The sequence below is a fragment of the Streptomyces sp. NPDC006487 genome, from assembly GCF_042870555.1.
Classification (GTDB): Bacteria; Actinomycetota; Actinomycetes; order Streptomycetales; family Streptomycetaceae; genus Streptomyces.
The window spans coordinates 1-56,088 of the sequence record NZ_JBIAHN010000020.1; the positions used below are offsets into that span (position 1 = coordinate 1).

Below are 56,088 nucleotides of genomic sequence, written 5' to 3' on the forward strand. Positions count from 1 at the left end.
GTGTCGGCCTGGACTGCATGATTTAGGCGCCCTGGGCTCGACTTCGACAGCCGTGGGGTGTACCTGCGCCACACATCACGCTTTACGTCCAGGCCAACACCCCACCCCGCCCCCGTCCCCGCCCCGGAAGCCTCCGACCCCGGTCGGGTATTTCAGCCGTCCGGCGTTTGAGGACCGGGGTCTGGGGCGGAGCCCCAGGGGGGCCGGGCGCAGCCCGGTACCCCTCCCCAGCCCGTCCGGCGTTTGAGGACCGGGTCAGGGCCGGCCCTGGGAACGGTGGAAGGGCGGGTCGGGGACTTCGCCCCGCGCAGCGGCAAAGGGTCGCAGCGGGGACTTCGCCCCGCGCAGCGGCAAGGGCCGCAGCGGGGACTTCGCCCGCAGGGACGGACCAGTTCACCGCCTGGTCGGGTGGGGCTCAGCCGGTGTTCCCGTCCGCAGTGCCCGGCTCGGCACAATGGAAGGCATGAGCCCCGAGACGCAGCTGACCGTCGGATTCGACCTCGACATGACCCTCATCGACTCCCGGCCCGGCATCAAGGCCGCCTTCGAGGCGCTTTCGGCCGAGACGGGGACGTTCATCGACACCGAGCAGACCATTTCCCGCCTCGGTCCGCCGCTGGACCAGGAGCTCGCGTACTGGTTCCCGGAGGCGGAGATCCCCGCCGTGGCCGACCGCTACCGGGAGATCTATCCCACACACGCCATCGAGCCGACCCCGGCGATGCCCGGCGCCCGCGAGGCGGTCGAAGCGGTCCGGGCCCTCGGCGGCCGCGCGATCGTCGTCACCGCCAAGCACGAGCCCAACGCCCGCCTGCACCTGGACCACCTGGGCATCAAGCCCGACGCGGTCATCGGCTCGCTGTGGGCGGAGGCCAAGGCGGTCGCCCTGCGCGAGTACGCGGCCCAGGTCTACGTCGGCGACCACGTCGGCGACGTCCGCGGCGCCCGCACGGCCGGCGCGGTGTCGGTGACGGTCCCGACGGGCCCGTGCCCGGAGCCGGAACTGCGCGCGGCGGGCGCGGACGTGGTCCTGACCGACCTCACGGAGCTGCCGGCCTGGCTCGCGGAGTACGAGCGCACGCGGACCGCGTAACCGCTGACCCCTACGCCTGCGAGGCGCGGGCCGCCGTGCGCTGCGCGGCGGCCGAGCGCAGTACGCCCGCCGCCGAGATCGCGAAGCCGACGCCCATGAGCATGCACACGGCCCACGCGTACGACGGGAACGGGTCCACGTCGAGGAAGAGCGGGGCCATCGTGGCGAGCGTGGCCACGGCGCCGACGATGAAGACGATGCCGCCGGCCTTGACGAGCGCGTCGCCGGGGCGGCCGGTGTCGTCGGCGGCCTGCTCGGGCTGAGGAGTAACAGTCACTCGACCAGGGTAGTTCCCTGGCCGGAGCGGTCACCCGCGAAGGACCGGGGAACGTCTTGTCACCCGGAGAGGGGCAACTAGCCTGAGAGGTGCGGGCCTGCGGCCCGCTTCCCACCCGACGAACGCAAGGACAGAGGACGGACGTGCCTACCGGCAAGGTCAAATGGTTCAACAGTGAGAAGGGCTTCGGCTTCCTCTCCCGCGACGACGGCGGCGACGTCTTCGTCCACTCGTCGGTGCTCCCCGACGGGCTGGACGCGCTCAAGCCCGGCCAGCGTGTCGAGTTTGGCGTTGTCGCGGGGCAGCGCGGTGACCAGGCACTTTCGGTGATCGTCCTGGATCCGGCACCCTCCGTCGCGGCCGCGCAGCGGCGCAAGCCGGACGAGCTGGCGTCCATCGTGCAGGACCTCACGACCGTGCTGGAGAACGTCACGCAGTCGCTGGAGCGGGGCCGTTACCCCGACAAGGCGCAGGGCGGGAAGATCGCCGGCATGCTGCGGGCGGTGGCCGACCAGCTCGACGTCTGAGCCTCGTGCAGGGCCGTGCCCCGCCGCCCGCCAGGGCCGCGGGGCACGTTCATGCCCGGGGGAAGGCCTACGGGAAGGCCAGGGCGTCGGCCGCGATGGCCGGAACCAGACCCTCCGCGGCGGCCCGGGTCAGCAGCCCGCGGACGGCCGCGTAGCCGGCTTCGCCGAGGTCGGCGGTGAACTCGTTGACGTACAGCCCGATGTGCTGGTCGGCGACGGCCGGGTCCAGCTCCTGCGCGTGCGCCCGTACGTAGGGCCGGGACGCCTCCGGGTCCGACCAGGCCATCCGGACCGACGTACGGGCCGACTCGGCGAGGGCGCGCAGCGCGTCCGTGCCCAGGGACCGCTTGGCGATGATCGCGCCGAGCGGGATCGGGAGTCCGGTCGTGGACTCCCAGTGCTCGCCCATGTCGGCCAGGCAGTGCAGTCCGTAGTCCCGGTAGGTGAACCGGGCCTCGTGGATGACCAGTCCGGCGTCCACGCGGCCGTCGCGCACGGCGGGCATGATCTCGTGGAAGGGGAGGACGACCACCTTGCCGACCCCGTCCGGCAGCACGTCGGCTGCCCACAGGCGGAACAGCAGGTAGGCGGTGGAGCGTTCGCTCGGGACCGCGACCGTCTTGCCGGTCAGGTCCAGGCCCGGCTCCCGGGTCAGGACCAGGGGTCCGCAACCACGGCCCAGCGCGCCGCCGCAGGGCAGGAGCGCGTACTCCTCCAGGACCCAGGGCAGGACGGCGTAGGAGACCTTCAGCACGTCGAGCTCGCCGCGCTCGGCCATGCCGTTGGTGAGGTCGATGTCGGCGAAGGTGACGTCGAGGGCGGGCGCGCCGGGGACCCGGCCGTGGGCCCAGGCGTCGAAGACGAAGGTGTCGTTCGGGCAGGGCGAGTACGCGATCCGTACGGGTGCCGTGGCGTCTGTTCCGGTCATGGAGGTCCTCCCCAGGAAGCGAGTACGGGGCCCAGGGCCCGGAAGCCGTCGGCCAGCGCGGTCAGCGCCTCCCCGATCCGCCAGGCGTCGCGGTCCCGGGGGCCCACGGCGTTGGAGACGGCACGGACTTCCAGTACGGGCAGCCCGTGGGCGGCGGCGGCCTCGGCGACCCCGAAGCCCTCCATGGCCTCGGCCCCGGCGAGCGGGTGCCGGGCGGCGAGGGCGGTCGTACGGGCGGCCGTGCCGGTGACGGTGGAGACGGTCAGGACGGGCGCGAGCAGTGCCCCGGTCGCCTCGGCGGCGCGCGCGGCGAGCTCTGCGGGAGGCAGGTGCACGCTGCGGCCGAAGCCGAGTTCCGAGACGGTGAGGAACCCCTGCGGGGTGTCGGCGCCCAGGTCGGCGGCGACGATCGCGTCGGCGACCACGAGGGAGCCGATCGGGGCGGCGGGCGCGAACCCGCCGCCGATGCCGGCGGAGACGACGAGGCCGTAGCCGTCGGGGGCGGCCGCGACCGCCAGGGCGGTCGCGGTACCGGCGGCCGCGGCGGCCGGGCCGACTCCGGCGACCAGCACGTCGAAGGCTCCCCGGCGGTGGATGAGGTAACCGCCGGGGAGGGTGCGCGGCTCGGGACCCGGGGAGCGGTCCGGACCGGACAGGCCTCGGACGACGGAGTCGGCCTCCGCCGTCACCGCGGTCACGATGAGCGCGCGCATGGTGGGTACGTGACTACTTGAGCTTGACGTTGAAGGCCCAGACGGCGAGGGGCTTGCCGTCCTCGGAGACCTGGACGATGTTCAGCTTCTTGGAGGCCGGGGCATCGCCCTGGCCGCCGGTGGCGAACAGGTCGGCGCCGGGGAAGCTGCGGTAGGTGTTGGAGGAGGGCTCGGTGATCGGCTGCCCGTCGAGGACCGCCTGCCACTTCTTGCCGTCCTCGACGACGTCCGGCTCGACACCCAGGCGCAGCGTGTCGCCACGGCCGTAGTCGATGTTCTTGGCGTGCTTCACGTCGGCGAAGCACTCCTGGACCTTCTCGCCCGTGAGTTCCTTGCTGTCGCTGCAGGCGGCTTCGGTGGACACCGACGAGGTGCCGACCGTCACGGTCGCCAGCGGCGTCGGCTTGTCACAGGCGGAGAGGAGGAGGAGGCCGGCGGAAACGGCTCCGAGGGCCGCGACGCTGCGGCGGGCCCTACCCGAGAAAAGCGGTGCGGTCATGAGCCGAAGGCTATCGGGCGGGTGGCGTGCCTTGCTGCACGGGGTCCTGTGGTGTGCCGCCGTGGCGCAAGCGCCCCCGGCAAGATCCGAACGAGACGGCCTACGCCACCCGCGGCCGCGACGACGTCGGGTGCTGGTGGCGCGGGGACGTGAGGAAGCCGCGCAGGGCCATCGTCGTGCCGAGGGCGACCACCACCGCGGCGACGGACATGCCCAGGACGCCGTTCAGGGGGAGGGCGATGCCGATCGAGCCGCCCAGCACCCAGGCCACCTGGAGCAGGGTCTCCGAACGGGCGAAGGCCGACGTGCGGACGGCCTCCGGCACGTCGCGCTGGATCATCGCGTCCAGCGAGAGCTTCGCGAGGGCCTGGCAGAAGCCGGCCGTCGCGCCCAGGACGGCCATGAACACCCCGCTGAAGAAGACCGCGGCGAGGACGGCCACCGCGAGGGTCAGGGACAGGACGGCGGCGATGATCGCCTCGGGCGCCCGGGCCCGGAGCCAGGCTCCGACGGCGGTCCCGCAGGCGTTGCCGACGCCGGCCGAGACGCCGACGATGCCCAGGGACACCGCGGCGCTCTGCCCGGCGAGCGGGTGCTCGCGCAGCAGGAACGCCAGGAAGAAGATCAGGAACCCGGACAGCCCGCGCATCGACGCGTTCGCCAGCAGCCCGCACAGCACCGGCCGGCTGACCGTCCGCAGTCCGGGGCGCTTCGAGTGCGCCTCGTGGGTGGAGAGCCGGGCCCGGCGTTCGCCCTTGGCCTCGTCGACCTTGTGCGGCAGCGTGAACGCCGCGAAGGTGCCCCAGATGAAGATCGCGCACGCCCCGTACAGCGGCCACGGCGGGCCGATCGTGTGCAGGGCGGCGCCCACGGGCGCGGCGGCCCCGGTGGCCAGCAGGCCGGCCAGGGTGACCCGGGAGTTCGCCTTGACCAGGGAGAACCCCGGTGGGAGGAGCCGGGGGACCACGGCGCTGCGCACCACCCCGTAGGCCTTGGAGGCGACGAGCACCCCGAGGGCGGCCGGATACAGCTCCAGGCCGCCCGTGGCCACCGCGCCCGACATCATCACGGCCAGCAGGGCCCGGGTGAGCATCGCGCCGGCCATCGCGGCCCGCCGTCCGTGCGGCAGCCGGTCCAGCAGGGGGCCGATCACCGGAGCCAGCAGGGTGAAGGGGGCCATCGTGATGGCGAGGTACAGGGCCACTCGGCCGCGTGCCTCGTCCGTGGGGACGGAGAAGAAGACGGTGGAGGCGAGAGCGACTGTGATCATCACATCACCGGCGCCGTTGATCGCGTGTAGCTCGATCAGTTTGCCGAGGCCCGATTCGCCCGCCCCGTGCGCGTGCGTGGCCCGCCGGATCCCGCGCGCCGTACCGGTGAACGGCAGGTGCAGGGCACGCCCGATCGCCCGGCCGGCCCGCCTGGCCGGTCCCGAGCCGTCATCGGACGACCGTACGGGTGCCACGTGGCCATAGTGCCCCACTCGGCCCCCCGGGACCCTTCCCGGCGCGTCGCGGGGACCCGGCCGCGCCCCGCGTCGGCCGTGGGTGTCCGCGAATCGGACCTTGCATGTGGGCCGAAGGCGCCGGAGAGGGTAGCGTGCGTAGCGCGCCACCGGCGGTTGCTCCTGGCCGCGCGCCTCTTCGCGATCCCGCAGAATGGATCGCAGGTAGGTGCGCCCTGGAACCCGATCGGGCGCGGACGTCGACGCGGCCCCCTGGTCCGCTCCGCCCGCGCTACGTAGGGACAGCCGACGGGTCGTTGTGGACGACAAGTACGGACGGCGCACTCGTGAGACGGCGTAGGAGAGAACGAGACCTGTGAGTGCTGCGACGACGCGAAGCCGTACCCCCGACCGCCTGTGCGTCGAGGCGGTAGCCCTCGCCAGGGCGGCGGCCGAAGAGGCCGCCTATCCCGGAGTGGTGGGCGAGCACACCGCTGCCATCTCGGAGGGCGACCGGGTCGTCACGCACTTCTTCGAGTGCAAGGACCCCGGGTACCGCGGCTGGCGCTGGGCCGTGACGGTGACCCGTGCGTCCCGCGCGAAGAACGTCACCCTCGACGAAACGGTGCTGCTGCCGGGCGACGACGCCCTGCTGGCCCCCGAGTGGGTGCCGTGGAGCGAACGGCTGAGGCCGGGCGACATGGGTCCGGGGGACCTGCTCCCCACGGACGCCGAGGACCTGCGGCTGGAGCCCGGCTGGTCGGGCGAGGACGCCCCGCCGCCGAACTCGGTGGTGTCCACCGAAATGGCCGAACTGGTCGAGGCGGAGGACGCCGACGTCACCGACCGCGCGGTGGTGCCCGTACGCGGCTCCATCACCTCGGTGGCCGAGGAACTGGGCATGCGCCGTGCGCGCGTCCTCTCCCGCTACGGGCTGCACAGTGCGGCCGACCGCTGGGACGAGTCGTTCGGCGCGAAGACCCCGATGGCTCAGGCGGCTCCCGCCTCGTGCGTCTCCTGTGGCTTCCTCGTCGCCATCGGCGGCTCGCTGGGCCAGGCCTTCGGCATCTGCGCGAACGAGTTCGGACCGGCGGACGGCCGGCTGGTCTCCCTGTCCTACGGCTGCGGCGGCCACTCGGAGGCCGCCGTCATGCCGAAGCCGCCGCGGCCCGCGCCGCCCGTCCTGGACTCGATGGCCTCGGACGAGTTCCACCTCCGCCCGTCCTCCGACTCCGGCTCGGTCCTCACCACGGACCCCTTGGCCCCGGACCTCGGTCACTCCTGACACCAGGAACGGCGCGCGCCCGGCCCGGCAGGGCCCGGCCCGCGCCGTTCTTGTTGGGCGACGGGGACGGCGACGGCGGCTGCGGCTGCGACTGCAACCGTGACGCGACCGCGTCAGCCGGTGCCGGCCGCCCGGGCCGGCTCCGGTTCGTCCGCGGCGGCAGACCGCGGCCGTGGCGGCACCGCAGGGGTCCCGCGCTGCCGGAGCCGGCGGACGAACCACGGTGTCCAGTCCTTCAGCTTCATGGCGGGCGACTCGATCAGGTGCCAGGACAGCGCCGCCAGCAGCACCGTGCCGGCCATGGCCAGCAGCAGGAAGACGGGCTTGCCGTACTGCGCGCAGCCCAGCAGGGCCAGCGCCTGTTCCACCGTGAAGCCGTAGATGTAGATCCCGTACGAGTAGTCCCGCTTGCGCCCGATCCCCTGGAACGGCCGCGGCAGCCGGATCGCCAGCCACAGCAGCAGGTACGCGAACGCGGGGTAGCCGAAGACGAAGACCCCGCCGTAGACCAGCGTGCCGCCGAGCACCGCGGCGCAGACCAGCGCCAGGCCGTCGTGGACCGGCACCCGGTCGCGGTACAGCTGGAACGTGGCGCCGATCAGGAACACGAAGCACAGGTGGACGAGGAAGTGCACCGACATGGAGCCCAGGAGCGGCACCTGCACGGCGGCCTGCATGTCACCGGGGACGCCGCGCGGCGTCGGGGCGGTGACCCAGTCCCGCAGGATCAGCAGGCCCAGTGCGGCCGCCGACAGCGGGACGAGCCTGCGGGCCCGCCGGAGCGCGCCGGAGGCGGCCAGCACGCCGACCATCACGTAGCAGAAGATCTCGTACTTGAGGGACCACAGGGCGCCGTTGACGCCGGGGTCGAAGTTGGTTCCGCGGGCCTTTCCCTCGCTCAGCACACCGGAAATGTCCCAGTGGGTGCTGATCGAGGTGTTCCACGTGCCCCGGAGGTAACTGACCGGGCCCTCGGGGTGGTTCCAGTACCCGTCCGTCGAGCCGTGCAGGTGGGAGTACAGCAGGGGGAGGACGACCAGCGCGGAGACGAGGAGCGAACCCCACAGGCCGGGCAGGATGCGCAGGGCGCGGTGCCAGGCGTAGCGGCCGCAGGTGCTGCGGGCGCCACTGCCCGTGATCATGAACCCCGACAGGACGAAGAAGCCGATGACGGCCATCTTGCCGACGTCGGTCTGTGCCCCGGTGTACTTCCACATCGGGTCCAGGGGGCCCCAACCGATCGGCCACAGGTGGGAGAGCACGACCGACGAGGCGAGGACCAGGCGCAGTACGCCGAAGCCGTTGGCCCTTGGCGAGTACAGCTCACCGAGGGTTCCGCGCCGGCCGGGCAGGACGGGTGCGCTGCGAGACATGGGGGAGCCAGACTTCCTTGGAGGGGTTCGCCGGGGGTTCGCCGGGAGCCCGGCGGTGCGCCTGCGGGGACCGGCGGTCCCGGTCGGACGCCGACCGGTCAGACGCCGACCGGGCAGACCGCGGCCCACAGCTCGGCGACGGCGTCGCCGAGGCTCCGGCTCGGCTTCCAGTCCAGCGCCCGCTCGGTGGCGGACATGTCGAACCGGTGCCACTCGGTCTCCGGGCCGCTTCCGTCCGGCGCGGGCACCTCGACGATCCGCGTCGGTACGCGGCTCTCCTCGATCAGGAGCTCGACCACCTCGCGGGCGGACGTGGCCCGGCCGAGTCCGAGGTTGAGGACCGGCGGGCAGGAGCGCGCCGGGGCGAGGGCGGCGGTCACGGCCTCCACCGCGTCGAGGAGGTGGAGGAACTCGCGCCGGGCGGTGAGGGGCATCAGCGACAGCTCCGCACCGCCGGCGGTCCGGCCCTCGGCCAGCTTGGCCGCCATGACGCCGAGGAGGCTGTGCGCGGGCTGGCCCGCTCCCACGACGTTGCCCAGGCGCAGCACGAGGGCGTCCAGGCCGCGGTCGCGGACGGCCTCGGTGATCAGCCGGGTGGCCCGGAGCTTGAGTTCTCCGTAGACCGTCGAGGGGTGTGCGGGGGAGTCCTCGGTGATGCTCGTGCCGATCGGGAAGAGCCCGTACTCGTGCACGGATCCGATGTGCACCAGCCGCGGCGGCTTCGCCATGGCCTCGAGGGTCTCCAGCAGGCGCTCGACCATGCCGAGGTTGGCCGGGACCATCTGTTCCTCGGTCAGGCCCCAGTTGCCGCCCGCCGCGTTGACGATGACGTCGATCCGGTGTGCCGCGAGGATCGCGGCGAGCCCGCCCGGCGGGTCGAGGGTGAGGTCGAAGGCGACGAACGCGCCCGGCAGTGGGATGGGCGGCCGCTTGCGGGCGACGGCGAGCAGGCCGTGGCCGCGCTCGTCGAGCGCGGCGCACAGGGCCCGGCCGATGAAGCCGGTGGCTCCGAGGACGGCCACACGGGGCAGGGGCTGGCTGGCGAGGGACATGGGCGTCGGCTCCGGACGGTGGGGAGGGAGTGGGGGCTGCGGGGGTGCGCCGTCAGCGGCGGCTGCCGGGGGGTGTCCCTCAGCGGTGGTCGGCGCCGGCGACGTGCCGCAGCAGGGTGCGGGCGCCCTCGGCCTGCTTGTTCTTCAGCGCGCCGGGGAGCATCGTCAGGGCGTGGATCCGGGAGGACAGGTGCAGCCGGGAGGCCTTGGCGGCCTTCGTCCAGCCCGTGCCGTCCAGCCGGTCGGCGACGTCCATGAAGAAGCGGTTCGCCTCTTCGAAGCGGACGCCGGTGAAGGCCTGCCGGGAGGAGATGCTGACGGCGTGCCGGCGGTACTGGAAGCACAGGGTGTCCGACAGGAGCATCTGCTCGCCGGCCTGCAGCACGTCGATGACCAGGGCGAGGTCCTGGGTGACCTCCAGTCCGTCCCGGAAACCCGCCGTGCGGACGGCCTCGGTGCGCCAGCAGATGGAGGGGAAGAACAGCCAGTTCCCGCGCAGCAGGCTCGTGGCGAGCGCCTCGCCGCCCATCAGCACCTCGCCCTTGAACGCGGGTTTGTACAGGCGGCGCTTGGACTGGTCGACGAGTCCCTCGGTGGGCTTGCCCGCTCCGTCGATGACCTCGACGCCCGGCTGGATCATGCCGATGCCGGGGTGCTTCGCGAGCGCGGCCCGGATGGTGGCCACGTACGAGGGCAGCATGATGTCGTCGGTGCCCATCAGCACGAAGTGCGCCTCGCGGACCAGCCCCAGGCACGTGCGGTAGTTGCCGGTGACGCCGAGGTTCCGCTCGTTGCGCCGGTAGGAGACGCGCGGGTCGTCGAGCTCCGCGAACCAGCCGGGAACGGACGGCTCCGTGCCGTCGTCCACCACCGTGAGCCGCCAGTCGGGGTCGGTCTGCGCCAGCACGCTCCGTACCGCGGCCTGCATCAGGGCCACGTCGCCGTAGTAGGGAAGCATGATGTCGAGAGTGGTCATCGGGGGTGCACCGGGTCCTTCGCAGGGGACGGGACGGGAGGTGTCCGGTGGCCGCCGCTCAGTGACCGACGGTGGGCCGGGCCTTCCTCGTAATCGGGCAGGATGCCCGACCCGGGCGTCCGCGCGAGGGGCTGGAACGGGGCGGGAACGGGACGGCTCCATGAACAGTCCGTGGCGCGGCGGAGCGGGTTCCGGCCCCCGTCAACGCGGGGCCCACAGCGCCCGGATGGCCCAGTACAGTGACCGCACTATGCGCATTCTCGTGACCGGTGGCGCCGGTTTCATAGGCTCGCAGTTCGTACGCTCCCTCCTCTCGGCAGACCCTGCCGCCACGATCACGGTCTTCGACAAGCTGACCTATTCGGGCGTCGAGGAGAACCTCGCGCCCGTGGCGGGCCACCCCGGTTACGCCTTCGTCCGCGGTGACATCTGTGACGCCGGCGCCGTCGACCAGGTCATGGCCGGCCACGACGCGGTGGTGCACTTCGCCGCCGAGTCCCACGTGGACCGTTCCATCGCCGGAGCCGGCCCCTTCGTGATGACCAACGTCGTGGGCACGCAGGTGCTGCTGGACGCCGCCCGCAAGCACGGCGTCGGCCGCTTCGTCCACGTCTCCACCGACGAGGTGTACGGCTCGATCAGCGAGGGCTCCTGGACCGAGGAGTGGCCGCTCGCGCCGAACTCCCCGTACTCCGCGTCCAAGGCGGGATCCGACCTGCTCGCGCTGGCCTACCACCGCACTCACGGCATGGACGTCGTGGTGACGCGCTGCTCCAACAACTACGGGCCGTACCAGTTTCCCGAGAAGGTCGTCCCGCTCTTCACCACGAACCTGATCGACGGCAAGAAGGTCCCGCTCTACGGCACGGGCGGCAACATCCGTGACTGGCTGCACGTCGCGGACCACTGCCGCGGCATCGAGCTGGCGCTGCTCAAGGGCCGCGCCGGGCACGTCTACAACATCGGCGGCGGCGTCGAGCTCACCAACAAGGAGCTCACCGGCCTGCTGCTGGACGCCGCCGGCGCCGACTGGGACATGGTCGAGCCGGTGGAGGACCGCAAGGGCCACGACCTGCGCTACTCCCTCGACATCACCAAGATCAGCGAGGAGCTCGGCTACGCGCCACAGGTCGGCTTCGAAGAGGGCCTGGCCTCGACGATCGACTGGTACCGCGAGAACCGCGCCTGGTGGGAGCCGCTCAAGGCGAAGGCCGCCCGGCAGCCGTGAACGCTCCGGACGCGGCCGTGAACGCTCCGGACGCGGCCGTGGGCGTCCCGGATACGGCCGTGGGCGTCCCGGACGCGGACGCGTCCGGGAAGCGGTCGCCGCTGGGGAGGATCGCGAGCACCCTGCCCCCCGGAACCCTGCCGGTGATCAGCGGCACGGTCGTCCTGGGCGCGGCCTCGTACATCCACCTGATGGCGGCGGGCCACAGCCTCGACACCGACGGCATGGCCGCCCTCTCGGTGCTCTGGACGATCCTCATGTCCGTGGGCATCGGCCTCTTCTTCCCCGTGGAGCAGGAGCTCACCCGGATCGTCGCCGCGCACCGCGTCTCCGGCACTGGCGTCTCGGGCGTCCTGCGCCAGATCGCCGGGCTCACCCTCGGCATGCTCGTCCTGCTGGCGGCCGGGCTGGCCTGGGCGACCCCGATCCTCGCGGACACGTTCTTCAACGGGCACACCGATATGGTCGGCGCGCTCGGCCTGGCCTTCGCCGCCATGGCCGTCGGCAACATCTCCCGGGGGGTCCTGGCCGGCCTCGGCAGGTTCGGCCCGTTCGGCCGGCAGCTGGGCATCGACGGCGTCCTGCGCATCGGCCTCGCCGTGGGCTTCGCCCTCGCCGGGGTCCGCTCCCCGATGGCCTTCGCCCTCATCCTCACCGCCGCCCCGCTCGCCGCCGCCCTGGCCACCTCGGTACCCGTCTTCCGGGGGCTCGGCCGGGGGCCGTCCGACCGGTGGCCGGGGCTGCTCGGCGGCCTCGGCCCGCTCGTCGTCTCCACTCTGCTGTCCCAGGTCGTCGTCAACGCCGCCGTGGTCAGCACCAAGCTCCTCGCGCCCGAGGACGGCGCGCTCGTCGCGGGTCTGCTGAACGCGATCGTGCTCGCCCGGGTACCGCTCTTCGTCTTCGGCTCGCTCCAGGCCTCGCTGCTCTCCGGGCTGTCCACCGCGGCGGCCGCCGGCGACCGCGCCGGCTTCTCCCGGCTCCTCGGGCGGACCTCCCTGGTCGTCACCGCGCTCGGCCTGGCCGGGGGCGTCCCGGCCACCCTGTTCGGCCCGTGGCTCATCGAGGTGCTCTTCGAGGCCGAGGCCGGGCTCGGCCGTGCCGTGTTCTTCTGGATCTCCTCCGGCACCCTCTTCTCCATGCTGGCCATGGTGCTCGGCCAGGCCCTCCTGGTCCTGCACGAGCACCGCCTGCAACTGCTCGGCTGGGTCGTGGCCACCCTGGTCCTGACCGGCGCGACCCTGCTCCCCGGCGAGGTCTCCACCCGCGTGTCCCTCGCCTGCGCGCTGGCCTCGCTCGCCGCGGTCGTCGCCATGGCCGCGGCCCTGTGGGCGACCTTCCCGCGCCGGGCCCCGGCCGCCCCAGGAGGACCTCGCCCGGTTGGGTGACCTGGGGTGTGGCCGGTTGCCCGGCGTGTTCCGCTGGGCGGGATGAAGACCTCCGCGCGCCCCGAGACCCACACCGGCCAGGCGGCCCCCACGCGCACCCGCCTGTCCTGGGTGGACTTCGCCGTGGCCGCCGCCTTCCTCGTGCTCGGGTACGCGATCCTCCAGGTCGGCAAGGGCACCACCGTCAACTTCGACCCCGCCGACGTCCCCGACGTGGACACGGACCCCGCGAAGCTCCCGTACTACGCCGCCCGCAGCGTCCTGCGCATGTTCATCGCGCTCGTCGCCTCCGTGGTCTTCACCTTCGCCTACGCCTACGCCGCCGCCCGCAGCCGCCGCCTGGAACGGGTGCTGATCCCGGCCCTGGACATCCTCCAGTCCGTCCCCGTCCTCGGCTTCCTCTCCGTCCTCGTCACCTTCTTCGTCGCACTCTTCCCCGGCTCGCTCCTCGGCCTCGAATGCGCCGTCGTCTTCGCCATCTTCACCTCGCAGGCCTGGAACATGACCTTCGGGTTCTACGCCACCCTGACGTCCCTGCCCCGTGAACTCGACGAGGTCTCCCGCTCGTTCGGCTTCACCCGCTGGATGCGCTTCTGGCGCGTGGAGGTCCCCGCCGGGGTCATCGATCTGGTGTGGAACGGCATGATGAGCTTCGCCGGCGGCTGGTTCATGCTCGTGGCCTCCGAGGCGGTCTCCGTCTCCGGGCAGGAGTACGCCGTCCCCGGCCTCGGCTCGTACGCGGGCACCGCGATCGGCGAGGGGGACCTCGGGAAGGTCGGCTGGGTCATCCTCGCGATGACCGTCACCATCGTCACCGTCAACTTCGTCTTCTGGCGACCCCTCACCGCCTGGGCGGAGAAGTACAAGAACGAGCAGTCGGAATCCACCGACGTCCAGCGCAGCTACGTACTGGACTTCCTGCGCCGCTCCCACTGGCCCCGCCTGCTCGGCCGCGCCACCGCCCCCGCCCGCGACGCCACCGGCCGGGCCGCCCGCGTACTGGGCCGCGACGACATGGCGCTGTCCGTGGACCCGGCCCGCCGCCGGGCCGGCGACGTGATCTTCGCCGTCGTCGCCGGAGCGGTCATCCTGTGGGGCCTGTACGACCTCGTGCGCTACCTCCAGCGCGAGACCGGCCTCGGGGTCTTCGGGGAACCGCTGCTGCTCGGGCTGATCACCTTCGTCCGGGTGATCGTGCTCGTCGCCGCCGCCACCGTCGTATGGGTGCCCGTGGGCGTGTGGATCGGCTCCTCGCCCCGGCTCACGAAGATCGCCCAGCCCGTCGTGCAGGTCCTGGCGAGCTTCCCCGCGAACCTGCTCTTCCCGGTGGCCGTCTGGTTCTTCCTCGAGACCGGGCTGAACATCAACATCGGCTGCATCCTGCTGATGGCCCTCGGCGCGCAGTGGTACATCCTCTTCAACGCCATCGCCGGAGCCATGGCCATCCCCTCCGACCTCAAGGAGGCCATGGACGACCTCGGCGTCCGCGGGCTCCAGCGCTGGAAGCGCCTGATCGTCCCGGCCGTGTTCCCCTCGTACGTCACCGGAGGCATCACCGCCTCGGGCGGCGCCTGGAACGCCTCCATCGTCGGAGAGGTCGTCACCTTCGCCGGTACGACCCTGTCGGCGACCGGCCTGGGCGCGTACATCTTCCACGCCACCGAGGCCGGGGACTTCCCCAAGCTGATCGCCGGGATCGCCGTCATGAGCCTGTACGTCGTCGGCCTCAACCGGCTGTTCTGGCGGCCTCTGTACCGGCTCGCGGAGCGCCGCTACTCCATCTGATCCATCCAGTCCGTCCGGTCCGTCCGGTCCGTCCGGTCCGTCTGGATTCCGCCCGCCCGCCCGCCCGATCCGAGGAGCCCGTCCCGATGACCGCGACCACGATCCTCCAGGCCGCCGCCCTCACCAAGTCCTACGCCGGCGCCGACGGGGAGCTGCCCGTACTCGGCGGCATCGACCTGGAGATCCACGAGGGCGAGATCGTCGCCCTCCTCGGGAAGTCCGGCAGCGGCAAGTCCACCCTGCTGCGCTGCCTCGCGGGGCTGATCCCCGCCAGCTCCGGCTCGGTCACCTACCGGGGCGAGGAGCTGCGCGGGGCGAACCCGGGCACGGCGATGGTGTTCCAGACCTTCGCGCTGCTGCCCTGGCTGACGGTGCAGCAGAACGTGGAACTCGGCCTGGAGGCAAAGGGCATGGACCGCGAGGCGCGGGCCCGGCAGGCGGTGGAGGCCATCGACCTGATCGGTCTCGACGGCTTCGAGTCGGCGTACCCGAAGGAGCTCAGCGGAGGGATGCGCCAGCGCGTCGGCTTCGCCCGGGCGCTCGTCGTGGAACCGGACGTGCTGATGATGGACGAGCCGTTCTCCGCGCTGGACGTGCTCACCGCCGAGAACCTGCGCGGCGAGCTGATGGAGCTGTGGGCCTCCGACCGCTTCCCCGCCAAGGCGGTGGTGCTGGTCACGCACAACATCGAGGAGGCGGTGCTGATGGCCGACCGGGTGGTGGTGCTGGGCTCGCGGCCCTACGGCACCATCAAGGAGACCTTCGCGGTGGACCTGGCCCGCCCCCGGGACCGGGGCGGCGCGGACTTCGAACGGATCGTGGACGCCGTGTACGCGGTGATGACCGGCCGCACCGCCAAGACCCCGGCCACGGCCCCGCCGGCCAAGCGCACCCCGGCCAACACCCCGCTCCCGGCGGCCAGCGTCGACGGCATGGCGGGCCTCGCCGAGATCGTGCTCCAGCGGGGCACCGGCGACGGCAGCGTGGACCTCGCCGACCTCGCCGAGGAACTGGGCCTCGAGGTGGACGACGTACTGCCCCAGGTGGACGGGCTGGAACTGCTGGGCCTGGCCGAGGTACGGGACCTGCACCTGGTGCTGACCGCGCGCGGCACCGCCTTCGCGGGGGCCGACGTACAGGAGTCGAAGGAACTGTTCGCCGAGGGGGCCATGGAGGTTCCGCTGGTCCACCTGATCCACACCACCCTGCGGCGCTCCCGGGGCGGCACCCAGCGGGCCGGCTTCTTCCGCGACCTCCTCTCGCACCACTACACGAGCGAGCAGCTGGAGCAGCAACTGGAGACGGCGACGGACTGGGGCCGCTACGGGGAGCTGTACGGCTATCACGCGGACGGCGAGGAATACCGGCTCGACGAGGACCCGGCACGGGGATAGCCCCGTACGCTCGGTGCATGGGGGAATCGGACATGGTGGGACTGGACGGCCGGGTCACCGGAACGGTCGGGCCGGGGCTGGTCGGCGAGGTCATCGTGCGGATCCGGGGCGGAGCCGAGCACTTCCTCGCACACCCGGCGCCGGGGACGGGCCGGCTGGCGGTCGGGACGGTGGTCACGGTGGTCGAGTACCTGCCGCCGCGGACGGTCTACGTGATGGCCGCGTACGGCGACTGACCAGGGGCCGCGCCCTCTCGTACCAAGATGGCGACAAGATTCGGCAGCCGTCTTCCCGCTGCCTTGACGCGGGCGCACACTCGCCTTCCCGGTGGCGAACGCCACCGCGTACGAGGGGGAGTTGCCGATGTCTGTCGGCGTACTGGCAGGGATGGTCGTGGGTGCGATCGCGGCCGCGATCGGCCTGTTCAAGCTCATGTGGCGGGTGGCCGAGCCCAATGAGGCGCTGGTCATCTCCGGCTCCGCGCACAAGACCGAGGGCATCGCGGAGGGCATGGGCTTCCGGATCGTCACCGGGCGGGGAACCATGGTGATGCCCGGCGTGCAGGCCGTCCGGAAGCTGTCGCTGGACCTCAACGAGACCCAGCTGAACGTGGACTGCGTGACCCACCAGGGCATTCCGCTGCGGGTCAAGGGCGTGGTCATCTTCAAGATCGGCGACGACTTCGTGTCCATCGCCAACGCGGCCCGCCGCTTCCTGGACCAGCAGAAGATGATGCCGGAGCGGGTGCACATCGTCTTCGCCGGCCATCTGCGGTCCATCGTGGGCGGCCTGACGGTCGAGGACATGATCCGCGACCGGGAGAAGCTGACCGGGCAGACCCGGGCGGCGTGCGGGACGGAGATGGAGAAGCTCGGCCTGATCGTCGACTCCCTCCAGATCCACGAGATCGAGGACCCGACGGGCTACATCAAGAACCTGGCGATGCCGCACGCGGCGGCCGTCCAGCGGGACGCGCGGATCGCCCAGGCGGACGCCAACCTGCGGGCCACCGAGGCCGAACAGGCCGCCTTCGCGCGGATGTCGGAGGCCACCCGGGACAGCGAGATCCTCCAGGCCGGCTACCAGGCCGAGCGGGACAAGGCGGCCGCGACGGCACGGCAGGCGGGCCCGCTGTCGGAGGCGGCGGCGCGGCAGGAGGTGGTGGTCCAGGAGACCCGGGTGGCGGAGCTGGAGGCCCACCGGCGCGAGCAGCAGCTCCAGGCGGACGTGCGCAAGCCGGCGGACGCGGCGGCGTACGAGACCCGGACCCGGGCCGAAGCGGACCGCGACGCCCGCATCTCGGCGGCGCAGGCCAAGGCGAAGGAGACGGAGCTGGCGGCCGCAGCCGAGGCGACCCGGGTGACGACGGCGGCCGCGGCCGACGCGAAGGCCACGGAGGCGCGCGGCCTGGCCGCGGCGACGGCCACCCGCGCGACCGGCGAGGCGGAGGCGGCGGCGACCCAGGCCAAGGGCCTCGCGGAGGCGGCGTCGGCCCAGGCGAACGGGCTGGCGCAGGCGGAGGCTGCCAAGGCGAAGGGCCTCGCGGAGGCGGCGGCCATCCAGGCGCGGGCCGCTGCGCTGGCGGAGAACCAGGAGGCGGTGGTCGCGCAGCAGCTCGCCGAGAACTGGCCGGCGATCGTGGAGGCGGGAGCGGGCGCCTTCGGCAACGTAGAGCACATGATCTTGCTCAACGGGGCGGAGGGCATGTCGGAGATGTTCGCGAAGGCCCTGACGATGGGCGGCACGGGCCTGGGCCTGGCCCGCCAACTCCTGTCGACGATGTCGCAGCCGACCCCTCCGGCGGAAGCCCCGGCCAACGGATCCTCTGCCGGGACCTCCCACCAGATCCCGATCCAGGGGGCCTGAGAGGGACCCCTGCTCCTCAAACGCCGGAGCGCCATGTCAGCCGTCCGGCGTTTGAGGACCGGGGTCCGGGGCGGAGCCCCGGGAGGGGTCCGGGCGCAGCCCCGGGGAACGGGCGAAGGGCGGGTAGGGGACTTCGTCCCGCAGGGCCCACCATCCGCACCCGCCCCCCGGCCCGGAGGGTCAGGGCTTGGGGCGGCGGCGGAGGAGCCGCTTCGCGGCAAGGGTCAGGGTCAGGGCCGCGACCAGGACGAGGGCGCCCTTCGTGAAGCTCCCCCCGTCGGGGGCGGCGGGCGCGCCCGCGGAAGGATCCGGAGCGGCGGATCCCGAGCCGGAGCCCGGGCCGGAGCCGGAGGACGAAGGCGAGGGCTTCGCGGCCGGGGCCACCGGCACGGCGACGACCCGGCTGTTCGCCCCCTCCGCCCCGAACATCAGCGTCGTCCCGTCCGCCGTGTACGTCACGGACTCCGCCTGCCCCTGCCACGGCGCGGCCACCGCCTCCCCGTCGCCGGCGGGCCGCCCGTCCTTCCACGGGTACGTCCTCGCCCACAAGTACCCCCGCAGCGCGAGCCGCCCCCCGTCCGGGGAGAACGCCCCGTCCGTGACCCACGGGACGTCCCCGATCCTCCGGAAGGTGTTCGTGCCGGAGGCGGACAGCGCCTCCGGGCCCTCGTACAGCCCGCCGGCCTTCTCGTCCTTGCTGGCGATGTACACCCGCCCCGTCACCGGATGCACCATCAGCGCCTCCGCGTTCCGCGGCCCGTCGGCGTACTTCACCGTGAACTGCTCGGCCTTGAGCGTGGCGTCCCGAAGCGTCTTCGGCTCGGCGAACCGGTAGATCCACACGTGGTTCCAGGAGCCGCCCCGGTTGTCCCCGATGTCGCCGACGTACAGCCGCCCGTCCGGGCCCAGCGAGATCCCCTCGATGTCCCGCGGTGTGCCGATGCCCGTCAGGGTGATCCGCGCGACCGTCTTCCCGGTCGCGGAGTCCACGGCGTACACGTACGGGCCGTCGTCGCTGTCGTTGTGCGTCCAGTAGACGCCGGGGTGGATCCGGCTGGCCGCGAGCCCGCTCGACTCCTTGATCCGGGGGTCGGTGATCGTGAACCCGGACGCGGCGGACCCGGACCCGGCCGACCCGGCCGCGGCGGCGGCGGCCGAGGGCAGCAGGGCGAGGACGGCAGCGGCGGCGGTCAGGGGCAGCAGGTGCGGGCGCATCCCCCTACCCTGCCAGCCCGCCCCGCGTGTCCGGCATCACAGGGGCCGCGGCCCGGTGATCCGCGAAGATGACCGGATGCATTTCATGTTCGTCGGGGATTCCATGACCGTCGGATGCGCCGGCGACTACACCTGGCGCTATCGGATGTGGCAGCACCTCGAGACCGCCTTCGGCGGCCCGTACGAGATCGTCGGCCCCCGCAGCCGCCTCTACGACGCCCTCGCGGACGCGCCGACCAGCGAGGCCTACGCCGACCCCGGCTTCCCCGACGGCGCCCGCCGGCACCTGGCCGGCTGGGGCGAGGGCTGGCAGCACATGGCCCCGCTCATCGGGCCCGCGGTCCGGTCCTGCGGGGCCGACGTGCTGCTGGTTTCCCTCGGGCTGATCGACCTGGGCTTCTACACCTCGGCCGAGGGCACCGCCGCCAACGTCCGCCGGTTCATCGCGGAGGCCCGCGCCGCCCGGCCCGGGATACGGATGGTCCTGCTCCCCGTCATACCCAACGTCCGGGCCCGTGACGACGCGCCCTTCGCGCAGCAGGTCGAGCTCTTCAACGAGCTGCTCGCCAAGGCGGTCGCCGACCTGTCGACCCCCGCTTCGCCGATCCTGCTGGCCGCCCGCCCGGAGGCGTACGACATCGACCGGGACACCTACGACGGCACGCACCCCAACGCCTCCGGCGAGCACCGCCTGGCGGGGGAGTTCGCAGCGGTCCTGCACCAGGCCTGGGGCCTGGGCGGTCCGTACCGGCCGCGGCAGGACACGTAACACGCGCTTCACGAGCGGGTCTTGCTTCGAGCGCACTCCAGGCAGTTGGCTAGTGGCCCATGGAGTACACGCAGCTCGGACGCACCGGTCTCAAGGTCAGCCGACTTGTCCTCGGCACCATGAACTTCGGCCCCCAGACGGGTGAGCCGGAGAGTCACGCCCTCATGGACACGGCCCTCGACGCCGGTATCAACTACTTCGACACGGCCAACGTGTATGGGTGGGGCGAGAACAAGGGCCGTACCGAGGAGATCATCGGTACCTGGTTCGGCCAGGGCGGCGGACGCCGTGAGAAGACGGTCCTCGCCACCAAGGTCTACGGGAGCATGGCCGCGGAGGGTGACCCGTGGCCCAACTACGACCGGCTGTCGGCGCTCAACATCCGGCGGGCGGTGGACGCCAGCCTCAAGCGCCTGAACACCGACTACATCGACATCTACCAGTTCCACCACGTGGACCGGCTGACGCCCTTCGAGGAGATCTGGCAGGCCGTCGAGGTCCTGATCCAGCAGGGCAAGGTGCTGTACGCCGGCTCCTCGAACTTCCCCGGCTGGAAGATCGCCCAGGCCAACGAGGCCGCGGCGCGTTCGGGGCGGCTCGGCCTGGTCAGCGAGCAGTGCCTCTACAACCTCGCCGAGCGGCGGGCGGAGCTGGAGATCATCCCGGCGGCCGAGGCGTACGGGCTCGGCGTCATCCCGTGGTCCCCGCTGCACGGCGGGCTGCTGGGCGGGGCCATCCGCAAGGCGGCGGAGTCGGGGCGGACGGCGAGCGGCCGCTCGGCGGACGCGCTCGCGAACAGTTCCGTACGGGCGCAGGTGCAGGCGTACGAGGACCTGCTGGACAAGCACGGACTGGAGCCCGGCGAGGTCGCCCTGGCCTGGCTGCTGACACGTCCCGGGGTCACCGGTCCGATCGTCGGTCCGCGTACGCCGGAGCAGCTCGCGTCCGCGCTGCGCGCGGTGGAGCTGGAGCTGTCGCCGGAGGTGCTGGCCGGGCTGGACGAGGTCTTCCCCGGGCCGGGACCGGCTCCGGAGGCGTTCGCCTGGTAGGGGCCGCCCGGCGGGCCTGCCGTCCTTACTGGCCCACGGCGGCGGCCACGGCCACCACGACGAACATCAGTACGAGCACACCGGCCATGACGCGGTTTCTGGTCTTGGGATCCACCCGTCGAGCCTAACGCGACCGGGCCCGCCCTTCGTACGGAGGGGCGGGCTCGCCCAGTTCCCAGGAGCCGACGACCTCGTAGCGGGGCTGCTCGCCCGGGACGCCGGAGTCGGGCAGGTTGCTGCGGACCAGGCTGAGCTCGCCGACCTGCCAGACGGCTCCCTCGAAGGAGGCCAGGGCCGTGGAGTAGGGGCGGACGTCGTGCCGCTCGTCGCGGAGCCGGCCGAGGGTGAGGTGCGGGGTGTAGCGGTGGTGCTGGTCCATGGGCACCCCGGAGCGCCGGGCGGCGGCGTCGGCGCGTTCGGCGAGCATGCGCAGGGCGTCGAGGTCTCCGGCGGCGCCGGCCCACAGGGAGCGGTGGCCGAAGTGGCCGGAGCCGTGGATCCGCAGCGGGAAGGGGGTGCTCCGGGCCGCGGCGCGGGCGAGGCGGGTGTGGAGCTCGGGGAGGACCTCGTCGCGGACCTCGCCCATGAAGGCGAGGGTGAAGTGCCAGCCCGCTTCCGCGGTCCAGCGCAGGTGGTCGTCGTGGAGGCCGCGGACGGCCTCGGCCAGTTCTGCGACCGCCGTCGCGGGCGGGATGACGGCTGCGAACAGTCTCATGGCCCGAGCCTAGCCGCGGGTGCCCGGTGCGGCGCCGTTGCCGGGGGGCCGGCCCCAAACGCCGGCGGGGCTGGATTTTCCAGCCCCGCCGGCGGTTGAGGCGCCTTCAGGCACCGCCAGGCCCTACGCCGCCGTCGCCAGCTGGCGGTGGCGGTCCGAGGGGACGAAGGTCACGCCGTGGCGGTTCACGCTGAGGCGGAGGTTGCCGACGCGGGAGAGGACGAGGCCGATCGTGACGGCCGCGGCCAGGGAGACCGCTCCGCCCGCGGCCATGCCGATCCGCGCGCCGTAGGTGTCCGTGACCCAGCCGACCAGCGGGGCCCCGATCGGGGTGCCGCCGGTGAAGACCATCATGAACAAGGCCATCACCCGGCCCCGCATCTCGGGGTCGGTGGCCATCTGGACGCTGGAGTTCGCGGTGACGTTCACCGTCAGGCCGAAGACCCCGAGGGGGACGAGCAGCGCCGCGAACAGCCAGAAGCTCGGCGCGAAGGCCGTCACGAGGAGGAGGACGGAGAAGAGCACCGCCGCCGCGACCAGCAGCCGCAGGCGGGACAGGCCCCGCCGGGCCGCCAGCAGGGCACCCGCCAGGGAGCCCGCCGCGATCAGGGTGTTGAAGAGCCCGTACGTGCCCGCGTCGCCGTGGAAGACCTTGCTGACGAAGGCGGACAGCCAGATCGGGAAGTTGAAGCCGAAGGTGCCGATGAAGCCGACGAGCACGATCGGCCAGATCAGCTCGGGCCGTCCGGCGACGTACCGCAGGCCTTCGCGGAGCTGTCCCTTCGCGCGGGGCTGGACCTCGACCCGGTGCAGTTCGCGGGTCCGCATCAGCAGCAGCGCCGCGATCGGCGCCGCGAAGGACAGGCCGTTGAGCAGGAAGGCCCAGCCGGAGCCGACGGCGGTGATGAGGACACCGGCGATGGCGGGGCCGACCAGTCGTGCGGACTGGAAGTTGGCCGAGTTCAGGCTGACCGCGTTGGCCACCTGGTCCTTGCCGACCATTTCGGAGACGAAGGTCTGCCGGGCCGGGTTGTCCACGACGGTGACCAGGCCGAGGAGGAAGGCGGCGAGGTAGACGTGCCAGACGTTGACGTGGCCGGCGAGGACGAGGACACCGAGTGCGAGGCCGGTGAGGCCCATGGCCGCCTGGGTGCAGAGCAGCAGCGGCCGCTTGGGGAGCCGGTCGGCGAGTACGCCTCCGTAGAGCCCGAACAGCATCATCGGCAGGAACTGCAGCGCGATGGTGATGCCGACCGCCGAGGCGGATCCGGTCAGCGACAGGACCAGCCAGTCCTGTGCGATGCGCTGCATCCAGGTGCCGGTGTTCGAGACGACCTGGCCGGTGGCGAAGAGCCGGTAGTTCCGGATCTTCAGCGAGCTGAACATCGAGTTCTTGTCCGGCGCGTTCTTGGACGTGCGGTGCGTGCGCGTAGTGGTGGGTGTGTGGCCGGGGGCGGAGTCTGCTCCGGGTCCCGTACTCAAAAGGGGTCGCCTCCTGGCGTCGTTCCTATAGGTGCGCGAGCTTGTCCAGGACGGGCGCGGCTTCGCGCAGCTTCGCCCATTCGGCCTCGGTCAGCTCGGCCGCGAGCCCGGCGAGGAAGGCGTTGCGCTTGCGACGGCTCTCTTCGAGCATCGCTTCGGCCTCCTCCGTCTGGCGGACCACCTTCTGGCGGCGGTCGTCGGGGTGCGGTTCCAGCGTGACCAGTCCCTTGGCTTCCAGCAACGCGACGATGCGCGTCATGGACGGCGGCTGCACGTGCTCGCGCCGGGCCAGCTCACCGGGGGTGGCCTGGCCGCAGCGGGCGAGGGTGCCGAGCACCGACATCTCGGTCGGGCTCAGCGATTCGTCGACGCGCTGGTGCTTGAGGCGCCGGCCCAGCCGCATGACGGCGGAGCGGAGGTCGTTCACGGCGGCTGCGTCGTCACCATGGGAAAGGTCATGCATGTCTTTAGAGTAACTCATTACTCTTCCTAAGGAACACCACTTATCTGGTGTCACTCGTACGGGTGAGTCGGCCGCGGAAAGTGACACGCGTCCATGCCCTGTGCCCCGACTCTTTCGGCATGGGGACACATGTGCTGAGCATGCGCATAGACGGGGAGCTCCTCGACAGGCTCCGGACTCATGCCGCCAAACGAGGAATGAGCGTCCAGGACTATGTGGTCCGGACGCTCATTCGTGACGATTTCGACGAACGCTTCAAGGCGGCCGTCGACGAGACGGAGAAGTTCTACGGCCTTACGTGAGGCCCAGGGCCGGCATCGCGTAGTAGAAGACGAAGACCGCCGACACGATGTACATGGCCACCGGGACCTCGCGGCCCCGGCCGGTCGCCAGTCGCAGTGCGGAGAAGGCCACGAAGCCGATGCCGATGCCGTTGGTGATCGAGTACGTGAACGGCATCATCACCATGGCCAGGAAGGCCGGGACGGCGATCGTGAAGTCGTTCCAGTCGATGTCCCTGACCGAGCCGGCCATGATCAGGAAGCCGACCGCGACGAGAGCGGGCGTGGCCGCCTGCGAGGGGACCATCGTGGCGAGCGGCGTGAGGAACAGCGACACGGTGAAGAGGCCGCCCGTCACGATGTTCGCCAGGCCCGTCCTGGCGCCCTCGCCGACGCCGGCCGTGGACTCCACGAAGCAGGTGGTGGCCGAGGAGGAGGAGGCGCCGCCCGCGGCGACGGCCATGCCGTCCACGAACAGGACCCGGTTGATGCCGGGGAAGGAGCCGTCCGGCTTCGTCAGCTTCGCCTCGTCGCCGACCCCGAGGATGGTGCCCATCGCGTCGAAGAAGCAGGACAGCAGCACGGTGAAGACGAACAGGATGCCCGTCAGCATGCCGACCTTGCCGAAGCCGCCGAACAGGCTGACCTGACCGATGAGGCCGAAGTCGGGCGCCGCCACCGGGTTGCCCGGCCATTCGGGGACCGTCAGGCCCCAGGCGGCGTCCGGGAGCTTGACGATCAGCTGGATCGCCAGGGCGGCGACGGTCATGGCCACGATGGAGATCAGGATCGCGCCGGGGGTCTTGCGGATGATCAGGGTGAGCGTCAGCAGGACGCCGACCACGAAGATCAGGACGGGCCAGCCGTGCAGGTGGCCGTTGCTGCCGAGCTGGATCGGGACCGTGGTGTGGGCGAGGTCCGGGATGCGGGTGACGAAGCCCGAGTCGACCAGGCCGATCAGCAGGATGAACAGGCCGATGCCGATCGCGATGCCCTTGCGCAGGCCGAGCGGGACCGCGTTCATGACGCGCTCGCGCAGGCCGGTGGCGACCAGCAGCATCACCACGAAGCCCGCCAGGACCACCATGCCCATGGCGTCGGGCCAGCTCATGCGCGGGGCGAGCTGGAGGGCGACGACGGTGTTGACGCCGAGGCCGGCCGCGAGGGCGATCGGGACGTTGCCGATGACGCCCATCAGGAGGGTGGTGAAGGCCGCGGTCAGCACGGTGGCGGTGACCAGCTGGCCGCCGTCGAGCTGGTTGCCGTACATGTCCTTCGCGCTGCCCAGGATGATCGGGTTCAGCACGATGATGTAGGCCATCGCGAAGAAGGTGGCGAACCCGCCGCGGACCTCGCGGCCGATGGTCGAGCCGCGCTCGGAGATCTTGAAGTAGCGGTCCACGGGGGCCGACGTGCTCATGGGGGTCCTGGTCCTCAGTGGTGGTTTCATACGACGAAAACGGGCCAAGCCCAAACCGTTTCAGTATGAACACATGAACGAAGGGGCGTCTATCTCCGCGCGTAGACCCTCCGCCGACCGGCCTAGACTTGTCCCCATGGCGAAATGGACTGCGCAGCACGAGGCCCCCGAGCCCCTCGAGGGTCCGATCGTCGGCACCGTCGCGGGCGGCACGATCATCTGGTTCGCCCTCTTCCTCTTCCAGCTCCCCTTCTACGGGTGGTTCGCGGACCGCGGCATGCTGTGGTGGGTCTGGACCTGCGCGGTCGGCGGGGTGCTCGGCCTCATCGGCCTCTGGTACGTCCGCGGCCGCGATGCCGCCCTGAAGCGGCACGCCCTCGAGCTGGCCGCTCGGAACGAGGACGGCCCGTCGGCCCCGTCGGCCCCGTCTCCCCAGGCGGGCTAGCCCGCCTTGCCCTGAGAGCCGGCCTCCCGACCGTGCCCCGGCCCGCGACGCGCACGTGACCGGTGGGCTGGGCCTGAACCGGCCTCGCCGGCGTTCGAGACGCGGGGGTCCGGGGGCGGAGCCCTCCGGAAACGGCGCCGCACCTGTCCGGCGAGCCCGCCTCGGCCCGTCGGAAGGGCTACCAGCGGAGGATTCGGCTCATCCCGAAGTCGGATCTTCATGCTTTTCAGCGGGTGAACCGTTGAATCCCCCTTTACCGTCGAAACCATGACGCAGCGGGCAGGGATTGAACCAGACGGACCGGAGCAGGGCGGCGGCGGCGCCGCCCCCGCCGGGACCGCCATCGACGCGGGGGCCGAGCTCGATCCCGTACACCCGATCCGACCGCCGGCACCCCGGTTCAAGCCGGCGGGGCTGACCACCGCGGAGGTCGCCGAGCGCGTCGCCCGCGGAGCCGTCAACGACGTCCCCGTCCGCAGCAGCCGCTCCACCGCCGACATCGTCCGTGCGAACGTCTTCACCCGCTTCAACGCCATCATCGGCGTCCTGTGGGTGGTCATGTTCTTCGTCGCCCCGATCCAGGACAGTCTCTTCGGCTTCGTGATCATCGCGAACACCGGCATCGGCATCATCCAGGAAATGCGCGCCAAGAAGACCCTGGACAGCCTCGCCGTGATCGGCGAGGCCAAACCCAGCGTCCGCCGCGACGGCCGCACCGCCGAGATCTCCACCTCCGAGATCGTCCTCGACGACGTCATCGAGCTCGGTCCCGGCGACAAGGTCGTCGTCGACGGGCTCGTCGGCGAGGCCGACGGCCTGGAGATCGACGAGTCCCTCCTCACCGGCGAAGCCGACCCCGTCCTGAAGAAGCCCGGCGACCCCGTCATGTCCGGCTCGTTCGTCGTCGCCGGCGGCGGCGCCTTCACCGCCACCAAGGTCGGCCGCGAGGCCTACGCCGCGCAGCTCGCCGAAGAGGCCTCCCGGTTCACGCTCGTCCACTCCGAGCTGCGCTCCGGCATCTCCACCATCCTCAAGTACGTCACCTGGATGATGATCCCGACCTCCATCGGCCTGATCATCAGCCAGCTGGTCGTCAAGGACAACAACCTCAAGGACGCCATCGCCCGCACCGTCGGCGGCATCGTCCCGATGATCCCCGAAGGCCTCGTCCTCCTCACCTCCGTCGCCTTCGCCATCGGCGTCATCCGGCTCGGCCGCAAGCAGTGCCTGGTGCAGGAGCTCCCCGCCATCGAGGGCCTCGCCCGCGTGGACGTGGTCTGCCTCGACAAGACCGGCACCCTCACCGAGGGCGGCATGGACGTCACCGAGTGCCGCCCGCTCGGCGGCGCGGACGCCGCGTACGTCAAGAAGGTCCTCGGCGCGCTCGGCGAGAGCGACCCGCGCCCCAACGCCAGCCTCCAGGCGATCATCGACGCCTACCCCGACAGCGCCGAGTGGCGCTGCACCGAGTCGCTGCCCTTCTCCTCCGCCCGCAAGTACAGCGGCGCCAGCTTCAGCGAGGGCGACGGCGAGAACAACACCTGGCTGCTGGGCGCCCCCGACGTGCTGCTCCCGGCCGGGGACCCGGCCCTGGAGGAGATCAACGAGCTCAACGAACAGGGCCTGCGGGTCCTCCTGCTGGGCCGTGCCGCCCATGAACTCGACGACCCGGCCGTGGCCACCGGGGTCAAACCGACCGCCCTGATCGTCCTGGAGCAGCGGCTGCGCCCCGACGCCGCCGACACCCTGCGCTACTTCGAGGACCAGGACGTCAAAGCCAAGGTCATCTCCGGGGACAACGCCGTCTCGGTCGGCGCGGTCGCCGGGAAGCTGGGCCTGCCCGGCGCCGAGAACACCGTCGACGCGCGAAAGCTCCCCACCGACCAGGGCGCCATGGCCGAGGTCCTCGACCAGAACGCCGTCTTCGGGCGGGTCACCCCCCAGCAGAAGCGCGACATGGTCGCCGCCCTCCAGTCCCGGGGCCACACGGTCGCGATGACCGGCGACGGGGTCAACGACGTGCTCGCGCTCAAGGACGCCGACATCGGCGTCTCGATGGGCTCCGGCTCGGAGGCCACCCGCGCCGTCGCGCAGATCGTCCTCCTCAACAACAGCTTCTCCACCCTGCCCTCGGTGGTCGCCGAAGGGCGCCGGGTCATCGGCAACATCACCCGCGTCGCCACCCTCTTCCTCACGAAGACGGTCTACTCGGTGCTGCTGGCCGTGCTGGTGGTCTGCTCCCAGGTCGAGTACCCGTTCCTGCCGCGCCACCTGACGCTGCTGTCGACGCTGACCATCGGCATTCCCGCCTTCTTCCTGGCGCTGGCGCCCAACAAGGAGCGGGCCAAGCCGCACTTCGTGAAACGCGTGATGCGGTACGCGATCCCGGGCGGGGTCATCGCCGCCGTCGCCTGCTTCGTGACGTACGTGATCGCCCGCCACCACTACACCGGCCCCGACGCCCTCAAGGCCGAGACCAGCGCCGCGACGCTCGCGCTGTTCCTGACCTCGATGTGGGTCCTGGCGATCATCGCCCGCCCCTACACGTGGTGGCGGGTCGGCCTGGTCGGCGCGATGGGCGGGGCGTTCCTGATCGTGCTCGTCGTGCCCTGGCTCCAGGACTTCTTCCAGCTCAAGCTGGAGGGCGCCGCGATGCCGTGGACCGCCGTGGGCATCGCCGCCGGCGCGGCCGTCCTCATCGAATTCACCTTCCGGTGGGTGAACCGCAAGTTCCCTGCTTAGAGGGCCACTTGAGGGTCCCTGTCGCTTCGCTCGAGCCGGGCATTGCGGCAGTGTTACAGGTTCGTGGCCATCGTGAAGAGGGGCTCCCGCGTGCCGGGCCGGACTCCTAAGGTCCGTCTGAATCGCGATCAAGGGAGTGTCCCGCCATGCCCCTCGACCTGTCCGACGAGAGCCAGTACGACCGTGCGCGCCTGCACCAGTGGGCGCGCGGCCGAGCCCGCTCGGCCGGAGTGGACCGCCGTGACCTGCTCAGGCTCTTCGCGGCGGGAGCCGCGGCCGGCGCCCTCGGCCTGGGCGCCGCCGGGACGGCCGGAGCAGCCGAAGCCGGTGAGGCCGCGGCGGCCGTGGGCCCCGCCGGAACCGCCAACCTGCCCGGGGTCGTGAAGCCGCTGCCGCCGGAGCTGTTCACGATCCGGGGAACGAACGCGGAAACGAAGTTCGCCGCCCTGCGCGGCACGGGCCGGCTGACTCCCATCGACCGGTTCTTCGTCCGCAACCACACCGCCACGCCGCGCCTCGACAAGGACGCCTGGCGGCTGAAGGTGTGGGGCGACGCGCTGGCCGGGGGGCCGGTGGAGTTCTCGTACGACCGGCTGCGCGCGCTGCCCGCCGTCGAGCGGACGCTGTTCATCGAGTGCGCGGGCAACGGCCGGAGCTTCTACACCACCCAGCAGGGCCAGACGGTGGCCGGGACGGCGTGGACCCTCGGCGCGATCGGTGTGGCCCACTGGCGCGGGGCCCGGCTCTCGGACGTGCTGCGGCGGGCCGGGGTGACCCGCGAAGCCGTGGACGTACTGCCCCGGGGCCTGGACGACGAGGTGGTCACCAACGGCGTGAACCTGGGGCACGTGCGGCGCCCGCTGCCGGTGTCGAAGGCGCTGGACGACGTGATCCTCGCGTACGAGATGAACGGCGAGCCGCTGCCGGCCGACCACGGCGGGCCGGTCCGGGTGGTCGTTCCGGACTGGATCGGGATCTCCTCGATCAAGTGGGTCGGGGACATCGAGGTGAGCGGGCAGCCGCTCTACACGCCGTGGAACACCGACCTGTACCGGCTGTTCGGGCCCGACCAGCCGCCGCAGGGCAGCGCGCCCCTGACCCGGCAGACCCTCAAGAGCGCCTTCGAGCTGGAGCTGGGCGCGACCGTGCCCGTGCACCGCCCGCAGCTGCTGACCGGACGCTCCTGGTCCGGAGCGGCCCCCGTGCACCAGGTGGAGGTCAGCACCGACGGGGGCGCCCGCTGGCGGCGGGCCCGGCTCCACGACGTCCCGCGCCGCGGCAGCTGGGTGCGCTGGTCGGTGCCGTGGACCCCGCGGACCCCGGGGGCGACCGCCCTGCTGGCCCGGGCCACGGACGCGACCGGGCGGACGCAGCCCGAGACGGCCGCCTACAACACCCAGGGCTACCTCTTCGACGGGGTCGTCCGCCACCCGGTCACGGTGGTCTGAGCCTTCCGCGACACCGGCCCGCTCGCCCCGGCCTGCTCGCCCGGCCCGCTCGCCCCGGTCATGCGGCCAGGGCGAGCTCCGCGCGGGCCGCGATCCGGGTGCGCAGGCCCAGGGTCGCCACCGCGGCGAGCAGTCCGGCGACCAGGGCACCCCACCACAGGGCGCTCGCCCCGACCCCGGTGTAGAGGGCTACGCCCAGGGTGAGGGCGGAGAAGCGGGCCATGCCCCAGGTCCAGCTGAAGGCGCCCTGGTAGCGGCCCCGGGCGTCGGCCGGGGCCAGGTCGGCCACCAGGGAGGCCGCGATGCCGGCCACGGCCACCTCGCCGAGCGACCAGACGACCACCGAGACCACGTACCCGGTGACGGAGTCCGCGAGCCCGGTCAGCGCCACCCCGGCGGCGATCAGGGCACTGCCCGCCGCCTGCACCGGGAGCTGCGGCAGTCCCGACAGCCTGGCCGTCACGAACGGCTGCAGGGCCACCACCAGGACGGCGTTGACCGCCGCCAGGGACCCGTACACGGCCGGCGAGAGCCCGCTGTCGCGGACGGCCAGCGGCAGCGCCACCTCGGTCAGCGAGTACACGAACAGCTGGATCCCGAGCAGCGGGAGCAGCAGGAGCAGCAGCCGGTCGCGCAGGACGACCCCGTAGCCCAGGCCCGTGGCCTTGGCCGGGGCGGTACGGGCCGGCTCGCGCAGCCGGGTCGCGACCACGGTGGCGTAGACGAGCGCCGAACCGGCGTCGACGAGGAAGAGCAGCCAGTACCCGTGCGCGGCGAGGAAGCCGCCGAGGACGCCGGCGACGGCCGTGCCGATGTTGACGCCCCAGTTGAACAGGGCGTACGCCCTCTGCCGCCAGCCGGTGTCCACCGCATCGGCCAACAGGGCGAACGCGGCGGGCGGGACGGTGGCTCCGGCGGTGCTGAGCAGCAGCGCGGAGGCGGCCATCGTCCAGATCCCCGGGGCCAGGAACAGCGCGCCCTGGGCCACGGCGGAGCCGATGAGCCCGATCAGCATGGTCGGACGGCGGCCGATCCGGTCGGCGAGCAGCCCGCCGACGGCCGGGCCGAGCAGGTGGCCGGCGCCGAGCGCGCCGAGCACGAAGGAGATGTCGGATCCGGTGATGCCCCGGTCGGCGAGGAGGAAGACGAGGAACGGGGTGACGAGGTAGCCGATCCGGTTGACGATCGAACCGGCGAACAGGGTCCAGACGAGCGGCGGGAGACCACGGAAGGAGGAGGGCATGGGAAGAGCCTGCGCGGGGACGGCCGCGGGTCCTATTGATTAAGGTGGAGCCGAATCCAATGGGCAGCGACGGGGGTACGCGGGGCCATGCAATACGAACTGAACTTCTCCGCGGCGGACTTGGCACAGACCCGCTTCGCGGTATCCCCGATGTGGGAGGTCGTCACCAGCTTCCGGCTGCTGAACGCGGAGACCGATCCGCCGCTGCACGGTCGCTGGGCCGCCCAGGTGCGGCCCCGGCTGCTGAGGGCGGGCCTGGACCGGGGCTGGCTCGCCGCCCTGATCCCGGGAGGCGGCTACCTCGCCGACTTCCTCAACCCGACCCCGGCCGGCCCCTTCCCGGAGCTGGACGCCGAGCTGGCGGCCATCCGCCGCAGCAGCCCGGAGAACGTGCGCGCCGACCTGGCGACGATCGCGATGAAGGACCGCCCGGCGGGGCGCCTGAGGCTGCTCCACGAGGACCCCGGAGCCGTACTGGAGAAGGTCGCCGACGAGATCCAGGCCTACTGGGAACTCGCGCTCGCACCCTACTGGCCCCGGATCCGCCAGCTCCTCGAAGCCGACGTGTTCCACCGGGCCCGGCAGGTCGCCGAGCACGGCTCCGCGCACGTGCTCAACGAGCTCCACGAAACCGTCAGTTGGGACGCGGGCACCCTGCGCATGGTGCGCCGGGCCTGCGCGCTGACCCGAGCCCAGACCGGCCCCGGACTGCTGCTGGTGCCCTCGGCCTTCGCCTGGCCCCGGGTCCTGACCCGATCGGTGGCCCCCGATCCGCTCCAACTGGCCTATCCGGCCCGGGGGATCGGCACCCTCTGGGAGCCCCGTGCCACCAAGGCCACCGACGCGGTGGCCGCCGTACTGGGCCGCTCCCGGACCCTGCTGCTCGCCGAACTCGACACCCCGGCCTCCACCACCCAACTGGCCCGGCACAGCGGCCTGTCCGCCGCCGCGGTCTCCCAGCACCTCACGGCGCTGCGCGACGCGGGCCTGGTCACCGGCCACCGAGCCGGCCGCTCGGTGCTGTACGCCCGGACGGCCATCGCGGACGCGCTGCTCACGCCGGTGGGGTGAGCGCCGCCACGGGGTGACGACGACCTCGTCGGGGCCGCGCAGTCCGCCCGGTGGCTGTACGGGCGGACCGCGCGAAGGTGTGCCGGGGCAAGGGACGGCCTAGTCGAACCAGCGGTCCCGGGCCAGCTCCGCCGTCCGCGACGGGTCCTCCAGCAGGGCCGCCACCTCGAAGCGGCGCGGCCACTGGCCGGCCGCCCAGGCGAGGGCCGCCGCGACGCCCTCCAGGGTGGAGGCGTGCAGGGTGCCGTCCGGGGTGCGGCGCCAGTCCAGCTCGATGCCGCCGGCCAGGAGTTCCTCGTGCTCCACGTAGCTCTTCGGGGTGGCCGGGCCCAGGAGCTGGTGCACCGATTCGGGGACCTCGTGCTCCTCGCCCTCGGTGGTGACCTCCGCCGGGACCGTCTCGGAGAGGCGCCGGACCTGGAACAGCTCCGCCAGGTCGGCGGCCCGGGAGGGGGCCACGGGCAGCAGCGGGAGCCCGGCCGTCAGCGGGAGCAGGTCGGGGGCGTCCGCGATCAGCGCCTCGGCCGCGTCCACCACGACCACCTCGCCGTCCACGACCGCGCGCAGCTCGTCGGGCAGGGTGACCTGTTCGGGGTCCAGCTCGGCCAGTGCCCCGTACAGGCCGTGCAGTTGACGTCCGCCGACCTCCCGGTCCGGGTCGGCGAGACGGCCCAGCAGCTCGGCGGCGCCGCCCGGCTCCTCCAGCAGGGCGGGCACGGTGGTGCGTACGCCCAGGGCCCGCAGGACCTGCTCGTCCTCGAAGCCGGTGGCGTCCGCCGGGGTGTAGAGGCCCGCCAGCAGCGGGTCGCCGCCCGCCGAGCGCAGGCCGGCCGGGCGGCGGCCGTCCAGGACCGGGTGGTCGCGCAGCCACCAGGCGGTGTACGAGCGCACGGAGCGCGTGGTGCCGTCCGGGAGCAGGACCCGCACCGGCTGGGTCAGGGCGTCGCGCAGCGGGGGCTGGGCCAGCATGGCCAGGGCCTGGGGCCAGCGGTCGTCGTCGACCAGGTCGAGGTCCCGTACGGCGACCAGCTCGGTGGCGACCGGCGGCACCGGGGTGTCGGGGAGCTGGTCCAGGAGGTCCTCGCACCACACGTCGACGGCGTCGAGCAGACCGGCGTCGTCGGGCTCGGCGAAGTCCCCGTCGCGGGGCTCCAGTTCGTCGGGGTCCAGGACCACGTCGGTGGCGCGGACCAGCTGGAAGGTGGCGAGGACGCCCACGGCGGTGAGGGTCCGCTCGTCCCAGCGCTCCGCCAACTCGGCGTCCACGTAGGGGATCTCGTCCTCGCGGACCACGGAGGCCAGCGGGGAGCCGGGCAGCAGCAGCTCACCGGCCGGGGTCGGCTCGCCGTCCTCGTCGGGCAGGGCGAGCGCGCCCAGCCACGGCTCGTCGCCGGGGGACAGCTCGGCGTCCCGGACCAGGCCGAGGACGATGTCGGCCAGTTCCTCGGGGTCGAGGGCGTCCTCGTCCCAGATCTCCCCGGCGTCCAGGGAGGCCGCGACGGCCGCCCGCACCTGCGGGGTGGTCAGGACGGCGCGCGGGCTGGCCGGGAGCGCGCCGAGCTTCTCCAGCAGCGGGTGCACCGCGTCGGGGTGGGCCACCTTGAGGCCGAGCCGGGCCAGGGCCTCGGGGCTGCCCGACCGCGGGGCGTCCGCGCCGGGCAGCAGCAGGTGCCGGGGCCCGATCGCGGTGCGGCCGTCGGCCAGCGGCACGGGGAGGCCGGAGAGCCGGTCCGGGTCGACCCCGGCGAGGCTGTCGTAGAGCCGGTACCACCATTCCGGGGTCCGCTCGATGCCCGCGATCCGCTCGATGGCCTCGCCCAGCGGCAGCCGGCCCACGCCCAGGGTGCGCAGTTCGGGGCGGCGCTCCAGCCCGGCCGGGAGCAGGGTCGGCAGCACCTCCGCGAGGACCCGTACGGTGTCGGCGCCCGCGCCCTCCACGACCTCGGCCTCGAAGGGGCGCAGGGCGGCCCGCTCCCTGCCGTCTTCGGTGTTCTCGGTGTTCTCGGTGTTCTCGGTGTTCTCGGCGGGCACTGCGGGCGCGAGGAAGGCCGTACGGGGCAGGCGCGTGATGATGGCTGCGCGCAGGGCCCCGTCGAGCTCGCCCTTGCCGAGCGGTCCGGGTACGAGGTCCACGAGCGCGGTGCTCACCGGCTCCCAGGAGCCCAGCAGTTCGGCGTAGGCGCCGGCCGCGCGCTCCACGAGGAAGTCGGTCAGCGGCCCCGGCGCGGGGTGCCGGCGGGTGGTGTCCAGCGGCAGGGTCGCGATGAGCAGCGCGGGGATGCCGAGCGGTTCGTCGGTCGGGGTCGGCGCGTGCACCACGGCGGCGGTCACGGGGCGGACCGGGGCGCCTTCGGCGTCGACGGGCACGGACCAGGACACCGCCCAGACGGGCCGCAGCCGTTCCTCGACGGGCCGGTCGGCGAGCAGCGCCTTCTCGATGGGACCGGAGTGGCGGACGGTGCGCCAGTGCTTGGTGTCCGAGGCGGAGTCGGTGATGACGGTGTACGGGCCTTCGGTGCGGCGCGTCAGCGTCCGCACGCCCCCGGTGGGGGTGTCCACGACGACCTCGGCGAGGCCCGGCAGGGTCAGCAGCAGGGCGTCGTCCACGGCGGCGAGCAGCCGCCCGGCCAGCTCCTCGGCGGCGGCGTCGCGCAGCGGGAGGACCACGACGGTGTCGTAGCCCTCGGGCGCGGTCCCCTCGGCGGGCAGCGGGAGGCGCAGCAGCGGGACGTGGCCGTCGCGGCGGCGCAGCTCCTCGCCGAGTCCGGAGCTGCCGACGGACGCGCCCCGGGCCAGCTCGCGGGCCTCGGCCAGGGACCAGCGCACGCCGCCGTGCCGGCCGAGGACGGCGGGCTCGTCGGAGACGGCCAGGACGGCGGCGAAGCCGACGCCGAAGCGGCCGACGCTCCCGGAGGAGTCGTCGCGCTTGGCGGAGGCGCGCAGCGTGGACAGCGATTCCACGCCGGTGGCGTCGAGCGGGGAGCCGGTGTTGGAGACGGCGAGCAGCGCGTGCCCGTCGGGCTGGTCGGTGCCCGCGTGCAGGGTGAGCCGCAGCCGGCCGGGGACCCCGGCGCGGGCGGCCGCGTCGGCGGCGTTCTGCGCGAGTTCGACGACGAGCCGGTCGCGGTAGCCGCCGAGCGCCAGGTCCTCCTCGGCGTTGGCGTCCTCGCGGAAGCGGGCCGGGCCGGCGCCCCAGGCGTCGAGCACCCCGCGCCGCAGCCGGGCCGTGCCGAAGGGGTCCACGCCGTCCTGGGCCGCCGTCACTCGCACGCTCACGCTGCTGCCTCCAAGCTGCACTGCGATGTACCGCGCCGTACCGCGTACCGCGCCGTACGGCATCCGCGGAACACCGGATGCCGAGGCCCTGAAGGTATCGCGTGCGTCGAGCGGCTCCGCAAACGAACCGGCTTCAGGCAGACTTCAGGAGTCGGTATCGCACTGCTATTTGTGAGGATTGCGCATGATCACGCTCACCAAGGAAGACGGCCCCGCGGACCTGGGCGGCGTAACCCACCTGTCCATCGGGGTCTCGTGGGACCCCACCGTGGGCAGCAGCGGCGGCCTGATGGGCAAGTTCAAGCGGAAGATCGGGACCGACCTGGACCTGATCGCGATCGCGATGCAGGGGTCGGACCCGGTCCGCCTCGCGGGTCTCGACTCCCTGGACCCCATGGGCAACGGCTCGCTGCTGCACAGCGGGGACAACCAGACCGGCCACGGCGAGGGCGACGACGAGACGGTGACCGTCGAGTTCGCCCGGATACCGGGCAACGTGACGTCCATCGTCTTCGTCGCCGCCGCGTACAAGAAGGGCAGCTCCTTCCAGAGCGCCCGCAACATCAGCTTCAAGGTGTACGACGGCACCGGTGGCAGCACCCAGCAGGTCGCGGACATCTGGCCGAGCCTGCTCGGTACGGACAACGGCTGCGCCGTGGCGAAGGCGATCCGGGACGGGGCCGGCTGGAAGCTCCAGGTCATCAACGAGACCGGGAAGATCAAGCCGGGCGACGAGCAGGCCCTGATGCGCTTCGCCGTGGCGAAGTAGTCCCGAGGAGCGGACTACTCCTTCCCGACGAGGTGTGCGAACACCACGACGTTGGCGTCCCAGTGGCGGTCCTTGGTGAGGTTGCCGCCGCAGGTGATGACGCGGAGCTCGGCCTTGCCGTGGGTGTCCCCGTAGACCTTGTCGGTCGGGAACCGGTCCTTCTTGAACGTGTCGACCTCGTCCACGGCGAAGACGGCGGTGGAGCCGTCGTCGCGGTGGACCTCGATCTTCTCGTCCTTCTTCAGCTTCTTGAGGTTGTAGAAGACGGCCTCGGGGGTCTGGGGCGTGTCCATGTGCCCGACGATGGCGGCCGCGCCCTTCTCCCCGGGGGTCGGGCCCTCCTTGTACCAGGCCGCGTCCTGGGGCTTGTCGAAGTCGGGCTCCTTCATGACGCCCCGGGCGTCGAGTCCGACGGTGTCGAGCGGGGCGTCGACCTTGATGTCCGGGATCACGATGCGGTCCGGGACGGAGGCGTTCAGCACCGAGGCGGCCTTGGCGTCGGCCGGGTCGTTCTTGGCCGGGGTGCCTCCGGTGTCGCCGCCGGAGCCGCAGGAAGTGATCAGGAAGGCCGTGAGGCCGGCGGCGCCCGCCAGGGCGGCCGTGCGCAGGGCGCGGCCGCTCCGGCGGGGGGCGCGTACCGGGGTGGACCGCTCAGCCATGGTTCGCGGCGTCCGAGGGGACCCAGCCGAGCGGGGCCTGGCCGGTGTTCACGGAACCCTTGGGGGTCTTGTGGTGGCTCGGGTCGACCGGCTTCGGCTTCGGGGTCGGGTTGACCGGGCCGGTGGCGTCGGTGGAGAACTTGACGGTGTCGAACTTCTTGCCGCCCGCGTAGGCCTCGACGCCGTAGTAGCCGGACTTGACGTCCTTGGCGACGACCGCGGTGCCGGTCCAGACGCCCTTGCCGTTGCTCTTCAGGTCGACCTGGCCGCCGAAGGCGTCGGACTTGACGAACGCGCTCTTCTCGTTCGCCGCGGTCTTGATGGTGACCTGGATCTTGTCGCCCGGCTTGCCGTGGTCCTGGGACAGGCTCAGCGTGGAGGCGGTCGGCGTGGGGGTCGGCGTCGGGGTGGGCTTGCCGTCCTTGACCGTGATCTGGGCGGTGGCCTGGAGCTTCTTGCCGTCGGGGCCCGTGCCGGTGAGGGAGACGCCGTAGTTGCCGTCGGCGACCTTGGCGATCGTGGCGGTGGCGCCGCGCCCGTCGGTCATCTTGACGTCGTTCAGGGCCTTGGAAGAGATGGACAGGTTCGTCGAGCCGTCCGGGACCTCCATCGACATCTGGACGGAGTCGCCCGGCTTGCCGGAGGAGACCGACAGCTTCAGGGCCACCGGGGCCGCCTCGGGGCTCGCGCTGCTGTGCGCGGTCGGAACGGAGTCGGCGGCGAACGCGACGGCGGGGGCTGCCAGGGCCATCGACGAGGCGAGGGCGATGGCCGAGAAGGTGAGTGCCTTGCGCATGGGGTTCCTCCTGAACGGGCCGGGGTTCGTTCCCGGCACACCAGACATGAGGGACATCCTGGGGCGGTCGGTTGCAGCGCTCGGAGGGGTCGGGAAGGGCCCCTGCCGAAGGTCCCGGGGCATGAAACCGCAGGCGGCGGAGGGGGTGGGGATCTTCCGTTTGCGGACTCTTTGCCCCGATTTTTGGGACCAAGGTCCCCGAGGTCCGGGACGTACGGCGGACTTCGTCCTTCAGGGGTCGTTCAGGACCGCCTCAGAACTGACTCAGGACTGACCCGGCACCGACCCGGCACCGACCCGGGACTCCGTCGGGCCGGGGCGGACAACGCGGAGCCCCCGGTGACGAGGTGTCACCGGGGGCTCGGGAGCGTGTCGGACGGGATCGGACCGTGTGGGGCCGGGTTGGTCAGAGGGCTTCGATCACGAAGTCCACGCAGGCGGTGAGCGCCTGCACGTCCGCCGGGTCGATCGCCGGGAACATCGCGATACGGAGCTGGTTGCGGCCGAGCTTGCGGTAGGGCTCGGTGTCCACGATGCCGTTGGCGCGCAGCACCTTGGCGACCGCCGCCGCGTCGATGTCGTCCGAGAAGTCGATCGTGCCGATGACGGCCGAGCGCTTGGCGGAGTCCGCGACGAAGGGGCTGGCGTACTTCGACGCCTCGGCCCAGCCGTACAGGTGGGCCGCGCTGGCCGACGTACGGCCGGTCGTGAACTCCAGACCGCCCTGGCTGTTCATCCACTCCAGCTGCTGGTCCAGCAGGAAGAGGGTGGAGAGCGCAGGGGTGTTGTACGTCTGGTTCTTCAGCGAGTTGTCGATCGCCGTCGGCAGCGAGAAGAACTCCGGGATGTGCCGGCCGGAGGCGTGCACGCGGGCCGCGCGCTCCAGGGCCGCCGGGGAGAACGCCGCCAGCCACAGGCCGCCGTCGGAGGCGAAGGACTTCTGCGGGGCGAAGTAGTAGACGTCGGTCTCGGTGATGTCCACCGGCAGGCCGCCGGCGCCCGAGGTCGCGTCCACCAGGACGAGGGAACCCTCATCGGCTCCCGCGACGCGCTTGATCGGCGCCGCGACACCCGTCGAGGTCTCGTTGTGGGTGTACGCGTACACGTCCACGCCCGCCTCGGCCACCGGGTCCGGGTGGGTGCCCGGGTCGGAGGAGATCACCGACGGCGCGTCCAGCCACGGCGCGGACTTCGCGGCGCTGGCGAACTTGGAGGAGAACTCACCGAAGGTGAGGTGCTGCGACTTCCGCTCGATGAGACCGGCGGTCGCGATGTCCCAGAAGGCGGTGGAGCCGCCGTTGCCCAGGATCACCTCGTAGCCCTCGGGGAGGGAGAAGAGGTCCCGGAGGCCCTGGCGAACCGATCCGACCAGGTTCTTGACCGGAGCCTGGCGGTGGGAGGTTCCGAGCAGGGAGGTACCGGTGGCGGCGAGGGCGTCCAGCGCCTCGGTCCGCACCTTGGAGGGGCCCGCGCCGAAGCGTCCGTCGGCGGGCTTGATGTCAGCGGGAATCTGGATCTCGGCCACGAGCCGAGCGTATCGGGTACGGGTCCACGCCTTGGAGCCGCGTCCACCCGATGAGATGACGCGGGTGGATGCGAGCCGCCGGGAGACCGGCGGGAGGCGGTGGGAAGCTGTCCGCCGTGACGTCACCCGGTGAACTCGAACGGACCTTGCACGAGAACCTGCGCGGAGAGGTCGACTTCGGCGCCGCCGCCCGCGCCCTGACGACGATGGACGCCTCGAACTACCGCCGCGTCCCGGTCGGTGTGGTGGCCCCGCGCGACGCCGAGGACGTGGCAGCCGCGCTCGCGGTGTGCGCCGCGGCCGGGGTCCCCGTCGTCCCGCGCGGCGGCGGCACCTCCATCGCGGGCCAGGCGACGGGCGTCGGCGTCGTCCTCGACCTCACCCGGCACATGAACGCCCTGCTCTCCCTGGACCCGGCCGCCCGCACCGCCGTGGTCCAGCCCGGCCTGGTCCTCGACCGGCTGCGCGACGCGGCCCGCCCGCACGGGCTGACCTTCGGCCCGGACCCCTCCACCCACTCCCGGTGCACGCTCGGCGGCATGATCGGCAACAACGCCTGCGGGGCCCACTCGGTGGCCTGGGGAACCACCGCCGACAACGTCGCCGAGCTGTCGGTCACGGCGTACGGCGGCGCCTCCCACCGGCTCGGCACCGGCTGGGAGGGCGCGCCGGCCGGGCTGCGCGAGCTGGTGTCGGGAAACCTGGCCGCGCTGCGCACCGGCATGGCCGGCGGCTTCTCGCGGCGGATCTCCGGCTACGGGGGCCTGGACGCGCTGCTCCCCGAGCGGGGCACCGAGGTGGCCCGGGCGTTCTGCGGGAGCGAGGGCACGCTCGGCGTGGTGACCGAGGCCCTGGTACGGCTCGTGGAGCTGCCGGCCGCCCCGGCGCTGGCCGTCCTCGGGTACGCCGACGAGAGCGCGGCCGCGGAGGCCGCGGTGGGGCTGCTGCCGCACGGGCCGCTGACCGTGGAGGGGATGGCGGCCGACCTGGTCGGCCCGGCGGCCGCCGGGCTCCCGCGGGGCGGGGCGTGGCTGTTCGCCGAGATGCGCGACGAGGGCGCGGCCCGGGCCCTGCTCCGGGCCTCCGACACGCTGGACGCCCTGTTGCTCACCGACCCGGCGGCGCAGCGGGCCCTGTGGCGGATCCGCGAGGACGCGGCGGGCACGGCCACCCGGATGCCCGACGGGACCATGGCCTGGCCGGGCTGGGAGGACTGCGCGGTACCGCCCGCCCGGCTCGGCTCCTACCTGCGGGAATTCCGGGCCCTGCTGGCGGAGCACGGGCTGCGCGGATCCCCGTACGGCCACTTCGGCGAGGGCTGCGTCCACGTGCGGATCGACTTCGACCTGGTGACGCCGCCGGGTGTGGCCCGCTTCCGGGCCTTCTCCTCGGACCTCGCCGACCTGGTGGTCGCACACGGGGGCTCCCTGTCCGGGGAGCACGGGGACGGGCAGGCGCGGGCGGAGCTGCTGCCGCGGATGTACGGGCCTTCGGTGATCGGCCTCTTCGAGTCCTACAAGCGGCTCTGGGACCCGGCGGGCGGCATGAACCCCGGCATCCTGGTCCGTCCCGCACGCCTCGACGAGAACCTCCGCTTCTCCTCCCTCCCGCCGTCCCTGCCCTTCGCGGGGGAGGTCGCGCGGTGCGTCGGCGTCGCGAAGTGCCGGTCGACGGAGGTCGGGGGGCCGGGGGTGATGTGCCCCTCGTACCGGGCCACGGGGGAGGAACGCCACTCCACGCGGGGACGGGCCCGGCTGCTCCACGAGATGCTGGCCGGGGAGATCGTGACCGGCGGCTGGCGCTCCGCGGAGGTCGCCGAGGCACTGGACCTCTGCCTCGGCTGCAAGGGCTGCCGCAGCGACTGCCCGGTGGGGGTCGACATGGCCTCCTACAAGGCGGAGTTCCTCCACCACCACTGGGCGGGCCGGCTGCGCCCGCTCGCCCACTACGCCCTGGGCGGGTTGCCGGCCTGGCTCCGCATGATCGCCGCGCTGCGGCTGGCCCGCCCCCTGAACCTGGTGTCCCGCTTCCTCCGGGTCCCGGGCCTGGAGCGGTCCCGGCCCCTTCCCCGGCTCGCCCCGACCCCGTTCACCCGCGGGTGGCGCGCACCGGCCCGCTCCGCGGAGGGAGGCCCCCTGCCCGCCCTTCGCCCGTTCCCCGGGGCTGCGCTGAATCCAGCCCCTCCGGCGTTTGAGGAGCCGGGGTCCGGGGGCCGGCCCCCGGGTACGGCGCCGCACGCGGCAACGGGTCCGGGCGAAGCCCGGGGAACGGGCGAAGGGCGGGTGGGGGACCCCGCCCCGCAGGGCACGTCCGGGTCCGGGATCGCTCCCGTCGTGACGGTGTGGCCGGACACGTTCACGGAGTACCTCGCGCCCGAGGCCGGCCACGCCGCGGTCCGGGTCCTGCGGGCCGCCGGCCTGGAGCCCGCACTGCCGCAGGGGCGCGTCTGCTGCGGGCTGACCTACATCTCCACCGGCCGCCTGGACGCCGCGCGCAGGGTCCTGCGCCGCACCCTGGACGCCGTGGGCGACCCGCGGGGACCCGTCACCGTCCTCGAACCGAGCTGTGCGGCGGCGCTCCGCAGCGATCTGCCCGCCCTCCTCCCGGAGGACCCCCGCGCACCCCGTCTCGCAGCGGCCGTACGAACCTTCGCCGAGACCCTGGAGGAGTACGCCCCGCACTGGCAGCCGCCCCGCCTGGACCGGCCCGTCGCCGGCCAGACCCACTGCCACCAGCACGCCGTCCTCGGCGACGCCGCCGACCGCCGGCTGCGCGAGCGCGCCGGGCTGACGGGGGAGCTCAGCGGCGGCTGCTGCGGCCTCGCGGGCAACTTCGGCTTCGAGCCGGGCCACCACGAAGTCTCCGTGGCCTGCGCCGAGGAACAGCTCCTGCCGTCGCTGCGGACGGCCGCCGCGGGCACCGAGGTGCTGGCGGACGGGTTCTCCTGCCGGACCCAGATCGCGCAGCTCGCCTGCGGCCGGGCCCGGCACCTGGCGGAGGTCTTGGCGGAGGGCCTGGCGGAGGGCCCGGCGGAACCGGACGTACACCGGATGTAAGGCAAAACACGGACGCACGCTCCTTACGAACCCCCTAATCTGGATAAATGCCCGCACCCTCCTCACCCACGAGCACCGCCACGAGCACCGCCGCGCCCACCGAGCCCTCGCACGCCACGGCAACCACCACGGCCCCCGCCCCCGCGGACGGCTCCTTCAGGGCCCGTTTCGGCCCCGTCGCCCTGGTGGTCACGGCCGGCGTCTCGGTGCAGTTCGGCGCGGCCCTCGCGGTGATGCTCATGCCGCGGGCGGGCGCGGCCGGAGTGGTCACGCTGCGGCTCGCCGGGGCCGCGCTGGTGCTGCTGCTCGTCTGCCGGCCCAAGGTGCGCGGGTACTCCCGCTCCGACTGGTCGACCGTGGTGTGGTTCGGCGTGGCCATGGCCGGCATGAACGGGTTCATTTACCAGGCCATCGACCGCATCCCCATGGGCCCCGCCGTCACCCTCGAGGTGCTGGGCCCGCTGGTGCTCTCCGTCGTGGTCTCCCGCCGCCCGATCAACCTGCTGTGGGCCGGGCTGGCACTGGCCGGAGTGGTCCTGCTGTCCACCCACGGCGGAGGCGGGCTCGGCGGGCTCGACCCGCTGGGCGTGGCCTTCGCCCTCGCGGCGGGCGGCATGTGGGCGGCGTACATCGTGTTCAGCGCGCGGACCGGCCGCCGGTTCCCGCAGGCCGACGGGCTGGCGCTGGCGATGGCCGTGGCCGCCGTACTGTCCCTGCCGCTCGGCGTGATCGAGGCCGGCTCGGCCCTGCTGCGCCCCAGCACCCTGCTCCTGGGCCTCGGCGTGGCGCTGCTGTCCTCGGTCCTGCCCTACACGCTGGAACTGCTCGCCCTGCGCAGGCTCCCGGCGCCGACCTTCGCGATCCTGATGAGCCTGGAGCCCGCGATCGCCGCGATGGCCGGGTTCCTGATCCTGAACCAGGCGCTGTCGGCGCTCGACGCGGCGGCGATCGCGCTGGTCATCGTGGCGAGCATGGGTGCGGTCCGCTCGCAGACCCGACCGCGGAACGTTTCCGGTGCTCAGGCCGTCGTCGAAGGGGCCGGCGCGGGCAGGAACTGATCGTAGAAGCCGGCCTTGAGCCGCAGTGCCCGCTCCTCGGTCTCCCTGAACCCGTCCGCCCCCGCCGTCCCGCCCGCCGCGTCCCTTCGGCCGAGGAGTTCGGTCACCCGGGCGGCCAGCCGGTCGGAGTGGGTGTCGGACAGCATGGACACGGTCGCGAGCGAATGCGTCTTCGCGTCGTGGACCAGGTGCGGGTGGTAGAAGCGCGAACGGTTGCGGCCGCCTCCCTCGCTCGTGAACAGCGGCCCCATCCGTTCCCAGAGCCGCCCGTACTCGACGGAGACCAGCACCTCGCCCCAGAAGCGGAGGAAGGTCAGCAGCCGCAGGTCGGCGTCGGCATGGCCGCCCGCCTCCGCGATCAGTTCGAGGGTGTCGGTGATGGCGCGCTTCGTCGCGGCCGTGGGCCTCGACGCCACCAGGGCCTCCCTGGACACTCCGAGCCGGCTCAGGTCCTCCGTCATGTCCTCGCGGTGCGAGGGCGTGTGCCCCGTGGCGCCCGGGTACTCCTCGCGCAGGATGATCCGGGCGATCCGCAGCCCCTCCTCGTCGCGCAGCAGGTCGATGGCCAGGTCGTAGGACGGGGTGAACGCGAGCGATACGAAGCGCCGCTGGAGCAGGAGCGCCGTGAAGTCCTCGTCGGGCAGCCGGCCGATGTTCGCCAGGACCGGATGCTCCTCGAACCGCTCGATCAGCCCGTTCTCGAAGCCGTCCAGCTCGTGGAGCCCGTCGAGTCCGTGCGGCCCGTCCTGCCGGCCCGGAGCGCCCAAGTCGTGCATGGCCGTACCTTTCCGTGGTTCTGGTTCTGGTTCTCGTTCCGGTTCTGGTTCTGGGGCTGGAGGTGAACCGGGATCCGGATCACCAGCTGATGTTTCTGAGCGACTCGCGCCAGTCGGCCAAGGCCACGTCGCGGCCGATCGACCACAACGTGTCCAGTTCCCGCTGGACCTGCCGGCCCATCGTCGTGTCACAGCCGTCGATCTCGGTCTGGGCGGAGTTGATCGCGAGCTGGCGGTGCAGGAACGAACTGACCAGAAAGTGCTCGTCGGCCTTGTGCACGGCAATGGACGGCAGGGAGTTGTAGACCCGCACGCTGAGCAGCGGCCGGCCCGCCGGCCCGACCGCCCTGTGCAGCTCCGCGAGGCCGGCCAGGCACATCTCCACCCGGGCCTTCACGTCCAGCGCGAGGGCGGGGTCCCGTACGGAACGCAGTGCCTCGTCGCGCAGTCCCGCCACGGGCGAGGACGGGTACAGGAGCATGATGCGCACCGGGACCCCGTGGTCCACCAGTGCCTTCTCCAGCGCGGGCTGGAGGTGTTCCAGGTTGGGGATGAAGGTCTGCAGGATGGCCACCTCCTGGGTGGCGCCCTCCACGAACGCGTTGAACTGCACGTCGGGGAACTCCGCGTGCACCCGGATCACGCCGAGGTAGTTCTCCTGCTTGAGCTGCTGCGCGACGGTGTCGATGTCCAGCTTGGCGAGCTGCGCCTGGAAGCTGCCGTCGAGCCGGGCGACCTCCGTCCGGAGGGTCTCGTCGAGCCGGGTGACCTGCGCCTCGACCACGTCGAGCTTGCGCAGGCGGTCGATCTCCAGCAGGAGGAACACGGTGACCGTGCTCAGGATGAGCAGGGTGACCTTGGGGAGCGCGCCGCCGGGAGCGAGTGCGTCGAGCCACCCGAGGAGGTCCGCGATCAGGACCACGACGCCCGATGTGGACATCAGGGCCAGCGCGATCCGTTCCACCCGATAGCGAACGTCGACACTCATGTCGCTCCAGCCCCCGTGCCCGGTACCCCGTACCTCGTGCCTCGTGCCCGTCGTGGTCGGCGATGACGTTATACCGACTCCCGGCGGTCCAGGGAGGTTTGAGTGGCGCCTGGGGGTGTGTGGGACGAGTTCAGGCCACCCGCCGGTCCGGTCAGTTCCAGGTGATGTCGCCGGCCGGCAGGGGCGTCACGTCGGCGTGCTGGACGTTCGCCTCGACGCGGGTCGTCCCGGTCGGCCAGTCCGCGGCCCAGGCGGAGAGCGAGAAGCCGGAGTCGGAGGCAGAACCAGGGGCGGAGCCCGCGGCGGAACCCGAGACGGAGCCCGAGCCGGGGGAGTCCCCGTCCGGGAAGTCCTGGCCCCAGCCGCTGGCCATGGCCACGCCCAGCGCGAGGGCGCTCAGGGCGGCCGTCGCGAAGTACATCCGACGAGTCGTCATGCGGGGAGCATCCCAGCCGCACGCCCCGGAGGGAAGGCCTCATCTGCACCGGTCCGTGGCCCCGCTGTCACCCCTGCCCGTCGGTGCTCGTGTCCGTGTTCCCAGCGGTCCCGCAGCTCTCGGCCGCCCCGCGGTCCCCCTCCGTCGCGTGGCTCCCAGCCGTCGCGTGGCTCCCAGCCGTCCCGTAGCGCGCCGCCGTCGCGGCGGCCGCCGCTCCGATGCGCCGGCGCAGGGAGGGCGGGGCGAGCACCTCCGCCTCCGCGCCGAGCTCCAGGAACTGCGCCTCCGCGCGGTCCTGCGACTCGATCGGCAAGGCCGCCCGTGTCCACCCGGGCAGTCCGGGGTCCGGGGTCCCGGTGGCGGCCAGGGCCCTGGCCTGGACACCGGTCAGCCGGGCGGCAGCGCGCGGGGAGACCCGTACCTCCGCCTCCTCGGGGTACAGCCGCTCGTGGAACTCCGCCTGGCTGAGCCGCCAGTGGGCGGCCAGCTCGAAGCCGTCGGGGAGCGCGCATTCCTCGCCGGTCTCCCGTACCGCCAGGATCTGGTCCACGCGGTAGGTGCGCGGGGGCGCTGTGGGGCCCGCCGTGCCCGCCGTTCCCGCCGTTCCCGCCGTCTCTGCCGTCTCTGCCGTCCCTGCCGTCCCTGCCGTGCCCGCGACCAGGTACCAGCGCCCCGCCTTCAGGACCAGGCCGTACGGGGCCAGCCGCCGGTCCACCTCGTGGGGTGCCTTCCAGCGCCGGTAGCGGACCTCGACGACCCGCCCCCGCCACACCGCGTCGGCGATCCGCCCCAGGTGCGGGGTCTCCTCGTGTTCCGCGTACCAGCCGGGGGCGTCCAGGTGGAACCGCAGCCGCATCCGGTCGGACTGCGCGCGCAGCTCCGCGGGCAGGGCGGCGCGCAGCTTCAGCTGGGCGGTGGACAGGGCACGGCCGAGGCCGAGTTCGGCGGCGGGACCCGGCATCGAAGTGAGGAAGAGGGCCTCCGCCTCGCCCGGGGCCAGCCCGGTGAGGCGGGTGCGGTACCCGTCGAGGAGCTGGTAGCCGCCGCTGTGCCCGGCGTCGCCGTACAGCGGGACACCGGCGGCGGCCAGGGCCTCCGCGTCGCGGTAGACCGTACGGACCGACACCTCCAGCTCCTCGGCGAGCTCGGCGGCGGTCATGCGGCCGCGCGTCTGGAGCAGGAGCAGGATCGAGAGCAGCCGACTGGACTTCACTGACAGATGATGTCAGTGAAGTGCTCCTACGGTTCCCCCATCAGCGCAGAGGACCGCAGAGAACCGCAGAGAACTACCGAGAACCGCAGAGAACCGCGGACAAACAGTTGTTGGGGAGACCGCACATGAACGACTTCGACTTCCTCGTCGGGACCTGGGACGTGTCCAATCGGTGGCTCGCCGACTTCCTGGACGCGGACAGCGGCTGGGAGGCGTTTCCGGCGGTGTCCCGGGCCACCCGCCACTTCGACGGCGCCGCGAACTTCGACGAGATCGAGTTCCCGACCAAGGGGTTCGCGGGGCTGACCCTGCGGCTCTACGAGCCCGGGCGCGAGCAGTGGACTCTCAACTGGGCCGGCCGCCGGACCGGAATGCTCTTCCCGCCCGTCACCGGACGGTTCGATCCGGCCACGGGGACGGGCGTCTTCGAGGGCGAGGACACCTACGGGGGCAAGGACGTCCTGGTGCGGTTCGTGTGGTCGCGTACGGACACGGACTCCCCGCGCTGGGAGCAGTTCTTCTCGGCCGACGGGGCCGAGAGCTGGATCCACAACTGGACGATGGACTTCAGCCGCCGGGCGGCCGGCACCGCTGCTTGATCTCCTCTGCCGCCCGCGTGTCAGAGGAGTCCGAGGGGCCCGAGCGCCGAGGTCAGTCCGCTCGGCCGCTGCTCGACGGGAAGGTGCTCGACCAGCCGGACGGGGCACCCCAGCGCCGCGGCCCCCGTATCGGCGACGGCGTCGTCGCCGACCATGAGCACGTCCGCGGGTGCCGCTCCGAGCGCTTCGCAGGCGACCCGGAACAGGCGGGGATCGGGCTTCTGGATCCCGTGCTCGAAGGAGAGCACGTACGCGTCGACGAACCGGTCGAAGCCGTGGGCGCGGAACACGGGCCGCAGGTCCCAGCCGATGTTGCTGACGACGGCGACGGGTACACCCCGCTCGCGCAGGGCGGCGAGCGTGGCCCCGGTATCGGGGTAGGGCCGCCAGGCCGCGGGGATCCGGTGGCGCTCGTAGAGGGCGTCGGCCAGCTCCGCGGAGGGCAGCGGCACCTCGCGGGTGAGCGCGGTGTAGGCGGCCCGGTGCTGCTCGGGGCTCAGGTCCCGCTCCCGCCACAGCGGCTCCAGCCGGGCCGGCAGCCGCCGCGGCGAGGCGCCGCCCGGCAGGGCGCCGGCTTCTTCCAGCAGGGCGGCGCAGGCGGCGAGTTCGGCCTCGGGCAGGTCGATTCCGGCGTCCGTCACGACCGCGCGCAGCCAGTCCTCGGTGGGCTCGATGCGCAAGAGGGTGCCGGAGAAGTCGAACATCACGGCTTTGACGGAGCCCGCGGGCATGCCCGGTTCCCCGACGGCACCGCTGCCGACCTTCCCGGCCGTGCCGCTGTCCCCGACCACGTGGATCTCCCTGCTGTTGCGTTCGGCCATGACGTGGATCCTCGCCGCGGGCCAGCGCCCCGCGCAAGCCTGCCCGCAGGCCCGGACGGATGCTCCAAATTCCCGGCCATCGACCCCCGTTCACCTCCTCAACAAATAATGCAAGCACGCTTGATTGTTTTCATGCGGGCTGCCACGCTTCCCCTCACGCCGAGAAGGGGAGCGCACCCGTGCCCGATCCGTCCGCTGTCGAGAACGTCTTCGCCGTCTTCGCCGATCTCCGCGAGGAAGGCCGGGAACTCGACGCTCTGGTAGGTGAGTTGCCCGCCCCCGACTGGGCGAGGCCCACGCCCGCGCCCGGCTGGAGCGTCGCGCACCAGATCGCCCACCTGCACTGGACCGACCGGGCCTCGCTGCTCGCCGTCACCGACGCCACCGCCTTCGCGGGGCTGGTCGAGGAGGCCCTGAAGGCCCCCGACTCCTTCGTCGACGCGGGCGCCGAGGAGGGTGCCGCACTGGCTCCCGACGAGCTGCTCGCCCGTTGGCGGGGCGGCCGCACCGCACTCGACGAGGCCCTCGCCGCGGCCTCGCCCGACGCCAAGTTCCCCTGGTACGGGCCGCCGATGAAGGCCGCCTCGATGGCGAGCGCCCGCCTGATGGAGACCTGGGCCCACGGCCAGGACGTCGCCGACGCGCTCGGGGTGCGCCGCGTACCGACGGCCCGGCTGCGGCACGTGGCGCGGATCGGAGTGCGGGCGCGCGATTACGCGTACGCGGTACGGGGACTGCCGGCGCCGGCCGGGGAGTTCCGGGTCGAGCTGACGGCTCCGGGAGCCCGCGCCGAGGTGTGGACGTACGGCCCCGAGGACGCGCCGCAGCGGGTCACCGGCCCGGCGCTCGACTTCTGCCTGCTGGTGACCCAGCGCGCCCACCGCGCCGACCTGTCCCTGACGGCGTCCGGTCCCGACGCCGACCGCTGGCTCGACATCGCCCAGGCCTTCGCAGGCCCCGCGGGGCCGGGGCGCGCACCGGAGGCCTCCCGGTGACCCGGCGCCCCCTGCTGATCGGCAACGCGTCGGGCTTCTACGGCGACCGCTTCGACGCCCTGCGCGAGATGCTGACGGACGGCCCCCTCGACGTACTGACCGGGGACTACCTCGCCGAGCTGACCATGCTGATCCTCGGCCGCGACCGGCTGAAGAACCCGGAACTCGGCTACGCCAAAACCTTCCTGCGCCAGCTGGAGGAGTGCCTGGGCCTCGCCCACGAGCGGGGTGTACGGATCGTCGTGAACGCGGGCGGCCTGAACCCGGCGGGACTCGCCGGAGCGGTACGCGCGCTGGCCGCGAAGCTGTCCGTCCCCGTCTCGGTCGCGCACGTGGAGGGCGACGACCTGATGGCGGCCCCGCGGTCGTACCCGATGCCGTCCGCGGAGGGCGCGCTGACCGCGAACGCCTACCTCGGCGGCGCCGGGATCACGGCCTGCCTGCGGACGGGCGCGGACGTGGTGGTGACCGGCCGGGTCACCGACGCGGCCCTGGTGAGCGGGCCCGCGGCATGGTGGTTCGACTGGGCGCCGGACGACCACGACCGGCTGGCCGGGGCGGTGGTGGCGGGCCACGTACTGGAGTGCGGCACCCAGGCCACGGGCGGCAACTACGCCTTCTTCACCCGGCACGACGTGTCCCGGCCGGGGTTCCCGCTGGCGGAGATCGCGCAGGACGGCTCGTCGGTCATCACGAAGCATCCGGGCACGGGCGGAGTCGTCTCCGTCGGTACGGTCACGGCGCAACTCCTCTACGAAACCCAGGGAGTCCGCTACCTCGGCCCCGACGTCACGGCCCGCCTGGACACGGTCCGGCTGACCCAGGCAGGCCCCGACCGGGTGGCGGTCTCGGGCACCCGCGGGGAAGCCCCGCCCGCCACCCTCAAAGTGGGCGCGACCCGCATCGGCGGCTGGCGCAACGAGGTCGTCTTCGTCCTGACGGGCCTGGACGTCGACGCGAAGGCGGCGCTGGTGCGGGAGCAGCTGGCCGCGCTGCTCGAGCCGGTGGAGTCCGTCTCCTGGACGCTGTCCCGTACGGACCACGCGGACGCGCAGACGGAGGAGACCGCGAGCGCGCTGCTCCGCCTGGTCGTCCGCGACCCGTCCCCCGACCGGGTGGGCCGTGCGCTGACCTCGGCGGCCATCGAGCTGGCCCTGTCCAGCTACCCGGGCTTCCACGTCACGGCCCCTCCGTCCCCGGCCCAGCCGTACGGAGTCTTCGACTCGACCACGGTCCCCTCGGGCGAGGTCCCGCACACCGCAGTCCTCGCGGACGGCACCCGCCTGTCGGTACGCGCGGACCACGATCCCGCGGGGCGTCTCCCCTCCCCGCCCTTCCCCCCTTCCCCGGACTCCGCCCAGACCCGCGTCTCGAACGCCGGCGGGGCTGAAGGACCGCCTCGAACGCCGGCGGGGCCGGATTTCCCCGGAGGCGCCGCAAGCCCGGCCCCGTCTGCACACCCGGCCCCACCGGCGTTCGAGGCCCGGGGACCCGGGGGCCCGGGGGCGCAGCCCCCGGTTTCGAGAAGGGGCGGAGCGGGGGACAGCCCCGCAGATCCCACCACCCAGGAGCCGCAGCTCGCGACCGCGCCGCAGCCGCAGCCGCCCACCACCCGCGAGCCGCGGCCTTCCGTCGCCCCCGACCCGACGGGGCCCACCACCTCCACCCGCCGGGTGCCGCTCGGCACCATCGCCGGGGCCCGCAGCGGAGACAAGGGCGGGGACGCCAACGTCGGGGTGTGGGTCGAGACCGGCCCCGCCTGGGAGTGGCTGCGCACCACCCTCACCGTGGAAGCCTTCAAGGCGCTGCTCCCCGAGACGGCCCCCCTGGGAGTGACCCGCGCCGAGCTCCCGAACCTCCGCTCCGTCAACTTCACCGTCACCCGGATCCTCGGCGACGGCGTGGCCTCCGGCCACCGCTTCGACCCCCAGGCCAAGGCCCTCGGCGAATGGCTCCGCTCGCGCCACGTGGACATCCCCGAAGCCCTGCTGCACCCGCCTGCGGAGGAGCCCCCGCCCGCGCTGCCGCACCCGACTGCGGAGGAGCCCCCGCCGGCGGTGCCGCACCCGCCCGTGGAGCCCCCCGCAGCGATGCCGCAACCTCCCGCGGAGCCCCCCGTACCCACCACCGCCCCGGAGGGGACCCCGTGACCCGCCTCAAGAGCGCCGTCGACCCGCTCGCCCCCGAGCACGCGCAGGCCCGTACCGCCGCCCTGGAACGGCTCGCCGAGCTCGATGCCGCGCACGCCACCGCGCTCGCCGGCGGCGGCGAGAAGTACACCGCCCGCCACAGGACCCGCGGCAAGCTCCTCGCCCGCGAGCGCGTCGAGCTGCTCCTCGACCCGGACACCCCCTTCCTGGAGCTGTCCCCGCTCGCCGCCTGGGGCAGCGACTATCCGGTCGGCGCCTCCATGGTCACCGGCATCGGCACGGTCGAGGGCGTCGAATGCCTGGTCACCGCCAACGACCCCACGGTCCGCGGCGGTGCCTCCAACCCCTGGACGCTCAAAAAGGCGCTCCGCGCCAACGAAATCGCCCGGCAGAACAGACTGCCCTGCATCAGCCTCGTCGAGTCCGGCGGCGCCGATCTCCCCTCCCAGAAGGAGATCTTCATCCCGGGCGGCGCCATCTTCCGCGACCTCACCCGGCTCTCCGCCGACGGCATCCCCACCGTCGCCGTCGTCTTCGGCAATTCCACCGCCGGAGGCGCGTACATCCCCGGCATGTCCGACCACACCATCATGATCAAGGACCGCTCCAAGGTGTTCCTGGGCGGCCCGCCGCTCGTCAAGATGGCCACCGGTGAGGAGAGCGACGACGAGTCCCTCGGCGGAGCCGACATGCACGCCCGGACCTCCGGCCTCGCCGACTACTACGCCCTCGACGAGCACGACGCCATCCGCCAGGCCCGCCGCGTCGTCGCCCGCCTCAACCACCGCAAGCCCCGGCCCGATCCCGCACGCGCCGAAGAACCCCTCCACGACCCGGAGGAACTCCTCGGCATCGTCCCCGCCGACCTCAAAACCCCCTTCGACCCCCGCGAGGTCATCGCCCGCATCGTCGACGCCTCCGACTTCGACGAGTTCAAGCCCCTCTACGGCACCAGCCTGGTCACCGGCTGGGCGAGCCTGCACGGCTACCCGGTCGGCATCCTCGCCAACGCCCAAGGAGTGCTGTTCAGCGCGGAATCGCAGAAGGCGGCCCAGTTCATCCAGCTCGCCAACCAGCGCGACATCCCGCTCCTCTTCCTCCACAACACCACCGGCTACATGGTCGGCAAGGAGTACGAGCAGGGCGGCATCATCAAGCACGGCTCGATGATGATCAACGCGGTCTCGAACTCGAAGGTCCCCCACCTCTCCGTCCTCATCGGCGCCAGCTACGGCGCCGGCCACTACGGCATGTGCGGCCGCGCCTACGAGCCCCGCTTCCTCTTCGCCTGGCCCAGCGCCAAGTCCGCCGTCATGGGCCCCGCCCAGCTCGCCGGGGTGCTCTCGATCGTCTCCCGGCAGTCGGCCGCGGCGAAGGGCCAGCCCTACGACGAAGAGGCCGACGCCGGCATGCGCGCCTTCGTGGAGGCGCAGATCGAGTCCGAATCCCTGCCGATGTTCCTGTCCGGACGGTTGTACGACGACGGGGTCATCGACCCGCGCGACACCCGGACCATCCTCGGCCTGTGCCTGTCGGCCGTCCACAACGCCCCCGTCGAGGGCGCCCGTGGCGGCTTCGGCGTCTTCCGGATGTGAGCCCCCACATGACCACGACCCCGCACACCACACTGACCTCCCTCCTCGTGGCCAACCGCGGCGAGATCGCCGTCCGCGTCTTCCGCACGGCCCGCGCGCTGGGCCTGGCCACCGTCGCCGTCCACTCCGACCCCGACGCCGACGCCCTGCACGTCCGTACGGCCGACGCGGCCGTACGGCTGCCCGGCGCGGCCCCCGCCGACACCTACCTGCGCGGCGACCTGGTCATCGGGGCCGCCCTCGCGGCGGGCGCCGACGCCGTCCACCCCGGCTACGGGTTCCTCTCCGAGAACGCCGACTTCGCCCGCGCCGTCCGCGCCGCCGGGCTCACCTGGGTCGGCCCGCCGCCCGAGGCCATGGAGGCCATGGCCTCCAAGACCCGCGCCAAGGAACTGATGCGCGCCGCCGGGGTCCCGCTGCTCGACCCCGTCGACCCGCACGCGGCCACCACCGCCGACCTTCCGCTGCTCCTCAAGGCCGCGGCGGGCGGCGGCGGCCGCGGGATGCGAGTGGTCAGGGACCTCGACTCCCTCAAGGAATCCCTCGAAGCCGCCTCCGCCGAGGCCCTGTCCGCCTTCGGCGACGGAGAGGTCTTCGCCGAGCCCTACGTGGAGCGTGGCCGCCACGTCGAGGTGCAGATCCTCGCCGACTCCCACGGCACCGTCTGGGCGCTCGGCACCCGCGACTGCTCCCTCCAGCGGCGCCACCAGAAGGTCATCGAGGAAGCCCCCGCGCCCGGTCTCCCCGAAGCCCTGCGCACCACCCTCCACGAGGCCGCCGTGGCCGCCGCCCGCGCGGTCTCGTACGAGGGCGCGGGCACGGTGGAGTTCCTCGTCACCGCCGACGGCCGCCCGTACTTCCTGGAGATGAACACCCGCCTCCAGGTGGAACACCCCGTCACCGAAGCGGTCTTCGGGATCGACCTCGTCGCCCTGCAGCTGCGGATCGCCGAGGGCACGGCCCTGCCCCTGCACCCTCCCGTCCCCGGCGGACACGCCGTCGAGGCCCGCCTCTACGCCGAGGACCCGGCCCACGACTGGCGTCCGCAGACCGGCGTCCTGCACACCCTCGATGTCCCCTCCACCGTCCGCGTGGACACCGGTTTCGCCGACGGGGACACCGTCTCCATCCACTACGACCCCATGCTCGCCAAGGTCGTCGCCCATGCCCCGACCCGCGCCGAGGCGGTCCGCGCCCTGGCCCACGCCCTCGCCGGAGCCCGGATCCACGGACTGACCACCAACCGCGAGCTCCTCGTACGCTCCCTGCGGCACCCGGAGTTCGAGGCCGCCCGGCTCGACACGGGCTTCTACGAGCGGCACCTGCCCGCCCTCACCGAGACGGCCCCGGACGATCCGGCCCCCGCGCTCTGCGCGCTCGCCGCCGCCCTCGCCGAGGCCGCCCCCGACCCGGACGCCCCCCTCGCCACCCGCCTCGGCGGCTGGCGCAACCTCCGCTCCCAGCCGCAGAGCCGCCGCTACACGGCCGCCGGGACCGAGTACGAAGTCCGCTACCACCCGTCCCGCAGCGGCCTCCCGGAGCTCCTCGACCACCCCGGTGTGCGGATCCTGTCCGCCGGTCGGCACCTGGTGACCCTTGAAGTGGACGGCGTACGGCGGCTGTTCCACGTGAAACAAAAATCGAACACGGCGTACGTGGACTCCGTGCTCGGCTCCCACGCCCTGATCCCCGTCCCCCGGTTCGCGGACCCGCAGGACCGAACCGAGCCGGGCTCCCTGCTCGCCCCCATGCCCGGCACCGTCGTCCGCGTCGCCGAGGGCCTCGCCCCCGGCAGTACCGTCACCGCCGGGCAGCCCCTGCTCTGGCTGGAGGCCATGAAGATGGAGCACCGCATCCTCGCGCCCGCCTCCGGCACGCTCACCGCGCTCCACGCCGTCACCGGCCAACAGGTCGAATTCGGCGCCCTGCTCGCCGTAGTCCAGGAGGAAGCATGAGCTCCACCCCAGGCACCACGACGCTCGAAACCGAAGAACACCGGGCCCTGCGCGCGGCGGTCGCCGCCCTCGGCCGCAAGTACGGACGCGAGTACCTCGCCCGCATCGCCCGCGAGGGCGGCCACCCCGACGAACTGTGGGCGGACGCGGCCAAGCTGGGCTACCTCGGGGTCAACCTCCCCGAGGAGTACGGAGGCGGTGGCGGCGGCATCGCCGAACTGTCCATCGTCCTCGAGGAACTCGGAGCCGCAGGCTGCCCGCTCCTCATGATGGTCGTCTCGCCCGCCATCTGCGGCACGGTCATCGCCCGCTTCGGCACCGAAGCCCAGAAGCAGGCCTGGCTCCCCGGTCTCGCCGACGGCACCCGCACCATGGCCTTCGGCATCACCGAACCCGACGCCGGGTCCAACTCCCACCGCATCACCACCACCGCCCGCCGCGACGGCGACGACTGGGTCCTCACCGGCCGCAAGGTCTTCATCTCCGGCGTGGACATCGCCGACGCCACCCTCATCGTGGGCCGCACGGAAGACGCCCGGACGGGCAGTCTCAAGCCCTGCCTGTTCATCGTCCCCCGCGAGACCCCCGGCTTCGCCCACACCCCCATCGACATGGAACTCCAGGCCGCGGAGAAGCAGTTCGAACTGGTCCTGGAAGACGTACGCCTCCCCTCCTCCGCCCTGGTCGGCGACGAGGACGCCGGCCTGCTCCAGCTCTTCGCGGGCCTCAACCCCGAGCGCGTCATGACCGCCGCCTTCGCCATCGGCATGGGCCGCTACGCCCTCGCCCGGGCCGTCGACTACGCGAAGACCCGCCAGGTCTGGAAGGCCCCCATCGGCGCCCACCAGGCCATAGCGCACCCCCTGGCAGCCGCCCACATCGACCTCGAACTGGCCCGCCTGATGATGCAGAAGGCGGCCCGCCTCTACGATGACGGCGACGACATGGGCGCGGGCGAGGCCGCCAACATGGCGAAGTACGCGGCGGGGGAGGCGTGCGTCCGGGCGGTGGACCAGTCCGTCCACACCCTGGGCGGCAACGGCCTCACCCGCGAATACGGCCTCGCCGCGCTGATCGTCGCCTCCCGGGTGGCCCGGATCGCCCCGGTCAGCCGCGAGATGATCCTCAACTTCATCTCCCACCAGACCCTGGGCCTCCCCAAGTCCTACTGATTCCTTTCTGACGCGCCGCTCGCCTGGCTCGGCCCTGGCGGGCCTCCCCGGCTTCGCACCGCTGCGCCGGACTCCGCCCGG

48 protein-coding genes are annotated in these 56,088 nt (G+C 72.8%); 25 read left to right on the forward strand and 23 right to left on the reverse strand.

Annotated elements, in window-relative coordinates:
• Positions 1-463: 463 nt before the first annotated feature.
• The gene (locus tag ACFYM0_RS31160) at positions 464-1,093 is read left to right on the forward strand and encodes an HAD family hydrolase (RefSeq protein WP_388507131.1); all 630 of its coding nucleotides are present in this window, start codon (positions 464-466) and stop codon (positions 1,091-1,093) included.
• Between the two features lie 10 nt (positions 1,094-1,103).
• Here the strand turns inward: ACFYM0_RS31160 and ACFYM0_RS31165 are convergent, their stop codons facing one another.
• A complete protein-coding gene (locus ACFYM0_RS31165) occupies positions 1,104-1,370 on the reverse strand; it encodes a hypothetical protein (RefSeq protein WP_388507133.1) in 267 nt (88 codons plus the stop codon).
• Positions 1,371-1,513: 143 nt separating this feature from the next.
• Here ACFYM0_RS31165 and ACFYM0_RS31170 point away from each other — a divergent pair, with 143 nt between their 5' ends.
• Positions 1,514-1,897, forward strand: a complete 384-nt coding sequence (locus tag ACFYM0_RS31170; RefSeq protein WP_327253456.1) for a cold-shock protein — start codon at positions 1,514-1,516, stop codon at positions 1,895-1,897.
• A 67-nt stretch (positions 1,898-1,964) separates the two neighbouring features.
• Here the strand turns inward: ACFYM0_RS31170 and ACFYM0_RS31175 are convergent, their stop codons facing one another.
• From ACFYM0_RS31175 to ACFYM0_RS31190, 4 genes are all read right to left on the reverse strand, one after another.
• Positions 1,965-2,825 (reverse strand): 1,4-dihydroxy-6-naphthoate synthase, encoded by an 861-nt coding sequence (locus tag ACFYM0_RS31175; RefSeq protein ID WP_388507135.1) that lies wholly within the window; start codon positions 2,823-2,825, stop codon positions 1,965-1,967.
• Positions 2,822-3,538, reverse strand: a complete 717-nt coding sequence (locus ACFYM0_RS31180; RefSeq protein ID WP_388507137.1) for a futalosine hydrolase — start codon at positions 3,536-3,538, stop codon at positions 2,822-2,824. The genes ACFYM0_RS31175 and ACFYM0_RS31180 overlap by 4 nt, the downstream gene beginning before the upstream one ends.
• A 13-nt stretch (positions 3,539-3,551) precedes the next feature.
• Entirely contained in the window at positions 3,552-4,037 is a 486-nt protein-coding gene (locus ACFYM0_RS31185) for a DUF2771 domain-containing protein (RefSeq protein WP_388507139.1), read from the reverse strand.
• Positions 4,038-4,137: 100 nt separating this feature from the next.
• On the reverse strand, positions 4,138-5,520 hold the full coding sequence (locus tag ACFYM0_RS31190) for an MFS transporter (RefSeq protein WP_388507141.1): 1,383 nt from the start codon (positions 5,518-5,520) through the stop codon (positions 4,138-4,140).
• Positions 5,521-5,857: 337 nt separating this feature from the next.
• Between ACFYM0_RS31190 and ACFYM0_RS31195 the strand changes: the two genes are divergently transcribed.
• Positions 5,858-6,766: a DUF3027 domain-containing protein gene (locus ACFYM0_RS31195; RefSeq protein WP_388507143.1), complete on the forward strand. Its 909-nt coding sequence runs from the start codon at positions 5,858-5,860 to the stop codon at positions 6,764-6,766.
• Between the two features lie 113 nt (positions 6,767-6,879).
• Here ACFYM0_RS31195 and ACFYM0_RS31200 read toward each other — a convergent pair whose 3' ends face one another.
• The 3 genes from ACFYM0_RS31200 to ACFYM0_RS31210 form a co-directional block, all read right to left on the reverse strand.
• Positions 6,880-8,139 (reverse strand): acyltransferase family protein, encoded by a 1,260-nt coding sequence (locus ACFYM0_RS31200; RefSeq protein WP_388507144.1) that lies wholly within the window; start codon positions 8,137-8,139, stop codon positions 6,880-6,882.
• A gap of 98 nt (positions 8,140-8,237) precedes the next feature.
• A complete protein-coding gene (locus ACFYM0_RS31205; protein WP_388507146.1) occupies positions 8,238-9,191 on the reverse strand; it encodes an NAD-dependent epimerase/dehydratase family protein in 954 nt (317 codons plus the stop codon).
• Positions 9,192-9,270: 79 nt separating this feature from the next.
• A complete protein-coding gene (locus tag ACFYM0_RS31210) occupies positions 9,271-10,167 on the reverse strand; it encodes a glycosyltransferase family 2 protein (protein ID WP_388507148.1) in 897 nt (298 codons plus the stop codon).
• Positions 10,168-10,417: 250 nt separating this feature from the next.
• Between ACFYM0_RS31210 and rfbB the strand changes: the two genes are divergently transcribed.
• The 6 genes from rfbB (at position 10,418) to ACFYM0_RS31240 (ending at position 17,825) form a co-directional block, all read left to right on the forward strand.
• Positions 10,418-11,395, forward strand: a complete 978-nt coding sequence (rfbB, locus tag ACFYM0_RS31215) for a dTDP-glucose 4,6-dehydratase (RefSeq protein ID WP_388507150.1) — start codon at positions 10,418-10,420, stop codon at positions 11,393-11,395.
• Positions 11,392-12,780, forward strand: a complete 1,389-nt coding sequence (locus ACFYM0_RS31220; protein WP_388507152.1) for a lipopolysaccharide biosynthesis protein — start codon at positions 11,392-11,394, stop codon at positions 12,778-12,780. Before rfbB ends, ACFYM0_RS31220 begins: the two co-directional genes overlap by 4 nt.
• A 42-nt stretch (positions 12,781-12,822) precedes the next feature.
• Entirely contained in the window at positions 12,823-14,565 is a 1,743-nt protein-coding gene (locus ACFYM0_RS31225; RefSeq protein WP_388507154.1) for an ABC transporter permease, read from the forward strand.
• Between the two features lie 86 nt (positions 14,566-14,651).
• Entirely contained in the window at positions 14,652-15,959 is a 1,308-nt protein-coding gene (locus ACFYM0_RS31230) for a nitrate/sulfonate/bicarbonate ABC transporter ATP-binding protein (RefSeq protein ID WP_388507156.1), read from the forward strand.
• 17 nt (positions 15,960-15,976) lie between these two features.
• Positions 15,977-16,195, forward strand: coding sequence for a hypothetical protein (locus tag ACFYM0_RS31235; RefSeq protein WP_266878693.1), 219 nt, complete (start codon positions 15,977-15,979; stop codon positions 16,193-16,195).
• Between the two features lie 127 nt (positions 16,196-16,322).
• Positions 16,323-17,825, forward strand: a complete 1,503-nt coding sequence (locus ACFYM0_RS31240) for an SPFH domain-containing protein (RefSeq protein WP_388507158.1) — start codon at positions 16,323-16,325, stop codon at positions 17,823-17,825.
• A gap of 180 nt (positions 17,826-18,005) precedes the next feature.
• Here the strand turns inward: ACFYM0_RS31240 and ACFYM0_RS31245 are convergent, their stop codons facing one another.
• On the reverse strand, positions 18,006-19,040 hold the full coding sequence (locus ACFYM0_RS31245) for a WD40 repeat domain-containing protein (RefSeq protein WP_388507160.1): 1,035 nt from the start codon (positions 19,038-19,040) through the stop codon (positions 18,006-18,008).
• Positions 19,041-19,116: 76 nt separating this feature from the next.
• Here ACFYM0_RS31245 and ACFYM0_RS31250 point away from each other — a divergent pair, with 76 nt between their 5' ends.
• On the forward strand, positions 19,117-19,809 hold the full coding sequence (locus ACFYM0_RS31250; RefSeq protein ID WP_388507161.1) for a GDSL-type esterase/lipase family protein: 693 nt from the start codon (positions 19,117-19,119) through the stop codon (positions 19,807-19,809).
• A 59-nt stretch (positions 19,810-19,868) separates the two neighbouring features.
• Positions 19,869-20,858: an aldo/keto reductase gene (locus ACFYM0_RS31255; RefSeq protein WP_327253439.1), complete on the forward strand. Its 990-nt coding sequence runs from the start codon at positions 19,869-19,871 to the stop codon at positions 20,856-20,858.
• 124 nt (positions 20,859-20,982) lie between these two features.
• Here the strand turns inward: ACFYM0_RS31255 and thpR are convergent, their stop codons facing one another.
• From thpR to ACFYM0_RS31270, 3 genes are all read right to left on the reverse strand, one after another.
• A complete protein-coding gene (gene thpR, locus ACFYM0_RS31260) occupies positions 20,983-21,573 on the reverse strand; it encodes an RNA 2',3'-cyclic phosphodiesterase (protein WP_388507164.1) in 591 nt (196 codons plus the stop codon).
• 123 nt (positions 21,574-21,696) lie between these two features.
• On the reverse strand, positions 21,697-23,055 hold the full coding sequence (locus tag ACFYM0_RS31265) for an MFS transporter (protein WP_388507166.1): 1,359 nt from the start codon (positions 23,053-23,055) through the stop codon (positions 21,697-21,699).
• A 25-nt stretch (positions 23,056-23,080) separates the two neighbouring features.
• Positions 23,081-23,518 carry a MarR family winged helix-turn-helix transcriptional regulator gene (locus ACFYM0_RS31270; protein WP_388507168.1) on the reverse strand — a complete coding sequence of 146 codons (438 nt, stop codon included), beginning with the start codon at positions 23,516-23,518 and terminating at the stop codon, positions 23,081-23,083.
• A gap of 119 nt (positions 23,519-23,637) precedes the next feature.
• On the opposite strand from ACFYM0_RS31270, the gene ACFYM0_RS31275 reads away from it, so the two are divergent.
• Positions 23,638-23,820 carry a hypothetical protein gene (locus tag ACFYM0_RS31275; protein WP_030156886.1) on the forward strand — a complete coding sequence of 61 codons (183 nt, stop codon included), beginning with the start codon at positions 23,638-23,640 and terminating at the stop codon, positions 23,818-23,820.
• Here the strand turns inward: ACFYM0_RS31275 and ACFYM0_RS31280 are convergent.
• Entirely contained in the window at positions 23,813-25,219 is a 1,407-nt protein-coding gene (locus ACFYM0_RS31280; RefSeq protein WP_388507170.1) for an NCS2 family permease, read from the reverse strand. The genes ACFYM0_RS31275 and ACFYM0_RS31280 overlap by 8 nt on opposite strands.
• 136 nt (positions 25,220-25,355) lie before the next feature.
• Here ACFYM0_RS31280 and ACFYM0_RS31285 point away from each other — a divergent pair, with 136 nt between their 5' ends.
• From ACFYM0_RS31285 to ACFYM0_RS31295, 3 genes are all read left to right on the forward strand, one after another.
• Complete coding sequence (locus ACFYM0_RS31285; RefSeq protein ID WP_388507172.1) at positions 25,356-25,664, forward strand: DUF2530 domain-containing protein; 309 nt, start codon at positions 25,356-25,358, stop codon at positions 25,662-25,664.
• A gap of 267 nt (positions 25,665-25,931) precedes the next feature.
• A complete protein-coding gene (locus ACFYM0_RS31290; protein ID WP_388507174.1) occupies positions 25,932-28,406 on the forward strand; it encodes an HAD-IC family P-type ATPase in 2,475 nt (824 codons plus the stop codon).
• Positions 28,407-28,552: 146 nt separating this feature from the next.
• Positions 28,553-29,854: a sulfite oxidase gene (locus ACFYM0_RS31295; protein ID WP_388507176.1), complete on the forward strand. Its 1,302-nt coding sequence runs from the start codon at positions 28,553-28,555 to the stop codon at positions 29,852-29,854.
• A gap of 58 nt (positions 29,855-29,912) precedes the next feature.
• Here the strand turns inward: ACFYM0_RS31295 and ACFYM0_RS31300 are convergent, their stop codons facing one another.
• Entirely contained in the window at positions 29,913-31,097 is a 1,185-nt protein-coding gene (locus ACFYM0_RS31300) for an MFS transporter (RefSeq protein ID WP_388507178.1), read from the reverse strand.
• Positions 31,098-31,184: 87 nt separating this feature from the next.
• Here ACFYM0_RS31300 and ACFYM0_RS31305 point away from each other — a divergent pair, with 87 nt between their 5' ends.
• Positions 31,185-32,168, forward strand: a complete 984-nt coding sequence (locus ACFYM0_RS31305) for a DUF5937 family protein (protein ID WP_388507180.1) — start codon at positions 31,185-31,187, stop codon at positions 32,166-32,168.
• Between the two features lie 99 nt (positions 32,169-32,267).
• Here the strand turns inward: ACFYM0_RS31305 and ACFYM0_RS31310 are convergent, their stop codons facing one another.
• Positions 32,268-35,507: a sacsin N-terminal ATP-binding-like domain-containing protein gene (locus ACFYM0_RS31310; protein ID WP_388507182.1), complete on the reverse strand. Its 3,240-nt coding sequence runs from the start codon at positions 35,505-35,507 to the stop codon at positions 32,268-32,270.
• A gap of 121 nt (positions 35,508-35,628) precedes the next feature.
• On the opposite strand from ACFYM0_RS31310, the gene ACFYM0_RS31315 reads away from it, so the two are divergent.
• Positions 35,629-36,213 carry a TerD family protein gene (locus ACFYM0_RS31315; RefSeq protein WP_383943495.1) on the forward strand — a complete coding sequence of 195 codons (585 nt, stop codon included), beginning with the start codon at positions 35,629-35,631 and terminating at the stop codon, positions 36,211-36,213.
• A gap of 14 nt (positions 36,214-36,227) precedes the next feature.
• Here ACFYM0_RS31315 and ACFYM0_RS31320 read toward each other — a convergent pair whose 3' ends face one another.
• From ACFYM0_RS31320 to serC, 3 genes are all read right to left on the reverse strand, one after another.
• Positions 36,228-36,872 carry a class F sortase gene (locus ACFYM0_RS31320; RefSeq protein ID WP_388507184.1) on the reverse strand — a complete coding sequence of 215 codons (645 nt, stop codon included), beginning with the start codon at positions 36,870-36,872 and terminating at the stop codon, positions 36,228-36,230.
• Entirely contained in the window at positions 36,865-37,668 is an 804-nt protein-coding gene (locus ACFYM0_RS31325; RefSeq protein WP_388507186.1) for a hypothetical protein, read from the reverse strand. The genes ACFYM0_RS31320 and ACFYM0_RS31325 overlap by 8 nt, the downstream gene beginning before the upstream one ends.
• A gap of 406 nt (positions 37,669-38,074) precedes the next feature.
• Complete coding sequence (serC, locus tag ACFYM0_RS31330; RefSeq protein ID WP_388507188.1) at positions 38,075-39,193, reverse strand: phosphoserine transaminase; 1,119 nt, start codon at positions 39,191-39,193, stop codon at positions 38,075-38,077.
• A 68-nt stretch (positions 39,194-39,261) separates the two neighbouring features.
• On the opposite strand from serC, the gene ACFYM0_RS31335 reads away from it, so the two are divergent.
• Positions 39,262-42,249 (forward strand): FAD-binding and (Fe-S)-binding domain-containing protein, encoded by a 2,988-nt coding sequence (locus ACFYM0_RS31335; protein WP_388507190.1) that lies wholly within the window; start codon positions 39,262-39,264, stop codon positions 42,247-42,249.
• 47 nt (positions 42,250-42,296) lie between these two features.
• Entirely contained in the window at positions 42,297-43,307 is a 1,011-nt protein-coding gene (locus ACFYM0_RS31340; protein ID WP_388507192.1) for a DMT family transporter, read from the forward strand.
• On the opposite strand, the gene ACFYM0_RS31345 is transcribed toward ACFYM0_RS31340, so the two are convergent.
• The 4 genes from ACFYM0_RS31345 to ACFYM0_RS31360 form a co-directional block, all read right to left on the reverse strand.
• Positions 43,268-44,083, reverse strand: a complete 816-nt coding sequence (locus ACFYM0_RS31345; RefSeq protein ID WP_388507194.1) for a hypothetical protein — start codon at positions 44,081-44,083, stop codon at positions 43,268-43,270. The two genes, ACFYM0_RS31340 and ACFYM0_RS31345, sit on opposite strands and share 40 nt — an antisense overlap.
• A gap of 79 nt (positions 44,084-44,162) precedes the next feature.
• On the reverse strand, positions 44,163-45,071 hold the full coding sequence (locus tag ACFYM0_RS31350; RefSeq protein ID WP_388507195.1) for a hypothetical protein: 909 nt from the start codon (positions 45,069-45,071) through the stop codon (positions 44,163-44,165).
• Positions 45,072-45,222: 151 nt separating this feature from the next.
• Complete coding sequence (locus ACFYM0_RS31355) at positions 45,223-45,507, reverse strand: hypothetical protein (RefSeq protein WP_388507197.1); 285 nt, start codon at positions 45,505-45,507, stop codon at positions 45,223-45,225.
• A 67-nt stretch (positions 45,508-45,574) separates the two neighbouring features.
• Positions 45,575-46,720, reverse strand: a complete 1,146-nt coding sequence (locus ACFYM0_RS31360; protein ID WP_388507198.1) for a helix-turn-helix transcriptional regulator — start codon at positions 46,718-46,720, stop codon at positions 45,575-45,577.
• A gap of 125 nt (positions 46,721-46,845) precedes the next feature.
• On the opposite strand from ACFYM0_RS31360, the gene ACFYM0_RS31365 reads away from it, so the two are divergent.
• The gene (locus ACFYM0_RS31365; RefSeq protein ID WP_388507199.1) at positions 46,846-47,319 is read left to right on the forward strand and encodes a hypothetical protein; all 474 of its coding nucleotides are present in this window, start codon (positions 46,846-46,848) and stop codon (positions 47,317-47,319) included.
• A gap of 20 nt (positions 47,320-47,339) precedes the next feature.
• On the opposite strand, the gene ACFYM0_RS31370 is transcribed toward ACFYM0_RS31365, so the two are convergent.
• Positions 47,340-48,050 (reverse strand): HAD family hydrolase, encoded by a 711-nt coding sequence (locus ACFYM0_RS31370; protein ID WP_388507398.1) that lies wholly within the window; start codon positions 48,048-48,050, stop codon positions 47,340-47,342.
• Positions 48,051-48,319: 269 nt separating this feature from the next.
• Between ACFYM0_RS31370 and ACFYM0_RS31375 the strand changes: the two genes are divergently transcribed.
• From ACFYM0_RS31375 to ACFYM0_RS31395, 5 genes are all read left to right on the forward strand, one after another.
• Positions 48,320-49,135, forward strand: a complete 816-nt coding sequence (locus tag ACFYM0_RS31375) for a TIGR03084 family metal-binding protein (protein WP_388507201.1) — start codon at positions 48,320-48,322, stop codon at positions 49,133-49,135.
• Between the two features lie 68 nt (positions 49,136-49,203).
• On the forward strand, positions 49,204-51,285 hold the full coding sequence (locus tag ACFYM0_RS31380; RefSeq protein ID WP_388507400.1) for an acyclic terpene utilization AtuA family protein: 2,082 nt from the start codon (positions 49,204-49,206) through the stop codon (positions 51,283-51,285).
• Positions 51,282-52,880 carry an acyl-CoA carboxylase subunit beta gene (locus ACFYM0_RS31385; protein ID WP_388507202.1) on the forward strand — a complete coding sequence of 533 codons (1,599 nt, stop codon included), beginning with the start codon at positions 51,282-51,284 and terminating at the stop codon, positions 52,878-52,880. Before ACFYM0_RS31380 ends, ACFYM0_RS31385 begins: the two co-directional genes overlap by 4 nt.
• 8 nt (positions 52,881-52,888) lie before the next feature.
• The gene (locus ACFYM0_RS31390; RefSeq protein WP_388507204.1) at positions 52,889-54,835 is read left to right on the forward strand and encodes an acetyl/propionyl/methylcrotonyl-CoA carboxylase subunit alpha; all 1,947 of its coding nucleotides are present in this window, start codon (positions 52,889-52,891) and stop codon (positions 54,833-54,835) included.
• The gene (locus ACFYM0_RS31395) at positions 54,832-56,007 is read left to right on the forward strand and encodes an acyl-CoA dehydrogenase family protein (RefSeq protein WP_388507206.1); all 1,176 of its coding nucleotides are present in this window, start codon (positions 54,832-54,834) and stop codon (positions 56,005-56,007) included. Before ACFYM0_RS31390 ends, ACFYM0_RS31395 begins: the two co-directional genes overlap by 4 nt.
• Positions 56,008-56,088: the final 81 nt, after the last annotated feature.

Bases quoted from the DNA above. Each gene is read 5' to 3' on its own strand.
- ACFYM0_RS31300 (WP_388507178.1), bottom strand. From the start codon at position 31,097: ATGCCCTCCTCCTTCCGTGGTCTCCCGCCGCTCGTCTGGACCCTGTTC.
- ACFYM0_RS31250 (WP_388507161.1), top strand. From the start codon at position 19,117: ATGCATTTCATGTTCGTCGGGGATTCCATGACCGTCGGATGCGCCGGC.
- ACFYM0_RS31395 (WP_388507206.1), top strand. From the start codon at position 54,832: ATGAGCTCCACCCCAGGCACCACGACGCTCGAAACCGAAGAACACCGG.
- ACFYM0_RS31185 (WP_388507139.1), bottom strand. From the start codon at position 4,037: ATGACCGCACCGCTTTTCTCGGGTAGGGCCCGCCGCAGCGTCGCGGCC.
- ACFYM0_RS31285 (WP_388507172.1), top strand. From the start codon at position 25,356: ATGGCGAAATGGACTGCGCAGCACGAGGCCCCCGAGCCCCTCGAGGGT.
- rfbB (WP_388507150.1), top strand. From the start codon at position 10,418: ATGCGCATTCTCGTGACCGGTGGCGCCGGTTTCATAGGCTCGCAGTTC.
- ACFYM0_RS31325 (WP_388507186.1), bottom strand. From the start codon at position 37,668: ATGCGCAAGGCACTCACCTTCTCGGCCATCGCCCTCGCCTCGTCGATG.
- ACFYM0_RS31370 (WP_388507398.1), bottom strand. From the start codon at position 48,050: ATGCCCGCGGGCTCCGTCAAAGCCGTGATGTTCGACTTCTCCGGCACC.
- ACFYM0_RS31315 (WP_383943495.1), top strand. From the start codon at position 35,629: ATGATCACGCTCACCAAGGAAGACGGCCCCGCGGACCTGGGCGGCGTA.
- ACFYM0_RS31205 (WP_388507146.1), bottom strand. From the start codon at position 9,191: ATGTCCCTCGCCAGCCAGCCCCTGCCCCGTGTGGCCGTCCTCGGAGCC.
- ACFYM0_RS31355 (WP_388507197.1), bottom strand. From the start codon at position 45,507: ATGACGACTCGTCGGATGTACTTCGCGACGGCCGCCCTGAGCGCCCTC.
- thpR (WP_388507164.1), bottom strand. From the start codon at position 21,573: ATGAGACTGTTCGCAGCCGTCATCCCGCCCGCGACGGCGGTCGCAGAA.
- ACFYM0_RS31210 (WP_388507148.1), bottom strand. From the start codon at position 10,167: ATGACCACTCTCGACATCATGCTTCCCTACTACGGCGACGTGGCCCTG.
- ACFYM0_RS31175 (WP_388507135.1), bottom strand. From the start codon at position 2,825: ATGACCGGAACAGACGCCACGGCACCCGTACGGATCGCGTACTCGCCC.
- ACFYM0_RS31365 (WP_388507199.1), top strand. From the start codon at position 46,846: ATGAACGACTTCGACTTCCTCGTCGGGACCTGGGACGTGTCCAATCGG.
- ACFYM0_RS31240 (WP_388507158.1), top strand. From the start codon at position 16,323: ATGTCTGTCGGCGTACTGGCAGGGATGGTCGTGGGTGCGATCGCGGCC.
- ACFYM0_RS31235 (WP_266878693.1), top strand. From the start codon at position 15,977: ATGGGGGAATCGGACATGGTGGGACTGGACGGCCGGGTCACCGGAACG.
- ACFYM0_RS31225 (WP_388507154.1), top strand. From the start codon at position 12,823: ATGAAGACCTCCGCGCGCCCCGAGACCCACACCGGCCAGGCGGCCCCC.
- ACFYM0_RS31280 (WP_388507170.1), bottom strand. From the start codon at position 25,219: ATGAGCACGTCGGCCCCCGTGGACCGCTACTTCAAGATCTCCGAGCGC.
- ACFYM0_RS31230 (WP_388507156.1), top strand. From the start codon at position 14,652: ATGACCGCGACCACGATCCTCCAGGCCGCCGCCCTCACCAAGTCCTAC.
- ACFYM0_RS31335 (WP_388507190.1), top strand. From the start codon at position 39,262: ATGCGAGCCGCCGGGAGACCGGCGGGAGGCGGTGGGAAGCTGTCCGCC.
- ACFYM0_RS31305 (WP_388507180.1), top strand. From the start codon at position 31,185: ATGCAATACGAACTGAACTTCTCCGCGGCGGACTTGGCACAGACCCGC.
- ACFYM0_RS31290 (WP_388507174.1), top strand. From the start codon at position 25,932: ATGACGCAGCGGGCAGGGATTGAACCAGACGGACCGGAGCAGGGCGGC.
- ACFYM0_RS31345 (WP_388507194.1), bottom strand. From the start codon at position 44,083: ATGCACGACTTGGGCGCTCCGGGCCGGCAGGACGGGCCGCACGGACTC.
- ACFYM0_RS31255 (WP_327253439.1), top strand. From the start codon at position 19,869: ATGGAGTACACGCAGCTCGGACGCACCGGTCTCAAGGTCAGCCGACTT.
- ACFYM0_RS31320 (WP_388507184.1), bottom strand. From the start codon at position 36,872: ATGGCTGAGCGGTCCACCCCGGTACGCGCCCCCCGCCGGAGCGGCCGC.
- ACFYM0_RS31180 (WP_388507137.1), bottom strand. From the start codon at position 3,538: ATGCGCGCGCTCATCGTGACCGCGGTGACGGCGGAGGCCGACTCCGTC.
- ACFYM0_RS31295 (WP_388507176.1), top strand. From the start codon at position 28,553: ATGCCCCTCGACCTGTCCGACGAGAGCCAGTACGACCGTGCGCGCCTG.
- ACFYM0_RS31245 (WP_388507160.1), bottom strand. From the start codon at position 19,040: ATGCGCCCGCACCTGCTGCCCCTGACCGCCGCCGCTGCCGTCCTCGCC.
- ACFYM0_RS31340 (WP_388507192.1), top strand. From the start codon at position 42,297: ATGCCCGCACCCTCCTCACCCACGAGCACCGCCACGAGCACCGCCGCG.
- ACFYM0_RS31275 (WP_030156886.1), top strand. From the start codon at position 23,638: ATGGGGACACATGTGCTGAGCATGCGCATAGACGGGGAGCTCCTCGAC.
- ACFYM0_RS31270 (WP_388507168.1), bottom strand. From the start codon at position 23,518: ATGCATGACCTTTCCCATGGTGACGACGCAGCCGCCGTGAACGACCTC.
- ACFYM0_RS31350 (WP_388507195.1), bottom strand. From the start codon at position 45,071: ATGAGTGTCGACGTTCGCTATCGGGTGGAACGGATCGCGCTGGCCCTG.
- ACFYM0_RS31160 (WP_388507131.1), top strand. From the start codon at position 464: ATGAGCCCCGAGACGCAGCTGACCGTCGGATTCGACCTCGACATGACC.
- ACFYM0_RS31390 (WP_388507204.1), top strand. From the start codon at position 52,889: ATGACCACGACCCCGCACACCACACTGACCTCCCTCCTCGTGGCCAAC.
- ACFYM0_RS31200 (WP_388507144.1), bottom strand. From the start codon at position 8,139: ATGTCTCGCAGCGCACCCGTCCTGCCCGGCCGGCGCGGAACCCTCGGT.
- ACFYM0_RS31310 (WP_388507182.1), bottom strand. From the start codon at position 35,507: ATGCCGTACGGCGCGGTACGCGGTACGGCGCGGTACATCGCAGTGCAG.
- ACFYM0_RS31380 (WP_388507400.1), top strand. From the start codon at position 49,204: ATGCTGACGGACGGCCCCCTCGACGTACTGACCGGGGACTACCTCGCC.